48 protein-coding genes (1 of these 48 only partly in view) are annotated in these 57,525 nt (G+C 72.5%); 38 read left to right on the top strand and 10 right to left on the bottom strand.

Annotated features, from left to right (window positions below):
- Together AC0ZLC_RS30125 and AC0ZLC_RS30120 are read left to right on the top strand one after the other, a co-directional pair.
- Window positions 1-7: the 3' end of a helix-turn-helix transcriptional regulator gene (locus AC0ZLC_RS30125; RefSeq protein ID WP_476755103.1), read on the top strand. 971 nt of this gene lie to the left of the window's left edge; the window shows 7 of its 978 coding nt (coding positions 972-978); its start codon lies beyond the left edge, outside the window; the stop codon is at window positions 5-7.
- A 139-nt stretch (window positions 8-146) separates the two neighbouring features.
- Window positions 147-503, top strand: a complete 357-nt coding sequence (locus AC0ZLC_RS30120) for a hypothetical protein (RefSeq protein ID WP_476755102.1) — start codon at window positions 147-149, stop codon at window positions 501-503.
- A 122-nt stretch (window positions 504-625) separates the two neighbouring features.
- On the opposite strand, the gene AC0ZLC_RS30115 is transcribed toward AC0ZLC_RS30120, so the two are convergent.
- The gene (locus AC0ZLC_RS30115; protein WP_476755101.1) at window positions 626-1,252 is read right to left on the bottom strand and encodes a TetR family transcriptional regulator; all 627 of its coding nucleotides are present in this window, start codon (window positions 1,250-1,252) and stop codon (window positions 626-628) included.
- A gap of 151 nt (window positions 1,253-1,403) precedes the next feature.
- On the opposite strand from AC0ZLC_RS30115, the gene AC0ZLC_RS30110 reads away from it, so the two are divergent.
- The 3 genes from AC0ZLC_RS30110 (at window position 1,404) to AC0ZLC_RS30100 (ending at window position 3,146) form a co-directional block, all read left to right on the top strand.
- Window positions 1,404-1,571 (top strand): hypothetical protein, encoded by a 168-nt coding sequence (locus tag AC0ZLC_RS30110; protein ID WP_476755100.1) that lies wholly within the window; start codon window positions 1,404-1,406, stop codon window positions 1,569-1,571.
- Between the two features lie 66 nt (window positions 1,572-1,637).
- Window positions 1,638-1,904, top strand: a complete 267-nt coding sequence (locus AC0ZLC_RS30105; RefSeq protein ID WP_358853631.1) for a DUF4190 domain-containing protein — start codon at window positions 1,638-1,640, stop codon at window positions 1,902-1,904.
- Between the two features lie 72 nt (window positions 1,905-1,976).
- Window positions 1,977-3,146 (top strand): cysteine desulfurase family protein, encoded by a 1,170-nt coding sequence (locus AC0ZLC_RS30100; protein ID WP_476755099.1) that lies wholly within the window; start codon window positions 1,977-1,979, stop codon window positions 3,144-3,146.
- A gap of 32 nt (window positions 3,147-3,178) precedes the next feature.
- Here AC0ZLC_RS30100 and AC0ZLC_RS30095 read toward each other — a convergent pair whose 3' ends face one another.
- A complete protein-coding gene (locus AC0ZLC_RS30095) occupies window positions 3,179-3,859 on the bottom strand; it encodes an N-acetylmuramoyl-L-alanine amidase (RefSeq protein WP_476755098.1) in 681 nt (226 codons plus the stop codon).
- A gap of 60 nt (window positions 3,860-3,919) precedes the next feature.
- Here AC0ZLC_RS30095 and mnmA point away from each other — a divergent pair, with 60 nt between their 5' ends.
- The gene (gene mnmA / locus AC0ZLC_RS30090) at window positions 3,920-5,050 is read left to right on the top strand and encodes a tRNA 2-thiouridine(34) synthase MnmA (RefSeq protein WP_476755097.1); all 1,131 of its coding nucleotides are present in this window, start codon (window positions 3,920-3,922) and stop codon (window positions 5,048-5,050) included.
- Window positions 5,051-5,122: 72 nt separating this feature from the next.
- On the opposite strand, the gene AC0ZLC_RS30085 is transcribed toward mnmA, so the two are convergent.
- The gene (locus AC0ZLC_RS30085) at window positions 5,123-5,446 is read right to left on the bottom strand and encodes a DUF427 domain-containing protein (RefSeq protein ID WP_476755096.1); all 324 of its coding nucleotides are present in this window, start codon (window positions 5,444-5,446) and stop codon (window positions 5,123-5,125) included.
- Window positions 5,447-5,499: 53 nt separating this feature from the next.
- On the opposite strand from AC0ZLC_RS30085, the gene AC0ZLC_RS30080 reads away from it, so the two are divergent.
- The 14 genes from AC0ZLC_RS30080 (at window position 5,500) to AC0ZLC_RS30015 (ending at window position 23,799) form a co-directional block, all read left to right on the top strand.
- The gene (locus tag AC0ZLC_RS30080) at window positions 5,500-6,039 is read left to right on the top strand and encodes an LOG family protein (protein WP_476755095.1); all 540 of its coding nucleotides are present in this window, start codon (window positions 5,500-5,502) and stop codon (window positions 6,037-6,039) included.
- Window positions 6,040-6,046: 7 nt separating this feature from the next.
- Window positions 6,047-6,745, top strand: coding sequence for an SDR family oxidoreductase (locus AC0ZLC_RS30075; RefSeq protein WP_476755094.1), 699 nt, complete (start codon window positions 6,047-6,049; stop codon window positions 6,743-6,745).
- A gap of 31 nt (window positions 6,746-6,776) precedes the next feature.
- Window positions 6,777-7,784: a methionine synthase gene (locus AC0ZLC_RS30070; RefSeq protein ID WP_476755093.1), complete on the top strand. Its 1,008-nt coding sequence runs from the start codon at window positions 6,777-6,779 to the stop codon at window positions 7,782-7,784.
- A gap of 15 nt (window positions 7,785-7,799) precedes the next feature.
- Complete coding sequence (gene ligA / locus AC0ZLC_RS30065; RefSeq protein WP_476755092.1) at window positions 7,800-10,007, top strand: NAD-dependent DNA ligase LigA; 2,208 nt, start codon at window positions 7,800-7,802, stop codon at window positions 10,005-10,007.
- Window positions 10,008-10,264: 257 nt separating this feature from the next.
- A complete protein-coding gene (locus tag AC0ZLC_RS30060; RefSeq protein ID WP_476755091.1) occupies window positions 10,265-12,505 on the top strand; it encodes a putative bifunctional diguanylate cyclase/phosphodiesterase in 2,241 nt (746 codons plus the stop codon).
- A gap of 424 nt (window positions 12,506-12,929) precedes the next feature.
- On the top strand, window positions 12,930-13,226 hold the full coding sequence (gatC, locus tag AC0ZLC_RS30055; protein WP_190154674.1) for an Asp-tRNA(Asn)/Glu-tRNA(Gln) amidotransferase subunit GatC: 297 nt from the start codon (window positions 12,930-12,932) through the stop codon (window positions 13,224-13,226).
- A 5-nt stretch (window positions 13,227-13,231) separates the two neighbouring features.
- On the top strand, window positions 13,232-14,737 hold the full coding sequence (gene gatA, locus AC0ZLC_RS30050; protein WP_476755090.1) for an Asp-tRNA(Asn)/Glu-tRNA(Gln) amidotransferase subunit GatA: 1,506 nt from the start codon (window positions 13,232-13,234) through the stop codon (window positions 14,735-14,737).
- Window positions 14,734-14,973 (top strand): hypothetical protein, encoded by a 240-nt coding sequence (locus AC0ZLC_RS30045; RefSeq protein ID WP_476755089.1) that lies wholly within the window; start codon window positions 14,734-14,736, stop codon window positions 14,971-14,973. The genes gatA and AC0ZLC_RS30045 overlap by 4 nt, the downstream gene beginning before the upstream one ends.
- Before the next feature lie 16 nt (window positions 14,974-14,989).
- Window positions 14,990-16,504, top strand: a complete 1,515-nt coding sequence (gene gatB / locus AC0ZLC_RS30040) for an Asp-tRNA(Asn)/Glu-tRNA(Gln) amidotransferase subunit GatB (protein ID WP_476755088.1) — start codon at window positions 14,990-14,992, stop codon at window positions 16,502-16,504.
- A 269-nt stretch (window positions 16,505-16,773) separates the two neighbouring features.
- Window positions 16,774-19,032, top strand: coding sequence for an MMPL family transporter (locus AC0ZLC_RS30035; protein ID WP_476755087.1), 2,259 nt, complete (start codon window positions 16,774-16,776; stop codon window positions 19,030-19,032).
- 219 nt (window positions 19,033-19,251) lie between these two features.
- Window positions 19,252-19,830, top strand: coding sequence for a hypothetical protein (locus AC0ZLC_RS30030; RefSeq protein WP_476755086.1), 579 nt, complete (start codon window positions 19,252-19,254; stop codon window positions 19,828-19,830).
- Window positions 19,831-20,015: 185 nt separating this feature from the next.
- Entirely contained in the window at window positions 20,016-20,210 is a 195-nt protein-coding gene (locus AC0ZLC_RS30025; protein ID WP_476755085.1) for a hypothetical protein, read from the top strand.
- A 194-nt stretch (window positions 20,211-20,404) separates the two neighbouring features.
- Window positions 20,405-23,473: a helix-turn-helix transcriptional regulator gene (locus tag AC0ZLC_RS30020; RefSeq protein ID WP_476755084.1), complete on the top strand. Its 3,069-nt coding sequence runs from the start codon at window positions 20,405-20,407 to the stop codon at window positions 23,471-23,473.
- Window positions 23,474-23,496: 23 nt separating this feature from the next.
- Window positions 23,497-23,799, top strand: coding sequence for a DUF6191 domain-containing protein (locus tag AC0ZLC_RS30015; protein ID WP_476755083.1), 303 nt, complete (start codon window positions 23,497-23,499; stop codon window positions 23,797-23,799).
- A 9-nt stretch (window positions 23,800-23,808) separates the two neighbouring features.
- Here AC0ZLC_RS30015 and AC0ZLC_RS30010 read toward each other — a convergent pair whose 3' ends face one another.
- Together AC0ZLC_RS30010 and AC0ZLC_RS30005 are read right to left on the bottom strand one after the other, a co-directional pair.
- Entirely contained in the window at window positions 23,809-24,939 is a 1,131-nt protein-coding gene (locus AC0ZLC_RS30010) for a PQQ-dependent sugar dehydrogenase (RefSeq protein WP_476755136.1), read from the bottom strand.
- A 129-nt stretch (window positions 24,940-25,068) separates the two neighbouring features.
- Entirely contained in the window at window positions 25,069-26,067 is a 999-nt protein-coding gene (locus AC0ZLC_RS30005; protein WP_476755082.1) for an aldo/keto reductase, read from the bottom strand.
- Between the two features lie 75 nt (window positions 26,068-26,142).
- On the opposite strand from AC0ZLC_RS30005, the gene AC0ZLC_RS30000 reads away from it, so the two are divergent.
- From AC0ZLC_RS30000 to serA, 6 genes are all read left to right on the top strand, one after another.
- Window positions 26,143-27,084: a 2-hydroxyacid dehydrogenase gene (locus AC0ZLC_RS30000; protein ID WP_476755081.1), complete on the top strand. Its 942-nt coding sequence runs from the start codon at window positions 26,143-26,145 to the stop codon at window positions 27,082-27,084.
- Between the two features lie 403 nt (window positions 27,085-27,487).
- Window positions 27,488-30,565 (top strand): putative bifunctional diguanylate cyclase/phosphodiesterase, encoded by a 3,078-nt coding sequence (locus AC0ZLC_RS29995; RefSeq protein WP_476755080.1) that lies wholly within the window; start codon window positions 27,488-27,490, stop codon window positions 30,563-30,565.
- A 229-nt stretch (window positions 30,566-30,794) separates the two neighbouring features.
- Window positions 30,795-32,651: an acetolactate synthase large subunit gene (locus tag AC0ZLC_RS29990; protein WP_476755079.1), complete on the top strand. Its 1,857-nt coding sequence runs from the start codon at window positions 30,795-30,797 to the stop codon at window positions 32,649-32,651.
- 26 nt (window positions 32,652-32,677) lie between these two features.
- Complete coding sequence (gene ilvN, locus AC0ZLC_RS29985; RefSeq protein ID WP_476755078.1) at window positions 32,678-33,202, top strand: acetolactate synthase small subunit; 525 nt, start codon at window positions 32,678-32,680, stop codon at window positions 33,200-33,202.
- A gap of 155 nt (window positions 33,203-33,357) precedes the next feature.
- The gene (gene ilvC / locus AC0ZLC_RS29980; protein ID WP_358855745.1) at window positions 33,358-34,359 is read left to right on the top strand and encodes a ketol-acid reductoisomerase; all 1,002 of its coding nucleotides are present in this window, start codon (window positions 33,358-33,360) and stop codon (window positions 34,357-34,359) included.
- Between the two features lie 330 nt (window positions 34,360-34,689).
- On the top strand, window positions 34,690-36,279 hold the full coding sequence (gene serA / locus AC0ZLC_RS29975; RefSeq protein WP_358855958.1) for a phosphoglycerate dehydrogenase: 1,590 nt from the start codon (window positions 34,690-34,692) through the stop codon (window positions 36,277-36,279).
- Between the two features lie 115 nt (window positions 36,280-36,394).
- Here the strand turns inward: serA and AC0ZLC_RS29970 are convergent, their stop codons facing one another.
- Both AC0ZLC_RS29970 and AC0ZLC_RS29965 read right to left on the bottom strand, forming a co-directional pair.
- Window positions 36,395-39,400: a helix-turn-helix transcriptional regulator gene (locus AC0ZLC_RS29970; protein WP_476755077.1), complete on the bottom strand. Its 3,006-nt coding sequence runs from the start codon at window positions 39,398-39,400 to the stop codon at window positions 36,395-36,397.
- Between the two features lie 100 nt (window positions 39,401-39,500).
- Window positions 39,501-41,072, bottom strand: coding sequence for an MFS transporter (locus AC0ZLC_RS29965; protein ID WP_476755076.1), 1,572 nt, complete (start codon window positions 41,070-41,072; stop codon window positions 39,501-39,503).
- A gap of 83 nt (window positions 41,073-41,155) precedes the next feature.
- On the opposite strand from AC0ZLC_RS29965, the gene AC0ZLC_RS29960 reads away from it, so the two are divergent.
- Window positions 41,156-41,746: a TetR/AcrR family transcriptional regulator gene (locus AC0ZLC_RS29960; RefSeq protein WP_476755075.1), complete on the top strand. Its 591-nt coding sequence runs from the start codon at window positions 41,156-41,158 to the stop codon at window positions 41,744-41,746.
- A gap of 33 nt (window positions 41,747-41,779) precedes the next feature.
- Here AC0ZLC_RS29960 and AC0ZLC_RS29955 read toward each other — a convergent pair whose 3' ends face one another.
- A complete protein-coding gene (locus tag AC0ZLC_RS29955) occupies window positions 41,780-43,147 on the bottom strand; it encodes a PucR family transcriptional regulator (protein ID WP_476755074.1) in 1,368 nt (455 codons plus the stop codon).
- A gap of 168 nt (window positions 43,148-43,315) precedes the next feature.
- Here AC0ZLC_RS29955 and AC0ZLC_RS29950 point away from each other — a divergent pair, with 168 nt between their 5' ends.
- The 4 genes from AC0ZLC_RS29950 (at window position 43,316) to AC0ZLC_RS29935 (ending at window position 46,982) form a co-directional block, all read left to right on the top strand.
- Entirely contained in the window at window positions 43,316-44,242 is a 927-nt protein-coding gene (locus AC0ZLC_RS29950) for a proline dehydrogenase family protein (protein WP_476755073.1), read from the top strand.
- Between the two features lie 37 nt (window positions 44,243-44,279).
- Window positions 44,280-45,911 (top strand): L-glutamate gamma-semialdehyde dehydrogenase, encoded by a 1,632-nt coding sequence (pruA, locus tag AC0ZLC_RS29945; RefSeq protein WP_476755072.1) that lies wholly within the window; start codon window positions 44,280-44,282, stop codon window positions 45,909-45,911.
- A gap of 122 nt (window positions 45,912-46,033) precedes the next feature.
- Window positions 46,034-46,573: a GNAT family N-acetyltransferase gene (locus AC0ZLC_RS29940; RefSeq protein WP_476755071.1), complete on the top strand. Its 540-nt coding sequence runs from the start codon at window positions 46,034-46,036 to the stop codon at window positions 46,571-46,573.
- Window positions 46,574-46,853: 280 nt separating this feature from the next.
- Window positions 46,854-46,982 (top strand): hypothetical protein, encoded by a 129-nt coding sequence (locus AC0ZLC_RS29935; RefSeq protein ID WP_344392558.1) that lies wholly within the window; start codon window positions 46,854-46,856, stop codon window positions 46,980-46,982.
- 61 nt (window positions 46,983-47,043) lie between these two features.
- Here AC0ZLC_RS29935 and AC0ZLC_RS29930 read toward each other — a convergent pair whose 3' ends face one another.
- Entirely contained in the window at window positions 47,044-48,609 is a 1,566-nt protein-coding gene (locus tag AC0ZLC_RS29930; protein WP_476755070.1) for a purple acid phosphatase family protein, read from the bottom strand.
- Window positions 48,610-48,773: 164 nt separating this feature from the next.
- Between AC0ZLC_RS29930 and AC0ZLC_RS29925 the strand changes: the two genes are divergently transcribed.
- Together AC0ZLC_RS29925 and AC0ZLC_RS29920 are read left to right on the top strand one after the other, a co-directional pair.
- Window positions 48,774-49,817 (top strand): 3-isopropylmalate dehydrogenase, encoded by a 1,044-nt coding sequence (locus AC0ZLC_RS29925; RefSeq protein ID WP_476755069.1) that lies wholly within the window; start codon window positions 48,774-48,776, stop codon window positions 49,815-49,817.
- A 249-nt stretch (window positions 49,818-50,066) separates the two neighbouring features.
- Entirely contained in the window at window positions 50,067-51,155 is a 1,089-nt protein-coding gene (locus tag AC0ZLC_RS29920) for a branched-chain amino acid aminotransferase (protein ID WP_476755068.1), read from the top strand.
- Window positions 51,156-51,230: 75 nt separating this feature from the next.
- Here AC0ZLC_RS29920 and AC0ZLC_RS29915 read toward each other — a convergent pair whose 3' ends face one another.
- Window positions 51,231-52,664, bottom strand: coding sequence for a cytosine permease (locus tag AC0ZLC_RS29915; protein ID WP_476755067.1), 1,434 nt, complete (start codon window positions 52,662-52,664; stop codon window positions 51,231-51,233).
- 178 nt (window positions 52,665-52,842) lie between these two features.
- Between AC0ZLC_RS29915 and ureA the strand changes: the two genes are divergently transcribed.
- The 5 genes from ureA to AC0ZLC_RS29890 form a co-directional block, all read left to right on the top strand.
- Entirely contained in the window at window positions 52,843-53,628 is a 786-nt protein-coding gene (ureA, locus tag AC0ZLC_RS29910; protein ID WP_476755066.1) for an urease subunit gamma, read from the top strand.
- Window positions 53,625-55,322, top strand: coding sequence for an urease subunit alpha (locus AC0ZLC_RS29905; RefSeq protein WP_476755065.1), 1,698 nt, complete (start codon window positions 53,625-53,627; stop codon window positions 55,320-55,322). The genes ureA and AC0ZLC_RS29905 overlap by 4 nt, the downstream gene beginning before the upstream one ends.
- Before the next feature lie 10 nt (window positions 55,323-55,332).
- Window positions 55,333-56,370, top strand: coding sequence for an agmatine deiminase family protein (locus tag AC0ZLC_RS29900; protein ID WP_476755064.1), 1,038 nt, complete (start codon window positions 55,333-55,335; stop codon window positions 56,368-56,370).
- Window positions 56,371-56,450: 80 nt separating this feature from the next.
- Complete coding sequence (locus AC0ZLC_RS29895; protein ID WP_476755135.1) at window positions 56,451-57,011, top strand: TetR/AcrR family transcriptional regulator; 561 nt, start codon at window positions 56,451-56,453, stop codon at window positions 57,009-57,011.
- 357 nt (window positions 57,012-57,368) lie between these two features.
- Window positions 57,369-57,525 (top strand): hypothetical protein (locus tag AC0ZLC_RS29890; RefSeq protein WP_476755134.1); only part of this gene is annotated, 157 nt, incomplete at its 3' end.

Here is a 57,525-nt window from a genome sequence, read left to right as displayed (position 1 = left end):
TTCGTAAAGGGGCAGACCGACCGGGCTTGTCGGGTCCGGCTTTGCCCGAACCACAGGCCGGGCACAGCGCGAACCCATCCCGGGCCCATGGGCAGTTGCTTGCATACGCCTCTCAGAAACCCCTCGTCTTCCGGGAGTCGCCCCACATGAAGCGTCTGCGCCTCGTCCCCGCCGTCACCCTGCTCATGCTGTCGCCCCTGCTGGCGGCCTGCGGCCCGGACGACTCGTCGTCCTCGACGAAGGGCGACTCCGCTCAGCAGAGCTGCGGTCGGCCTTCCGGCATGCCGGGCGGGGGACCGTCCGGGGCGCCGACCGGCAAGGCGCCCTCGGGTGCCTCGTCCTGGGCGCCCACCGGCACCCCCACCGGCACCCCCACCGGCAAGGCCCCCTCCGGTGCCCCGACGGGCATGCCGTCCGGCGCCCCGAGCGGCGGCCCCGGCGGCGGCTGCGGGGGTCCCGGCGGCGGGCAGCAGGGGCAGGGCGGCCAGGCGGGACGGGGCTGACCCGTACCCGTACCCGTAGCCGTAGCCGTGCGCGTCGCGTGCGCGTACCCGGACGCGGGACCGGCGGCGGCGAGGAGGCGGCGAGCAGCGGGCGGCGTGCCGGGGTGCGCCGCCCGTGGCGGTCAGCCCAGCCAGTGGCGGCGGCCGATGCTGATCAGCCGCATCTGACGGCTCGCGACGCGGGCCACCCGGTCCCGCTCCTCCTCGGACGCCTCCAGCGCCTCCAGGAAGAGCGAAGCGGTCATCAGCATCTGGTCCACGTACAGCGCCGCGAGCATCAGCAGGTCGTCGTCGCTCCACCCCGCGGACTCGGCGTGTTTGGCCAGTTCTGTCCGCACTTCCTCCGCGAAGCGGGCCAGTTGACTGCTGATGGCCTCGCGCACGGGCTGCACGCCGCCGTGCCGCTCCCGCGCGATGAAGCGGACGTGCGCCGGGAACGTCTCCACGTGACGGGTGATCAGACCGACCGCGCGCGCTATGCGTTCGTCGCTGTCGTCGGCCGCGGACACCGTGTGCCCGATCATCGGGTGCAGGCTGCCCAGCGCCTCCTCGACCAGCGCCACCCCGAGATCCGCGGTCGAGCGGAAGTGCCGGTAGAACGCGGTCGGGGCGACGCCGACCGCGCGGGTGACCTCGCGCAGTCCGAGGCTGCTCAGGCTCTGCTCCTCCAGCAGGCCGAGCGCCGCGTCCAGGAGCGCCTGCCGGGTCTTCTGCTTCTGCGCCTGCCGGATGCCGAGGGTGTGACTCATGCCATGCAGTTAACAACTGTTCTCTGGAATTGAAAAGCCGCCGGACGCGCTAGACTCTCAAGTCAGTGAACAACTGTAACTACAACTGTTCACTGGAGCGTCAAGTCCGCGAAACATCCGCGGTGTTGCACCACTCCACGAGAGGAACGTCATGCTGATCCTCGTCGCCGCCCTACTGCTGCTCGGCGTCGTCATGGGCACCGTGGCCCACGCGCCGCTGCCCCTGACCCTCGTCGCCGCCGCCGTCATCGGCATCTGGCTGGCCGTCTTCGCGGCCCGCGAGCGGCACTCCCGCCGCCGCGGCACCTCCGCCCACTGACGGGCGCCCCGACCGGCCGCGCCCCGACCCCGCCCACCGACCGACCGCTGGGAGCTGATCCACCTCATGGAACTCACCGCCGGACCCACCCACCGCACCGGAGCCCGGGACACCGACGGCATGGCCGTCGCCTCGTTCATCCTCGGCCTCGTCGGCCTGCTGGTCCTGAACCTCTTCCTGGGCCCGATCGCCATCATCCTCGCCTCCGTCGCCCTGTGGCGCGGCACCGCCCGCAAGGGCCGCGCCCTGCTCGGCCTGGGCCTCGGCGCCGCCGACCTGATCGTCCTGCTGGCGTTCATGCACGCCGACAACACGGTGTCCTGGAGCTTCTGAGCGCCCACCGGGACGGCCGCACACCGCCGGGGCCGAGCCGCCGGACGACGGGCCCGTAGAATCGGGCCCACCATGGCTTACCTCGACCACGCCGCGACCACCCCGATGCTTCCCGAGGCGGCAGAGGCCCTGACCGCCCAGCTCGGCATCACGGGCAACGCCTCCTCCCTGCACGCCGCCGGCCGCCGCGCCCGGCGGACGGTCGAGGAATCCCGCGAGAGCCTGGCGGACGCCCTCGGCGCACGCCCCAGCGAGGTGGTCCTCACCGCCGGCGGCACCGAGGCCGACAACCTCGCCGTCAAGGGCCTGTACTGGGCCCGCCGCGACGCCGACCCCGCCCGCACCCGCGTCCTCGCGAGCCCGGTCGAGCACCATGCCGTCCTCGACGCCGTCCACTGGCTCGGCGAGCACGAGGGCGCCACCGTGGAATACCTCCCGGTCGACGCGTACGGCCGCGTCCACCCCGACGCGCTGCGCGAGGCCGTCGCCCGCAATCCCGACGACGTCGCGCTCGCCACCGTCATGTGGGCCAACAACGAGATCGGTACCGTCATGCCGGTCCGTGAACTGGCCGACGTCGCGGCCGAGTTCGACGTCCCGCTGCACGCGGACGCCGTCCAGGCCTTCGGTCAGATCCCTGTCGACTTCGGCGCCTCCGGGCTGGCCGCGATGACGGTGTCGGGTCACAAGATCGGCGGGCCCTACGGCATCGGCGCGCTGCTGCTGGGCCGCGAGTACACCCCCGTACCCGTCCTGCACGGCGGCGGCCAGGAACGGCACGTGCGCTCCGGGACCCTCGACGTGCCCGCGATCGCCTCCTTCGCCGTCGCGGGGCGGCTGGCCGCCGAGCGGCGCGAGTGGTTCGCGCGGGAGGTCGGAGCCCTGCGCGACGACCTCGTGGACGCCGTCCGCAAGGCCGTGCCGGACGCCCTGCTCGGCGGCGACCCCGCGGCCGCCGGCCGGCTGCCGGCCAACGCGCACTTCACCTTCCCGGGCTGCGAGGGCGACTCCCTGCTGCTCCTGCTCGACGCCCAGGGCATCGAGTGCTCCACCGGTTCGGCGTGCACCGCGGGCGTCGCCCAGCCCAGCCACGTCCTCCTGGCCACCGGCACCGATCCCGACCTGGCCCGCGGCACCCTGCGCTTCTCCCTCGGCCACACCTCGACGGAGGCGGACGTCCAAGCCGTGGCCCGGGCGATCGGCCCGGCGGTGGAACGCGCCCGTACGGCGGGACTCAGCTAGCGCTGTGACCGGCCGTCGGCGAGGCCTGCGCGTCAGGCCGTCGTCGGCCGCGCGCGCCGCACCAGCCGCAGGTACCGGTCCCAGTCCCAGTGCGGCCCCGGGTCCGTGTGATCCGTGCCCGGGACCTCGACGTGCCCGACGAGGTGCTCCCGGTCCACGGGTATCCCGTACCGCTCGCAGACCCCGGCCGCCAGCCGCGCCGAGGCGGCGTACATCGCGTCGGTGAAGGACGCCGCGCGGTCGACGAATCCCTCGTGCTCGATGCCGACGCTGCGTTCGTTGTAGTCGCGGTTGCCCGCGTGGAAGGCCACGTCCAGCTCGCGGATCATCTGCGTGACCTGCCCGTCCCCGCGCACCACGTAGTGCGCGGCCGCGCCGTGCCCCGGATCCTGGAAGACCTTCACCGTGTCCCGGAAACTGCCCTGCGTGACATGCACGACCACCCGGTCGATGCCGTAGTCGTCGGGCCGGTCGGCGCGGCGCCAGTTCGCCGGGGACGCCGCCACCCAGCGGGCGCCCGCGAAGTCGACCGCGCCCGCCTCGCGCGGCTTCTCCACTCCGGGCAGCCGCCACCACAGATGCGCCAGCTCGTCGCGGGCCAGCGCGAGGCTGCCCACCGCGGCCGCCGTGCCGCCGATGAGCAGGGCCCGGCGCCCGAGGCGCCGGTCTCCGTCCGCGCGGCCCCCACCGGGCCCGCCGCTCGTCTCCCCCATGCGGTCTTCAACGGATACGCGCGGGCTTCGGTTCCCGGCGCCCCGTACCCTGGAGGGGCTATGACTGAGACCCCGCAGCGCCCCCGCCCCCTTCGCGTACTCGCCGCCATGTCCGGCGGTGTGGATTCCGCCGTCGCCGCCGCCCGCGCCGCCGAGGCCGGACACGACGTCACCGGAGTGCACCTCGCCCTGTCGGCGAACCCGCAGTCCTTCCGCACGGGCGCGCGCGGCTGCTGCACGATCGAGGACTCGCGCGACGCCCGCCGCGCCGCGGACGTCATCGGCATCCCGTTCTACGTGTGGGACCTCGCCGACCGCTTCCGCGAGGACGTGGTCGAGGACTTCGTCGCCGAGTACGAGGCCGGGCGCACCCCGAACCCCTGCCTGCGCTGCAACGAGAAGATCAAGTTCGCGGCGCTGTTGGACAAGGCCCTCGCCCTCGGCTTCGACGCCGTCTGCACCGGCCACTACGCCCAAGTGATCGTCCGCGAGGACGGCACGCGTGAGCTGCACCGCGCGTCCGACATGGCCAAGGACCAGTCGTACGTCCTCGGTGTGCTCGACGACCGCCAGCTGGCGCACGCCCTGTTCCCGCTCGGCGACACCGTCACGACGAAGGACGAGATCCGCGCCGAGGCCGAGCGCCGGGGCCTGGCGGTGGCCAGGAAGCCGGACTCGCACGACATCTGCTTCATCGCCGACGGCGACACCCAGGGCTTCCTGGCCGCCCGCCTGGGCAGGGCGGAGGGCGACATCGTCGACGAGTCCGGCACCAGGCTCGGCACGCACGAGGGTGCGTACGGCTTCACCATCGGCCAGCGCAAGGGCCTGCGCATCGGCACCCCGGCCCCCGACGGCAAGCCCCGTTACGTCCTGGACATCTCGCCGGTGGACAACACGGTGACGGTCGGCCCTGCGGACGCCCTGGACGTCACCGCCCTGACGGCCGTGAAGCCCCGCTGGTGCGGCGCCGCGCCGGCCGGCCCCGGCACGTACACCGCCCAGCTCCGCGCCCACGGCGGAGAGACCGAGGTGGCGGCCGAACTGGTCGACGGCACGCTGGAGGTCACGTTCACGGAGCCCGTCCGCGGCGTCGCGCCCGGCCAGGCCATCGTCCTGTACGACGGCACACGCGTGGTCGGCTCCGCGACGATCGCGACGACCACGCGCGCGACGAGGGCCGCCGTCTGACGGCCGCTCCCCCCATGATCGCCGGCCGCCCGCGGACCGACCCGCGGGCGGCCGGTCCCGTTCCTTCCCGGCTCAGCCGACCTCCACCTCGTAGAAGCAGAGGTGGTCCTTGATCCGCGCGACGTCCGGCCTGGGATCGGGGTACGCCCACACCAGATCGGGCGCGTCCGGCAGCGACCAGTACGACGCCGTCCCCTTGAACGGGCACTGCGTGTGGGTCCGCGAGGGCGTCAGCAGGTCGAGACGGACGTCCTCCGGCGGGAGGTAGTAGCGCACGGGACAGCCCGTCTCGCGCAGCAGCAGCGGCCGTTCGCTCTCCGCCAGGACCCGGCCGCCGTGCACGACGCGTACGCGTTCCGTGCCTTGCTCGATCGTGATCGTGTGTCCTTCAGTCATACCCCGGACAGCATTCGCGGGACCGGAGTTCTTCCCGCTCGTACGGTGGACGCATGAACATCTGCGTCTTCCTCTCCGCCGCCGACCTCGACGACCGCTACACCCGCCCCGCGCGCGAGTTCGCGGAACTGCTCGGCAAGGGCGGCCACACCCTGGTGTGGGGCGGCTCCGACGTCGGCCTGATGAAGGTGGTCGCCGACGGCGTGCAGGAGGCGGGAGGGCGGCTGCTGGGCGTCTCCGTCGGCTTCCTGTCGGCCAAGGCGCGCGAGGGCGCCGACGAGATGGTCGTCGCGCGTGACCTGGCCGAACGCAAGGCGCTGCTCCTGAAGAAGGCGGACGCCGTCGTGATCATGGTCGGCGGCACGGGGACCCTCGACGAGGCGACCGAGATCCTGGAGATGAAGAAGCACGGCATGACGGAGATGCCGGTGGTGCTGCTCAACACCGCGGGCTTCTACGACGGCCTCAAGGTGCAGTTCCGGCGCATGGAGGACGAGGGCTTCCTGCCCCGGCCCCTCACCGATCTGGTCTTCTTCGCCGAGGAGCCGGTGGGCGCGCTCGCCTACCTCGAGGAGAGCCGGGGCACGCAGTGATGCGAGCATGGCGGACATGTCTACACATCTGATCACCGGGGCGGGCTCCGGCATCGGCGCGGCCGTCGCGCGCCGCCTCCACGCGCGCGGGGACGAACTCGTGCTGCACGCGCGCGACGCGGGCCGCGCGAAGGAACTCGTGGGGGAGTACCCGGGGTCGCGCACCCTGGTCGGTGACCTCGCGGACCCGGACAAGCTCTCCTGGGCCTTCTCGCACCAGGCGCTCCCCGACCGGATCGACTCGCTCCTGCACATCGCCGGTGTGGTCGACCTCGGCCCCGTCGGAGAGCTGACCCCCAAGTCCTGGCGCCACCAGCTCAACGTCAACCTGATCGCCCCCGCCGAGCTGACCCGCCACTTCCTGCCCCAGCTCCGGCTCGCCCAGGGGCACGTGGTGTTCGTCAACTCCGGTGCCGGACTGAGCGCGCACGCCGACTGGTCCGCTTACGCGGCCTCCAAGCACGGTCTGAAGGCGCTGGCCGACTCCCTGCGGCACGAGGAGCACGCGAACGGCGTCCGCGTCACGTCGGTCTACCCCGGCCGCACGGCCAGCCCCATGCAGGCCAAGGTGCACCGGCAGGAGGGCAAGGAGTACGAGGCCGCCCGCTGGATCGACCCGGAGTCGGTCGCCACGGCGATCGTCATGGCCCTCGACCTTCCGCGCGATGCCGAGGTCAACGACCTGACGGTACGACCGGGCCGCTGACCTCGGCGGAGGGATTCCGTAGGCTGCCGGGGTGAGCGAAAACAGCGTGTTCAGGTCCGGGCCGGCGACCGGCGTCGGATCCATGCCGGGCGGCGACTCCCGGGAGGCCGCCAAGACCGTCGTCGGGTCGTTCGAGGACTTCCCGTTCCTGCCCGAACTGCCCGCGCGGGGCCCCGGCGCCGACATGATCGGGCGGACCGCCGGGATGCTCGTCGAGCTGTACGCGCGCGTGGAGCCCAGCGGCTGGCGCATCGGCGACCGGCCCGGACGGGACACCAGGCGGGCGAGGTCCTGGCTCGGCGAAGACCTGGACGCCTTCGAGGAGTTCACCCAGGGCTACACGGGACCGCTGAAGGTGCAGGCTGTCGGGCCCTGGACCCTGGCCGCCGCGCTGGAACTGCGCAACGGCGAGGTGGCGCTCTCCGACCCGGGAGCCTGCCGGGACCTCGCCGGATCGCTCGCCGAGGGGCTGCGGACACACCTCGCCGAGGTCCGGCGGCGCGTACCGGGCGCCGACGTCGTCCTCCAGCTCGACGAGCCCTCCCTCATCGCCGTCCTGCGCGGCCGGGTGAAGAGCGCCAGCGGATACCGCACGCACCGCGCCGTCGACCGCCAGGTCATCGAGGCCACCCTGCGTGACGTCATCGGCGTGCACGACGGGGGACCGGTCGTCGTGCACGCGTGCGCCCCCGACGTGCCGTTCGCGCTCCTGCGCCGGGCGGGCGCCGCGGCGGTCTCCTTCGACCTCTCGCTGCTCACCGAGCGTGACGACGACGCGATCGGGGAAGCGGTGGAAGGCGGCACCCGGCTCTTCGCCGGTGTCGTGCCGGGCACGGACGCCCCATTGTCGGACCCTGCCGGTAGCGTCATGGGTGTCAGGACGCTGTGGCGCAGGCTGGGACTGAATCCGGGGCTTCTCACGGAGACGGTCACGATCACTCCGTCGTGCGGGCTCGCGGGGGCCTCCCCCGAGTACGCGCGCACGGCGCTCGCCCACTGCGCCCGGGCGGCGAGATCCCTCGCGGACAACCCTGAGTAACGGGAGGACGACACGGTGGCCGGCGACCAGGACGCACAGACCGCCTCGACCGCGCAAGCCCTGCCCACCGAGGCACGGGAGAAGCACGCGCAGCTCGCCGAGCAGATCGAGGAGCACCGCTTCCGGTACTACGTGAAGGACGCTCCCGTCGTCAGCGACGCGGAGTTCGACGAGCTGCTGCGGTCCCTGGAGGCGCTGGAGGAGGAGTATCCGGAGCTGCGGACGCCGGACTCGCCGACCCAGAAGGTCGCCGTCGAGTACGAGACCGAACTGGCCGAGGTGGAGCACCGCGAACGCATGCTCTCCCTCGACAACGTCTTCGACGACGCGGGGCTCGCGGCCTGGGCCGAGCGGGTGGCCAAGGACGTCGGTACGCCCGACTACCACCTGCTGTGCGAACTCAAGGTCGACGGCCTCGCGGTGAACCTGACCTATGAGGACGGCCGGCTCACCCGCGCAGCCACCCGCGGCACCGGCCGGACCGGCGAGGACATCACACCCAACGTGATGACGATCTCGGAGATCCCGCACCGGCTGAAGGGCGACCGCGTCCCACGGCTCGTGGAGATCCGCGGCGAGGTCTACTTCCCGATGGAGGCCTTCCAGGACCTCAACGCCCGCCGGCTGGCCGCAGGCGAGAAGCCGTACGCCAACCCCCGCAACTCCGCCTCGGGTTCGCTGCGCCAGAAGGACCCCAGGGTCACGGCGACCCTGCCGCTCCACATGGTGGTGCACGGCATCGGCGCCCTCGAGGGCTTCGACGGCATGACCCGTCTGTCGGAGGCGTACGAACTGCTGAAGACCTGGGGCCTGCCCACCGCCCAGCACAACAGGGTGGTCGACGACCTCGACGGCGTACGGGAGTTCATCGCGTACTTCGGCGAGAACCGCCACTCCGTGCAGCACGAGATCGACGGCGTGGTCGTCAAGCTCGACGAGATCCCGCTCCAGGGACGCCTCGGCTCCACCTCGCGCGCCCCCCGCTGGGCCATCGCCTGGAAGTACGCGCCCGAAGAGGTCAACACCAAGCTCGTCAACATCCGGGTCGGCGTCGGCCGCACGGGACGCGTCACGCCGTACGCGCAGGTCGAGCCCGTGACCGTGGCCGGTTCCGAGGTCGAGTTCGCGACCCTGCACAACCAGGGCGTGGTGAAGGCCAAGGGCGTCCTCATCGGGGACACGGTGGTGCTGCGCAAGGCGGGTGACGTGATCCCGGAGATCCTCGGGCCGGTCGTCGACCTGCGCGACGGCAGCGAGCGGGAGTTCGTGATGCCGGCCGAGTGCCCCGAGTGCGGCACCCCGCTGGCGCCCGCCAAGGAGGGCGACATCGACCTGCGCTGCCCGAACGGCCGCACCTGCCCCGCCCAGTTGCGCGAGCGCCTCTTCTACCTCGCCGGACGCAAGAGCCTCGACATCGAGAACTTCGGCTACGTCGCCGCCGCGGCCCTCACCAAGCCGCTGGAGCCCGCCGAGCCGCCCCTCGTGGACGAGGGCGACCTCTTCGACCTCACCATCGAGCAGCTGCTGCCCATCAAGGCGTACGTCCTCGACCAGGACAGCGGTCTGCCCAAGCGCGACCCACAGACGGGCGAGGAGAAGGTCGTCACCGTCTTCGCCAACCAGCTGGGCGAGCCGAAGAAGAACGCCCTCGCCATGCTGGAGAACATCGCGGCGGCCAAGCAGCGCCCGCTCGCCCGCGTGCTCACCGGCCTGTCGATCCGTCATGTCGGACCGGTCGCGGCCGAGGCCCTGGCCCGCGAGTTCCGCTCGATCGACCGCATCGAACAGGCCACGGAGGCGGAGCTGGCCGGCACCGACGGTGTGGGCGGGATCATCGCGGCCTCACTGAAGCAGTGGTTCGCGGTCGACTGGCACCAGGAGATCCTCCGCAAGTGGCGGGCCGCGGGAGTGCGGATGGAGGAGGAGCACTCCGGCGAGGAGGAGGGGCCGCGCCCCCTTCAGGGCCTGGTGGTCGTCGTCACCGGCACCCTCGAACACCACACGCGGGACGGCGCGAAGGAGGCACTGCAGAGCCGGGGCGCGAAAGTGACCGGTTCCGTCTCGAAGAAGACGTCCTTCGTCGTGGTGGGTGACAATCCTGGATCGAAATACGACAAGGCGATGCAGCTGAAGGTTCCGGTTCTGAACGAGGAAGGTTTCGCGGTCCTGCTCGGACAAGGGCCGGAAGCCGCCGCTGAACTCGCACTTCCGACCGAGGAGTAGCGGTTGAAGGCCACCCGTTCGGCGCATACCAGATGCATACGGGTGGCCGGGTCGCATTCGGGCAACCGTCGACGACCGCTGCCCGTGGAAGCCTTCCGCGGCCTACTGTTGAGATGCGCGCCCGCCGTGCCCGGTTGCGGCCGGCGCGTCCCCGCGCTCCTCAGGAGCCGGGAAAGGGTTTTCCGACGCGGTACCGCTGGGGTTCGCCCGCACCGGACCGCGTGGCGTGGGCACCGCCGGCTGTGAGAGGGACGGGAATGGAACCGACCGAGAGCGCCGCTCCGGGCTCGCGGCTGCGCCTGCGCCGGATGTCCGGTGCCTGGCTGGCCGGACTCCGGACGGGGCGGCCGTCGGCGAGTGCGAGCACGGACGCCCGCGGCGTCGCCCAGCTCACCGTCGGGGACTCCTCGGGTTCCTACGGGCACACCACCGGACGCGGCACCGGCCTGCCCGGCCAGGAGACCGAGCGGCACCCGTCCTGGCCGCCCCTGCCGGCCGCGGTCGTCGCGGTGGCCGCCCTCGTCCTCGGCGCCGCCTTCTACCGCGCGTTCAGCGGGCAGCACGCCCTCTTCCCGTCCGGCACCACGGGCTGGTCGCTGGCGGTGCTGACGGGTGTCATCGTCGGCCACCTCGTCGCCCTCGGCCGCTCCCGCTGGTGGGGCGGCACGGGTTCCGGCGCGGCCCTGACCCTCGCCGTCCTGCTGCTGTACGGCTGGGTGCCCGCCGGCATGGTCAGCCTCACCGTGGTCGTGCTCGTCGGCATCGCCCGCCGCAACCGCTGGCGGCAGGGCGTCCTGCACGGCGCCGTCGACATCCTCGGCATCGGCGCCGGCGCCCTGGTCCTGGCCGCGTTCGGCCGGGTCCCGTCCGTCGAGACGCCCTGGGACCCGCAGACCTGGACCCTCTACGCGGCGCCCGAGGTGGTCCTCGTCGCCGGCGGCTATCTCGCCGTCACCCGCGCCCTGCTCTGGTACCTGAACGCGCCGCGCACCGGCGGGCTGCCCACCGTCGCGCGCACCGCCCTGGCCCGGCAGGGTCTCGTCGCCGTCGCCCTGCTGGGCATCGCACCCCTCATATGCGTGGTGGCACAGGCACTCCCGCTGCTGCTTCCGCTGTTCTCGATCCCGCTCATCGCGCTCGACTCCACCCTGTGGATCGCCCGCGCCCGCGCGGAGGAGCAGCTGCGCGACCCGCTGACCGGGCTGCCCAACCGGCAGTGGCTCCTCGAACGCACCTGGACCGCGCTGGACGACGCCGAGCGGATCGGGGCCCGTGCCGCCCTGATGCTGATCGACCTCGACCGTTTCCGCTCGGTCAACGACACGCTGGGGCATCTCGCCGGGGACCGCCTGCTGCTGCAGATCGCCGACCGGCTGCGGCTCGCCCTGCCGCGCGGCGCGGAGGCCGCGCGCCTCGGCGGGGACGAGTTCGCCGTGTTACTGCCGGTCGCGGACTCCACGACGTCCGCGACGCGGGTCGCCCGCGGGCTCGTCGCCGCCCTCGGCTCGCCGCTCGACCTCGACGGGCTCACCCTCGTCCTGGAGGCCAGCGCCGGCCTCGCCGTCTTCCCCGACCACGCGCTCGACGCGGAGGGGCTGCTGCGCCGCGCGGACGTCGCGATGTACCAGGCCAAGCGGGACCGCACCGGCGTCGAGGTCTACGAGTCCAAGCGGGACTCGAACACCCCGGACCGGCTGGGCCTGCTGGGCGACCTGCGCCGGGCCCTGGACACCGGTGACGTCGAACTGCACTACCAGCCCAAGGTCCGCTTCGACGGACAGGTGGCCGGGCTCGAGGCCCTGGTCCGCTGGGTGCATCCCGAGCGGGGGAAGGTGCCGCCGGACGAGTTCATCGCCATCGCCGAGTCGTCCGGGCTGATGCCGCACCTCACGGAGTACGTGCTGGAGACGGCCCTCGCGCAGGTCGCGCGCTGGCGGGCGCAGGGACTGTACGTGCCGGTCGCGGTGAACGTGTCGCCGCGCGACGTCCACACGCCCGGGTTCGCCGGCTCGGTCGCCGCCCGGCTCGCCCGGCACGGGGTGCCCGCCGGGGCCCTCCAGCTGGAGATCACGGAACACGTGCTGCTGGAGGACCCTCAGCGTGCCGCCGACACGCTGGCCGCGCTCACCGGGCACGGCGTGAAGATGTCGCTCGACGACTTCGGCACCGGCTACTCCTCGCTGGTGCACCTGCGGCGGCTGCCCGTCAGCGAACTGAAGATCGACCGGTCGTTCGTCGCGCGGCTGGCCGTCGACGCCGAGGACGCGGCGATCGTGCGCTGCACCGTGGACCTCGCGCATTCGCTCGGGCTGCTCGTCGTCGCCGAGGGGGTCGAGGACGACGAGACGTGGGAGCGGTTGCGGGACCTCGGCTGCGATGCCGTTCAGGGGTGGCTGGTCGCTGCGGCGATGCCTCCGGAGGAGGCCACGGCGTGGTTGCTCGCGCGGGGGGCCCGGGGGTGGCAGCGGCCCCGCGCCGCGTTGCCCGCGGCGGAGTAGGTCTCCCCTCTCGCGGGTGCGCGTCCTGCCGGCCTCCGGCCGGAGTGTTGCCCGCCCACGCACTACCCGTAACCGTCTCCCGGCAGGTCGAGCTCTCTCGTGGGGCCTCCTCGCCGTCGGCGTCTGTCCGTTCGTGGGTGGTCTTGGCCCGTGCGCCGCCCGTAGCCGTCTCCCGGCAGGTTGGGCTCTCTCGTGGGGCCTCCTCGCCGTCGGCGTCTGTCCGTTCGTCGGTGGTTTTGTCCCGTGCGCCGCCCGTAGCCGTCTCCCGGCAGGTTGGGCTCTCTTGTGGGGCCTCGGCGCCGTCGGCGTCCGGGCCGTTCCCCGTGTCCCTGTCAGGGGTGCGGGGAAACCCGTGCGCGGGCATCCGTACCGGCGCCATAGGATTGGGGGCACACCACACTCACTCACCCCAGAGGATCGCTGCATGCCTGGCATCACGCGCGAGGAGGTCGCCCACCTCGCACGGCTGGCGCGTCTGGAGCTGAAGGGCGAAGAGCTCGACCACTTCGCAGGCCAGCTCGACGACATCATCGGCGCGGTCGCCCGCGTCAGCGAGGTCGCCGACCAAGACGTACCGCCGACCTCTCACCCGCTGCCGCTGACGAACGTCATGCGTGCGGACGAGGTCCGTCCGTCGCTCACCCCCGAGCAGGCGCTCTCCGGCGCCCCGGCCCAGGAGCAGCGGCGTTTCAAGGTGCCGCAGATCCTGGGGGAGGACTAATCACCATGACGGACACCAACGTCAACATCATCAGGCTGACCGCCGCGGAGATCGCCGGCCGGATCGCCGCCGGCGAGCTCACCGCAGTCGAGGTCACCGAGGCCCACCTCGCCCGCATCGGCGCGGTCGACGAGAAGGTCCACGCCTTCCTGCACGTCGACCGCGAGGGCGCGCTGGCCCAGGCCCGCGCCGTCGACGCCAAGCGGGAGCGGGGCGAGCGGCTCGGCCCCCTCGCGGGCGTTCCCCTCGCGCTCAAGGACATCTTCACCACCGAGGGCGTCCCGACCACGGTCGGCTCCAAGATGCTCGAGGGCTGGATCCCGCCGTACGACGCGACCGTCACCAAGCGGCTGAAGGACGCAGACGTCGTCATCCTCGGCAAGACCAACATGGACGAGTTCGCCATGGGGTCCTCCACCGAGAACAGCGCGTACGGCCCGACCGGCAACCCGTGGGACCTCACCCGCATCCCGGGCGGCTCCGGCGGCGGTTCGTCCGCGGCGCTCGCCTCCTTCCAGGCGCCGCTGGCCATCGGCACGGACACGGGCGGCTCGATCCGCCAGCCCGCAGCCGTCACCGGCACCGTCGGCGTCAAGCCGACGTACGGCGGCGTCTCGCGCTACGGCATGGTCGCCTTCTCCAGCTCCCTCGACCAGGGCGGCCCCTGCGCCCGTACGGTCCTGGACGCGGCCCTGCTGCACGAGGTCATCGCCGGGCACGACCCGCTCGACTCCACCTCCATCGACGCGCCGGTCCCGCCGGTCGTCGAGGCCGCCCGCAACGGCAGCGTCGCCGGCATGCGTGTCGGTGTCGTCAGGCAGTTCTCCGGCGAGGGCTACCAGGCCGGTGTCGTCCAGCGGTTCACCGAGTCGGTCGCCCTGCTGAAGGAGCTCGGCGCCGAGATCGTCGAGCTGGACTGCCCGTCCTTCGACCTCGCCCTGTCGGCGTACTACCTGATCGCGCCCTCCGAGTGCTCCTCGAACCTCGCGCGCTTCGACGGCCTGCGCTACGGCCTGCGCGTCGGTGACGACGGCACCCGCTCGGCCGAGGACGTCACCGCCGTCACCCGTGAGGCGGGCTTCGGCGACGAGGTCAAGCGCCGCATCATGCTCGGCACGTACGCGCTGTCCAGCGGCTACTACGACGCCTACTACGGCAGCGCCCAGAAGGTCCGCACGCTCATCACGCGCGACTTCGAGAAGGCGTTCGAGCAGGTCGACGTGATCGTCTCGCCGACCACGCCCACCACCGCCTTCCCGATCGGCGAGCGCGCCGACGACCCGATGGCGATGTACCTCGCGGACCTGTGCACCATCCCGACCAACCTGGCGGGCAACGCGGCCATGTCCCTGCCCTGCGGTCTCGCGCCGGAGGACAACCTCCCGGTCGGCCTGCAGATCATCGCCCCCGCGATGAAGGACGACAGGCTGTACAGGGTCGGCGCCGCCGTCGAGGCCGCCTTCGTGGAAAGGTGGGGGCACCCACTGATCGAGGAGGCTCCGTCGCTGTGACCGCACTGACCAAGGCCAAGGGCTTCAAGAAGTCCAGGTCCGGCACGTACCTGTCCATCGCGACCACCGCGTTCGGCGCCCTGAGTGTCGCCAAGCAGGCCAAGAAGGCCCGGCTCGAGAGCGACACCCTGCGGCTGATCGACGCGGCCGTGTCCGCCGCCGCCATCGTCACCGGCCTCGCCATCCTCTACCGGGAGCTCAAGCGCCTGGGCGACGACGACGTCCTGCTGGGCTGAGAGGGAAGTTTTCACCGTGACCACCACGACCGACCTGGTGTCGTACGAGGACGCGCTGGCGTCGTACGACCCCGTCATGGGCCTCGAAGTCCATGTCGAACTCGGCACCAAGACGAAGATGTTCTGCGGCTGTTCCACCACGCTGGGCGCCGAGCCCAACGCGCAGACCTGCCCGACCTGCCTCGGCATGCCGGGCGCGCTGCCCGTGGTGAACGCGATCGGTGTCGAGTCCGCCATCAAGATCGGCCTCGCGCTGCACTGCGAGATCGCCGAGTGGTGCCGCTTCGCCCGGAAGAACTACTTCTATCCGGACATGCCGAAGAACTTCCAGACCTCCCAGTACGACGAACCGATCGCCTTCAACGGCTATCTGGACGTCCAGCTGGAGGACGGCGAGGTCTTCCGCGTGGAGATCGAGCGCGCCCACATGGAGGAGGACACCGGCAAGTCGACGCACGTGGGCGGTGCCACCGGCCGCATCCACGGCGCCTCGCACTCGCTCCTCGACTACAACCGCGCCGGCATCCCGCTCATCGAGATCGTCACCAAGCCGATCGAGGGCGCGGGCGAGCGCGCTCCCGAGGTCGCCAAGGCGTACGTCGCGGAGCTGCGCGAGCTCATCAAGGCGCTCGGTGTGTCGGAGGCCCGCATGGAGATGGGCCAGATGCGCTGCGACGTCAACCTGTCGCTGCGCCCGCACGGCCGGGAGAAGTTCGGCACGCGCAGCGAGACGAAGAACGTCAACTCGCTGCGTTCCGTGGAGCGTGCGGCCCGGTACGAGATCCAGCGCCACGCCGCTGTCCTCTCCTCCGGCGGCACGATCATCCAGGAGACCCGCCACTTCCACGAGGACACGGGGTCCACGACCTCGGGCCGGGTGAAGGAGGAGGCCGAGGACTACCGGTACTTCCCGGAGCCCGACCTCGTCCCCGTCGCCCCGTCCCGCGAGTGGGTCGAGGAACTGCGCGCGGGGCTGCCCGAGCAGCCGCTGGCCCGCCGGAACCGGCTGCGCGAGGAGTGGGGCGTGAACGCCCACGACATGCAGTCGATCCTCAACGCGGGCGCGATCGACCCGATCGTCGCCACGATCGAGGCCGGTGCCGACGCCGCCTCCGCCCGCAAGTGGTGGATGGGCGAACTGGCCCGCAGCGCCAACGAGTCGGGCCGGCCCCTGGAGGACCTCCCGATCACCCCGGCGCAGGTCGCCCGGGTGGCGGAACTGGTCGCCGCCGGCGACCTGAACGACAAGCTCGCCCGCCAGGTCATCGAGGGCGTCCTCGCCGGCGAGGGCACCCCGGACGAGGTCGTCGACAAGCGCGGTCTGAAGGTCGTCTCCGACGAGGGTGCGCTGACGGCGGCCGTCGACGAGGCCATCGCCGGCAACCCGGGCATCGCCGACAAGATCCGCGGCGGCAAGGTCCAGGCCGCTGGCGCGCTCGTCGGCGCGGTCATGAAGGCCACCCGTGGCCAGGCCGACGCGGCCCGCGTCAAGGAGCTGATCCTGGAGAAGCTGGGCGTCGGCGAGGGCTGAGTTCCACAACTCCGTGGACCCGAGGGGGACGCGCCGATCTTGGTGCGTCCCCCTCGGCGCGTCCTCAACCGTCACGGTGAGCGACCGAACCCGCTGACGTGGCCTGTGAGCTGGCCCGCGCCTCTGTGAGTAAGCCCACGAAACGGACAAAGGATCTTTTCCGGCTGTAAGAGTGTCTGAACATCGCTCATACGTTCTTTGCGGGCTGTTCAGTTACATCGTCGGCTGTTCCCGATCAAAGACTTGTACATCATTCAGGGAGCACGTCCGTGGCAGCCCTTGCGCGCTGGTGTGTCCGGCACCGCCTCGTCGCCGTCCTGCTGTGGCTTCTCGCCCTCGGCGGCACGACCGCGGCCGCCGCCGTCACGGGCTCCGCGTACTCGAACGACTACGAGGTTCCCGGCACCGAGTCCGGCCGCGCGTTCGAGCTCCTGCGGGACGGCTTCCCGGGCCTCGGCGGCGACAGCGACACCGTGGTGTGGCGCACGACCCCGGGCACCGTGCGCTCCGCCGACGTCGAGCAGACGATGACCCGAGCCCTGGACCGGATCGCGGACCTGCCCGGCGTCGCCTCGGTCGTCAGCCCGTACGAGGGACGGCACAGCGGACAGATCAGCGCCGACGGACGTACGGCGTACGCGGCGGTCACCTTCGACGGCCGGGCCGAGACCGTCGGCAAGGCCGAGGCGCAGGCCGTCGTGGACACCGCGAGAGCCGCAGCGACCGACGGGCTCCAGGTGGAACTGGGCGGCACCGCCGTCGCGGCCACCGAGTCGGCGGGCGGGCATCTGGCCGAGGTCGTCGGCGTGCTCGTCGCCGCCGTGGTCCTCTTCCTCGCCTTCGGTTCGTTCGCCGCCTCCATGCTGCCCATCGCCACCGCGCTCGTCGGCGTGGGCACCGCGTACGCCGCGATCGTGCTCCTCGGGCACGCCATGACCGTCGCCGACTTCGCCCCCATGCTGGGCATGCTGGTCGGGCTCGGGGTGGGCATCGACTACGCGCTGTTCATCGTGACCCGGCACCGGCGGGGCCTCAGACGCGGGCTCCCGGTGGCCGAGGCCGCGCAGAACGCCGTGGCCACCACCGGCCGGGCGGTCGTCTTCGCGGGCGCCACCGTCTGCATCGCCCTGCTCGGCATGCTCATCCTGCGGCTCGGTTTCCTCAACGGAGTGGCCGTCGCGGCCTCCCTGACCGTGGTGCTCACCGTCGCCGCCTCGGTGACCCTGCTGCCGGCCCTCCTGTCCTTCATCGGCCCGCGCGCCCTGAACCGGCGCGAGCGGCGACGACTGTCCGAGCACGGACCCGAGCCGGAGATCCCGACCGGACTGGCCGCCCGCTGGTCCGCCTTCGTGGAGCGCCGGCCGAAGCTGCTCGGCGGCCTCGCCGTCGTCGTCATGGCGCTGCTCGCCCTGCCCGCGTTCTCCCTGCACCTCGGCACCTCCGACCAGGGCAACGGCCCCGCGTCGTCGACCACCCGGCAGGCCTACGACCTCATCGGCGACGGCTTCGGGCCCGGCCTGAACGGCCCGCTGACCCTCGTCACGCCCGTCGGCGGCGCCGCGGACCGGCTGGCGCTCGACAACCTCGACGCCACGCTCCGGTCCACCGAGGGCGTCGCGGCGGTGACACCGGTGACGTACAACTCCGCGGGCGACACCGCGTACCTCACCGTCGTCCCGGAGTCGGCGCCGCAGTCCCGGCGGACCAGCGAACTCGTCGACCGGCTGCGGGGCGAGGTGCTGCCGCGCGCCGGGACGGGCACCTCGCTCGATCTGCACGTCGGCGGGGTGACGGCGAGCTACGACGACTTCGCGGACGTCATCGTCGGCAAACTCCCGCTGTTCGTGGGCGTCGTGACCGGACTCGGCTGCCTCCTGCTCCTGGTCGCCTTCCGGTCGCTCGGCATTCCCCTGAAGGCAGCCGTCATGAACATCGCCGCCGTGGCCGCGGCCTTCGGCGTGGTGGTGGCGATCTTCCAGTGGGGTTGGGGCAGCGAACTGCTCGGACTGGGCAGGGCCGGACCGATCGAGCCCTTCCTGCCCGTGATCATGGTCTCGGTCCTCTTCGGGCTCTCCATGGACTACCAGGTCTTCCTGATCAGCCGGATGTACGAGGAGTGGCTGGAGACCGGCGACAACCGGCGGGCCGTCCGGGTCGGCCTCGCCGAGACCAGCCGCGTCATCAACTCGGCCGCCGTCATCATGATCTCGGTCTTCCTCGCCTTCGTGCTCAGCGGCGACCGCGTCATCGCGATGTTCGGCATCGCCCTCGCCGCGGCCGTCGCCCTCGACGCCTTCGTCCTGCGCACCCTGCTCGTCCCCGCCCTGATGCACCTGCTGGGCGGCGCCAACTGGTGGCTGCCGGGCTGGCTCGACAGACGGCTGCCGCGCATCAGCATCGAACCGCCCGAGTGCCGCGCCGCCCACGTCTCCCGTGCGGCCGTCCCGGGGAGCCGCACGGACGACCGCACGCCGACCGGCGCACGGGCGGCCGAGCGGCGGCAGGACACGGCGGACGCCGCCAGGTGACGACGGACGGCCGGCGCCAGGTGTCAGGTGACGACGGACGGCCGGCGCCAGGTGTCAGGTGACGACGGACGGCCGGCGCCAGGTGTCAGGTGACGGCGGATGCCCGGGACGCCGCCGGGGGACGGCCGGGTAGGCCGCGTCGCCTCGTGCGCCGATCGTTATGTACGGACACAGACAACATTAAGAAACCTCTCAGACTCCGTCCGTACCGTGCCCCGCATGGGAACCAAGACAGCCGACGACGCCGGGACCGGGACCGGCACCGAGGCGCAGAGCGACGAGAAGACCGTGGACGTCACCAAGACCGCCGTGCCGGCGGTGGCCGAGGAGCAGGACCAGGACGAGGCCGAGGCACAGGCCGAGGGCCGGCAGGCCGACGAGACCCCCGGTGCCGCCGGGCCCGCGTCCGGCGTGGGCCAGGGCGCCGCCGCCGTCGTCTCCGCCGGACTCGGTGTCGTCTCGCTCACCGGCAGCTGGGTCGCCACCGTGGCCGCCGCGCGCGAGACCCTCGTCGGCCAGCTGCGGACCTCCTCGTCCGCGAGCGTCGCCAAGCAGGTCCAGGAGGTCTACGGGGACGCCTGGCAGGTCACCGCGCTGATCGGCGGCCTCTTCGCGCTGGCGGCCCTGATCGTCGGCGCCGTGGTGCTGGCCCGGCCCGCCTTCGGAGCCCCCGGCAGTCCCCAGGCCCCCTGGATCAAGTCGGTCGCCTGGGCGGGCGTCGCGCTCGGCGTCCTCGGGCTGCTGCTCGCCGTCGCCAAGTACTCCGACCTGCTGCTCGGACTGCCCTCCGCCGGCTGAGACACCGCTGAGCCCGCATCACCTGAGGGGCCTTAGAGCCGCCGTGAGCCGTTCACGGCCGGTCTAAGGCCCCTCGCGCGTTCAAGATGCGGAACTCTCCCGATGTGCCGGACCCCCCTGGGAGACGAAGGTTGAGTCATCGCACAGAGCGAGGCCGAGACCGACTCTTCACCAGGGGACACGAGATGTACGCGTACGAGATCCACCAGACCCGTTCCGCCGACCTGATCCGCCGGGCCGAGAACCACCGCCTGGTGCGGGAGGCCCTCCGCGGCCGCCGCGCCGCCCGCCGCGCCGCGCAGGAGTCGGCACACCACGACGCCGCAGGGCGGTCCCATACCGACCGCCCCCGCGGGCACCGGTTCGCCCGGGCCGCGTGAGCGTCCGGGCGGGAGAGGGCGGCCGTACGGGGGTCGGCCGCCCTCCCGGGGAGAACACCGTCGTCCCGGCAGCCGGCCCGGCTGCCGGGACGACGGCCGTTCGCGCCCACGGCGGCGGGCCGGACCCCGCGCGCGAGACGCGTCCCGCGGGCGCGCCCCCGATAACCGGTGCCCCTCTGTCGGACCCCTGTGCGATGCTCGGCGCTGTGGAAACCAGGTCTGTCAGCCCGGTGTTCATCGGTCGAGCCGACGAACTGGACGCGCTGCACGATGCGCTCGCCCGCGCCGCCGCGGGCGAGCCCCAGGCGTTGCTGCTCGGCGGCGAGGCCGGAGTCGGCAAGACCCGCCTCATCGAGGAGTTCGCCACGGCGGCCGGCGCCGAGGGAGCCGTCGTCGCACTCGGCGGCTGCGTCGAGATCGGCGCCGACGGACTGCCCTTCGCCCCCTTCTCCAGCGCCCTGCGCGCCCTGCGCCGCGAGCTTCCCGGCGAACTCGCCGCGGCGGCCGCCGGACAGGAGGAGGAACTGGCCCGGCTCCTGCCGGAACTCGGCGAGGCCACCCGCGGACGGGGACACGACGAGAACGGCATGGCCCGCCTCTTCGAGCTCACAGCCCGCCTCCTGGAGCGCGTCGCCGCCGACCGCACGGTCGTCCTCGGCCTGGAGGACCTGCACTGGGCCGACGCCTCCACCCGGCACCTCCTCGCCTACCTCTTCCGCACCCTGCGCAGCGGCCGCCTCGTCGTCGTCGCCACCTACCGCGCCGACGACATCCACCGGCGTCACCCCCTGCGTCCCCTGCTCGCCGAGCTCGACCGGCTCCGCACGGTCCGCCGGATCGAACTGGGCCGCTTCAGCCGCGCCGAGGTCGGCCGCCAGATCGCCGGGATCCTCGCCCACGAACCCGACCCCGCCCAGGTCGACCAGATCTTCGAACGCTCCGACGGGAACGCCTTCTTCGTCGAGGAACTCGCCGTCGCCTCCCCCGAGGACTGCTGCGCCGGCCTCACCGACTCGCTCCGCGACCTGCTGCTCGTCCGCGTCGAAGGGCTCCCCGAGGACGCCCAGCGGGTCGCCCGGATCGTCGCCGAGGGCGGCTCCACCGTCGAGTACCCGCTCCTCGCCGCCGTGGCCCGGCTCGCCGAGGACGACCTGATCGAGGCGCTGCGCGCGGCCGTCGGCGCCAACATCCTGCTGCCCGCGCCCGGCGGCGACGGCTACCGCTTCCGTCACTCCCTGGTCCGCGAGGCCGTCAGCGACGACCTGCTGCCCGGCGAGCGCTCGCGCCTCAACCGCCGGTACGCCGAAGCCCTGGAGGCCCGCCCGGAGCTCGTACCGGCCGACGAACGCGCCACCCGGCTGGCGAGCTACTGGTACCACGCCCATGACGCCGCCAAGGCCCTGCCGGCCGTCCTCCACGCCTCGGTCGAGGCCCGCCGCCGGCACGCCCCCTCGGAGCAACTGCGGCTCCTGGAGCGGGCGATGGAGCTGTGGGACGTCGCCCCCGACGCCGTACGGGCCGGACTGCGCCCCGTCGACTACACCGAGGTGTACCCGCCCTGCGGCTGCGACCCGGCCACCACGCCCCTGCGCTATCTCGACCTGATGGCCGAGGCCGCAGTCGCGGGGCGCCTGTGCGGGGAGCGCGAGCGCGCCATGAAGATCACCAAGCGGGCGCTGCGCCTCCTCGAGGACGAGCAGGACCCGCTGCGCGCGGCCTGGTTCTGGGTCCAGCGCTCCCGTCTCGTCCAGGGCCAGGCCCGCGGTGACGGCTGGAAGGAACTCGCCACCGCTCAGGAGCTGGTACGGGGTCTGCCGCCCTCGGAGGTGCACGCCGAGGTCCTCGCCATGGTCGCCGGCTGGTCCATGCTGCACGAACCGGGACCCGACGCGCTCTCCGACGCCCAGCGCGCCGTCGAGTACGCGCGCATGGTCGGCGCCGACGACATCGAGCTGAACGCCCGGCTCACCCTCGGCGGCCTGATGGTCGACGCCGGTGACGTCGAGGCCGGGCTCGCCGAGATGTACGAGGTCAGGGACCGGGTCGTCGAGCGCGGCGTCACCCATGTCGTGGGCCGCAGCCATGTGAACCTGCCGTCCGTCCTGGAGGGCGTCGGCCGCTCCGAGGAGTCGGTCGCCATCCTCCGCGAAGGCATACAACTCACCCAGCGGATGGGCCTGCTGGACTCCGAGGCCTGGGTGTGGACGAACCTCTCCGAGTCGCTCTACTCGCTCGGCCGCTGGGACGAGGCGACCGAGGCCGCGACGAACGCGCACACCACCGGCCAGAGCGCCAAGCCCCGCGGCGGCGGATCCACCCGGCTCGCCCACATCGCCCTCGCCCGGGGCGACATGGCCGGGGCCGCCCGGCACCTGGCCGCCGCCCGCGGCTTCTACGGCACCCACGACCCGATGCCCCAGAACTCCCTGCCGCTGCTGCGCATCACCATCGGCGTCGCCGCCTGCGAGGGCCGTCTCCTGGACGCCCGCACCGCGCTGCACGAGGCCCTGGACGCCGGTTTCCCGCCCGGCACCCAGCGCTACGGCTGGCCGCTGCTGCTGGCCGGCACCACGGCCGAGGCCGACGCCCGCGACCTGCCCCAGGCGGCACCGGGCCGCGCGGAGGTCCTCGACCGCATCCGCGGGGCCGCCCGCTCCCTCGCCACCGGGGCACCCATCTGGCAGGCGTACGAGCAGTGGGTGCGCGCGGAACTGTGCCGCGCCGAAGGAGCGGCGGACCCGCATGCCTGGTCCGACGTCGTCACCGCCGTCGAACCCCTGGCGCGCCCCTACGACCTGGCCCGCGTCCGGCACCGGCTCGCCGAGGCGCTGCTCGCCTCCGGCGCGGGCGACGACGAACGGGCCCGTGCCACGGAGCTGTTGCGGCTGGCCCGGGCGGCCGCCGTCCATCTCGGCGCCCGTCCCCTCGCCGACTCCGTCGCCGTGCTCGCCCGGCGCGCCCGTCTCACCCTCGCCCACGCCCCCGCCGGGACCGCGCGGGCCGCCGCAGACCCGGTCGAAGCACTCGGCCTGACCAGCCGCGAGCGCGACGTCCTGCGCCTGGTCGCCACGGGCCGCAGCAACCGCCAGATCGCCGAGCGGCTGTTCATCTCGCCCAAGACGGCCAGCGTCCACGTCTCCAACATCCTCGCCAAGCTCGGTGTCTCCGGCCGCGGCGAAGCGGCGGCGCTGGCGCACCGGCTGCGGCTCTTCCCCCCGGAGACACCGGCCACCCACGCGGTGGGACAGGGGCCTACGCTGTAGGGATCCGGGCCGAGGGAGGCGCCGTGTTCAACATGTTCGAGGAGCTGTTCGCACCGGGCCGCAAGCACACCAACGACGAACGAAAGAGGCTGGAGCTGACCCGTGTCGACCTGAACGACGGCGACCCCGGGCGCGGGCCCATAGACCTGTCCTCGGGCAAGGTGGTCGTCCGCACGCAGCAGACACCGGAACGGGACGCGACCGCGGAAGGGCCCTCCTCAAAGGACGCGGTCTCGGCCTCCCCCGAGGACGCGGTCTCGACCGCCACGAAAGGCGACGGGGCCGCGGGCGCCGACCAGGCGGACGAGCGGCCCGGCGCCGGCTGACGCCTTCGCCTACTTCACCTCCAGCTCCAGGATCCTGTCGTCCCCGGCGCCGGGGGACCCGCGGCCGTCCGTCTCGCTCGTCACCAGCCACAGCCTGTCGCCGCCCGCGGAGACCACCGTGCGCAGCCGGCCGTACTCGCCCTTGAGGAACGCCTGCGGCTTCGCCGAGGCCCTGGTGCCCGCCAGGGGGATCCGCCACAGGGACCGGCCGCGCAGGCCCGCCATCCAGACCGAGCCCTCCGCCAGGGCGATGCCGCTGGGGGAGGCCTCGTCCGTGTGCCACTGGGCGACCGGGTTCTTGAACCTGCCGTCGTCGCTGCGGCCCTCGGCGTCGGGCCAGCCGTCGTTGTCACCGGGACCGATGTGGTTCAGCTCGTCCCAGGTGTCCTGGCCGAACTCGGACGCCCACAGACGCTGCTTGTCGTCCCAGGCGAGGCCCTGGACGTTGCGGTGGCCGTACGAGTAGACGACGGAGCCGGCGAAGGGGTTGCCCGGGGCCGGCTCGCCCTCCGGCGTCATCCTCAGGATCTTGCCGGCCGGTGACTTCCTGTCCTGGGCCAGGCCCTTGTCTCCGGTCTCGCCCGTGCCCGCGTACAGCATCCTGTCCGGGCCGAACGCGATCCGCCCGCCGTTGTGGATGAACCCCTTGGGGATGTTCCTGAAGACCGTGTCCGGCGCGCCCAGCTGCTCGCCCGCCGGCTTCCTGTCCTCGTACAGCATGCGGGCGATCCGGTTGTCCGACGCGGTGGTGAAGTACGCGTAGACCATGTGGTCCGAGGCGTACTCGGGGGACAGGGCGAGGCCCAGGAGTCCGCCCTCGCCCTCCGCGGCCACTCCCGGCACCCGGCCCAGCTCCGTCTTCCTGCCCGTTCTCGCGTCGACCCGGGTGATCGTGCCCTCGTCGCGGGAGGAGACGAGCAGGTCGCCGCCCGGCAGCGGGGCCAGGCCCCAGGGGGTCTTCAGATCCTCGGTGACCGTGCGCACCACCTCGACCGAGCCCTTCGCGGGCGGGGTGTCCTCCGGGGGTTTCACGGAGGACGAGGTCCCCGGGCTCGTCCTGCCCGGTGACGCGCTCGCGGTGGCGTCCGGCCCTCCTCCGTCGCCGGAGGAACAGCCGGCCGTCAGCAGAAGCGCGGCCATGGCCGACACGGCCGTCACAGCTCGACGTTGCACGATCAAGGTCCCTTCGAAGCGGCGGTCCTACTGTTCATACACCGCTCGCGGCCCACAGGTTCCCGATCACCCGCGGCCGATGCCGGGCAACTCCGGTCAGTCCCAGGATCCCTGGGCCGGCGGCAGGCGCGCCACCCGGGCCAGATCCTCGGCCGTCAGCCGCAGTTCCCCCGCGCCCGCGTTCTCCGTCACCCAACGCTCCCGCTTGGCGCCCGGCACCGGCACCACGTGCGGGCCCTGCGCCAGGACCCAGGCCAGGGCCACCTGCGCGGGGGTCACCCCGGCGCCGTACCGTTCGGCGATCCGGCGCAGTCCGGCGACGATCGGCTGGTTGGCGGCCATCATCTCGGCCGTGAAGCGGGGGTGGCGGGCGCGCAGGTCGTCCCGTTCGAAGCCCTCGCCGGGTGTCAGGGTCCCGGTGAGGAACCCGTTGCCGAGCGGCATCGCGGCGAGGAAACCCACCCCGCGTGCCGCGCACCACGGCAGCAGCGCGTCCAGCGCCTCCGGCGACCACACCGACAGCTCGGCCTGCACGGCGCTCACCGGGAACACCTGCTGCACCCGCTCCAGCTGCCGGATCGTCCCGTCGTGCAGCCGGGCACCCGCCCGGCGGCGGGAGCGCGCGCCCACCGCACACAGCCCCAGCGCGCGCACCTTCCCCGCCGCCACCAGCTCCGCCATCGCGCCCCAGGTCTCCTCGACCGGTATCTCCGGGTCCGCGCGGTGCAGCTGGTAGAGATCGATCACGTCCGTCTGCAGCCGGCGCAGCGAGGCGTCGCAGGCCCGTTTCACGTAACCGGGGCGGCCGTTGGCCACGACGTGCTGCTCGCCCACCAGCAGCCCGACCTTGGTCGACACGAACGCCTCGGCACGCCGCTCCCTCAACACCCGCCCCACCAGCAGCTCGTTGGTGAACGGGCCGTACATGTCGGCGGTGTCCAGCAGCGACGAGCCCACGTCGAGAGCCCGGTGCACGGTCCGCAGCGACTCCTCACCCCGCTGCCGGGAGCCGCTGTACGCCCAGCTCATCGGCATGCACCCCAGGCCCACGGCCCCCACATCGAGCGTCGCCGCACCGATCGTCCTGCGCTCCACGTGGCCGAACCCTCCCTCTCCTGGCACCCCAAACTAACCAATGGGCCGGCGCGGCCTTCGCATAGCCTCCTGACCATGACTTCCGATGTGTGGCTTCCGTTCGGCGCGGACGAGATCGAGGGCCTCCCCGAGGGCCTCGACTACCGCTTCTGGAACGGCGACCAGGACTTTCCCGCAGACCCCGCCGAGTGCGCCTTCTACGTGGTGCCGTACATGAAGGGCGCCGAGGTCTCCGTGCGCCCGCTGCCCCGGATGACGTCCGTGCAGGCAGTCCAGACCCTGTCCGCGGGCATCGACCACGTCGAGCCGGGCCTCGCACACCTGCGTCCGGGCGTGCGGTTGTGCAACGCGCGCGGAGTCCACGAGGCCAGTACCGGCGAACTCGCCCTGACCCTCGTCCTCGCCTCGCTGCGCGGCATCCCCGACTTCGTCCGGGGACAGGACAGGCAGGAGTGGCGCTCCGGCTTCCGACCGGCGCTGGCCGACAAGTCCGTCCTCATCGTGGGCTACGGGTCGATCGGTGCCGCGATCGAGGACCGACTCGCGCCCTTCGAACTCGCGCGGGTCGTGCGCGTCGCGCGCTCCGCCCGCACCACGGAGCGCGGTCCGGTGCACCCGCTCACCGACCTGCCCGCCCTGCTGCCCGGCGCCGACGTCGTCATCCTGTCCACCCCGCTCGACGACAGCACCCGTGGCCTGGCCGGCGCGGACTTCCTCGCCCGCATGAAGGACGGCGCCCTCCTCGTCAACGTCGCCCGCGGGCCCGTCGTGGACACCAAGGCCCTGCTCGCCGAACTGGAGGCCGGGCGGATCACCGCGGCGCTCGACGTGACGGACCCCGAACCGCTGCCGCCGGGGCACCCGTTGTGGCACGCGCCGGGGGTGCTCGTCAGCCCGCACGTCGGCGGGCCCACGTCCGCGTTCCTGCCGCGCGCCAAGCGGCTCCTGGTCGCACAGTTGAACCGCTTCGCGCGCGGGGAGCCGCTGGCGAACGTCGTGCGCACGACGGGCGCTTGAACGGCGTACCGTTCACCCCCCGTCCGCTTCGGGCACCCTCCGGAGTCCCCCGGACGCGGTGCGTACCGGCGTTCCCGCTGGTAGTTACGGAGCGTAGAGGAACTATGTCCCTGAGTGACGAGACTGGTGTATCGTCCCGACAGGGGCTGCGCCGCGGACCGTTCGGCGCCGGGGATGAGCGTTCAGGACTGCGAGGGGGGCGATGGGCGATGCACGGCCTATGGACCACCGATCCGACGCGGCGGGGCCGCCGACGGCGACCCCGGCTCGCGATGACGCGCAGGCGCGGACCCGGCCACGGCGGTCGCCACCAGCACCGCAGGCCCAGCGGCCGCAGGAGGCACACACATCCCGCGCACCGGGACCGGCGGGACCCGGGAGCGGCACGGGCCGGGTGGGCGCGGTGAGTTCCCCGCCGCCCGCCGCCTTCGACGGGTCGCTGCGCACGCCGCGGCTCCTCGGGACGCTGCTGTCCCGCGGTCCCGCGCCCGGCGGCGGGACGAGCCTGCGGGCGCAGCTCGCCCTGGCCCTGGTGTGCGCCGCGTACGCCGTCGGTTCCGCGTTCGGCTGGGGTTCCCCCCATGCCGCCGTCGTCATGGGCGACTTCGGGCTGAGCGCCGCCGCGGGGGCCGCCGCGGTCTCCTGCTTCCTGTACGCCCGCAGGCGCCGCATCCGCTTCCGGCCGGCCTGGCTGCTGTTCTCGCTGTCCTCCGTGATGGCCGCGCTGGGCAATCTGGTCTGGGGTTGGTACGAGGCCGTGCTCGGCATCGCCGTGCCCAGCCCGAGCTACGCGGACCTGTTCTTCCTGTGCTTCGCGCCGCCGGCCATCGTGGGTCTCCTCGTGCTGGCCAAGAGGCCGGTGACCAAGGCCGGCTGGGTCTGCCTCGCCCTGGACGCGTGGCTGATCGGCGGCTCGCTGCTCACCCTGTCGTGGAGTCTGGCGCTCGCGCAGGCGGCCAAGACGGGCGGCCCGAGCGTCCCGCACACCGCGCTGTCCCTCGCGTACCCGCTCCTGGACATCGCCCTGGTGAGCATGGTGCTCGCGCTGCACTTCCGGCGGTCGGCGGTGAACCGGTCCGCGGTGAACACCGCCATCGGCGCGCTCGCGCTCACGGTGATGTGCGACGCCCTGTTCACCTCGCCCCTGCTGCACAACGGCTACCGCTCGGGACAGCTCCTGGACGCGGGCTGGTTCGCCGGTTCCCTGCTGCTCGCCTACGCCCCCTGGGCCGGCGGCGGTCCCGGGCACCCGGACGCGGAGGGGTACACGCGCGTGGTCCACGAGCACGTCCCCGGGCAGCGTCCCGGCGGTCCCGTCCACGGACCGCGACAGGGCCCTCTCCCCGCGCCGGGACACGCTCCGACGCCGCCGACGCCGGGACACGCTCCGCTGCCGGGAGCGGAGCCGGGGAACGCTCCGCTTCCGGGATCCGCGCCGGGCGGCGACCGGGGACGGTATCCGGCCACCCGGCCCATCACCGGTTCGCTGGCCGCGCTCACGCCCTATCTGGCCGCCGCGGTCTGCACCCTGGGCATTCTCTACAACGTGCTGAACGGCCACAGCGTCGACCGCGTCGTGCTGATCACCGGCGGCACGGTCGTCCTCGCCCTCGTGGTGCGCCAGGGCATCATGCTCCTCGACAACATCACGCTCACCCAGGAACTGGCCCAGAAGGAGAACCACTTCCGCTCCCTGGTCCAGGGCTCCAGCGACGTCATCATGATCGCCGCGCCCAACGGCATCCTGCGGTACGTGAGTCCGGCCGCCGCCGGGGTCTACGGCCGGCCCGCCGAGGAACTCGTCGGCTCCGAGCTGGCCACCCTGATCCACCCCGAGGACCTCGGGTGCGTGCTGCACGAGGTGCGCCGTTTCCTGGCCGCCGGCCACAGCGAGGAACCCACCGCCCGCATCGAGTGCCGCTTCAAGTCAGGTGACGGCGGCTGGCTCAACGTGGAGTCCACCGTCAACCGCCACCACGGCGGCCTCATCTTCAACAGCCGTGACGTGACCGAAAGGGTGCGGCTCCAGGCGCAGTTGCAGCACAACGCCGAGCACGACCCACTCACCGACCTGCCCAACCGCGCCCTGTTCACCCGGCGCGTGCAGCAGGCGCTGTCCGGCCGTCGCTCCTCCGACCGCGGCACCGCCGTCCTCTTCATCGACCTCGACGGCTTCAAGGCGGTGAACGACACCATCGGGCACCAGGCGGGCGACGAGCTCCTCGTCCAGGCCGCCCGCAGGCTCCAGGACTCCGTACGACAGGGCGACACGGCCGCCCGCCTCGGCGGCGACGAGTTCGCGGCCCTCATCGTCGGTGACGGCGCCCGCGACCGCACCGCGCGCGAGCGCCACATCATGGAGCTCGCCGACCGGCTCAGGATCACCCTGTCCCAGCCGTACGCCATCGACGGCAACGATGTCCGGGTCGCCGCCTCCATCGGCGTCGCCTTCGCCGAACCGGGCCTCGGCGCGGGCGAGCTGCTGCGCAACGCGGACCTCGCCATGTACCGGGCCAAGGGCGCGGGCAAGGGCCGCGTCGAGCTGTACGCACCTCAGATGCAGCAGGACGTCGTCCGCAAGGCGGAACTGGCGACACGGCTGCGGGCCGCCCTGCACGACGGAGAGTTCGCGCTGCTCCACCAGCCGGTGGTCTCCCTGGAGACCGGCCGGATCACCTCGGTCGCCGCCCAGGCGCGCTGGCGCTCCTCCCAGGGCGTCTTCTTCACCCCGGCCGAGTTCCTGCGCGTGGCCGAGGACAGCGACCGCACCTCCGAGCTCGGCCGCTGGGTGCTGGAGCAGGCCGTCCAGCACGCCGCCGAGCGCGCCGACACCGGCCTGCCCGTGCCCGTCGCCGTCCGGATGAGCGCCCGCAGACTGCTGGACCGCTCCATGCCGCTCGGCTCCGTCGAGGCGCTGCTCACCCGGCACGGCCTCGCCTCGGGCGGCCTGGTCGTCGAGCTGTCCGACATGGACCCCCGGGTCTCCCTCGACGAGCTGGAGCGCCGCCTGAACGCCCTGCGGCGCATGGGCGTCCGGATCGCCCTGGACGGCTTCGGCAGCGGCTACGCGGCCATCACCGCCCTGCGTCGGCTCCCCGTCGACGTACTGAAACTCGACCGTGGCCTGATCGAGGGGGTCGTCGAGTCCGCGCGGCTGCACAAGATCACCAGCGGGCTGCTGCGCATCGCCACCGACCTCGGGCTGCAGTCCGTGGCCGACGGGGTGGATCTCCCCGAGCAGGTCATCGCCCTGCGCGCGATGGGCTGCACGCACGGGCAGGGGATGGCCTTCTCCGGGCCCCTCGACGAGTACCGGCTGCGCCGCGCGCTGTCCCGCGGCCACTGTCCGGTGCCGCACGGCCCGGTGGAGCCCGCGTTCGCCGGCAAGGGCGCCGGGCTGTTCGGCGGCGGCCTCCCCGTCGGCTTCGCGGGCGGCACCGTGCTGCGTTCACATAATGAGACTCCCGTCCCACCCACTTGACAGCCGGTGCGTGCCGGAGGGAGGGTCAATGCCATGCGCACCCGAATTCTCGTACTTGGAAAGCGCGTCGGCTGAAGCTGGGGCACACCGGAGGACGATCCGGAAACACCCAGCGACCGCACCCGGCGCGCTCCCCTCGCTTGCCTCACGGCACGAGGGGTTTTTTGTTGCACAGGCACTCGTCGTACACCGTACAAACCTCGCAAAAACCCTCAGCATCGAGAAGAGAATGCCGATGACCGACCAGGCCACCGGGGCCCACCATCCGCAGCCGCGGCCCCGTTCCGGAGGACATCAGTCCGCCCCCGAGCGCGTCACGGGTGCGCAGTCCCTCATCCGTTCTCTGGAGGAGGTCGGGGCCGACACGGTATTCGGCATTCCCGGCGGTGCGATCCTTCCGGCCTACGACCCCCTGATGGACTCGACGCGCGTGCGGCACGTGCTCGTCCGTCACGAGCAGGGTGCGGGTCACGCGGCCACCGGCTACGCGCAGGCCACCGGCAGGGTCGGCGTCTGCATGGCGACGTCGGGACCGGGCGCCACCAACCTGGTCACGCCGATCGCCGACGCCCACATGGACTCCGTGCCGATGGTCGCCATCACCGGCCAGGTCGCCTCCAAGGCGATCGGCACGGACGCCTTCCAGGAGGCCGACATCGTCGGCATCACGATGCCGATCACCAAGCACAACTTCCTGGTGACCGAGGCCGAGGACATCCCGCGGACGATCGCGGAGGCCTTCCACATCGCCTCCACCGGCCGCCCCGGTCCCGTCCTCGTCGACATCGCCAAGGACGCCCTCCAGGCACAGACCACCTTCAGCTGGCCGCCCACCCAGGACCTGCCCGGCTACCGCCCGGTGACCAAGCCGCACGCCAAGCAGATCCGCGAGGCCGCCAAGCTGATCACCGCCGCGAAGCGGCCGGTCCTGTACGTCGGCGGCGGCGTCCTGAAGGCACGGGCCACCGCCGAGCTGAAGGTCCTCGCCGAACTCACCGGAGCGCCCGTCACCACCACCCTGATGGCGCTCGGCGCATTCCCCGACAGCCACCCGCTGCACGTGGGAATGCCGGGCATGCACGGTGCGGTCACCGCCGTCACCGCGCTGCAGAAGGCCGACCTGATCGTCGCCCTCGGAGCCCGCTTCGACGACCGCGTCACCGGCAAGCTGGACAGCTTCGCCCCGTTCGCCAAGATCGTCCACGCCGACATCGACCCCGCCGAGATCGGCAAGAACCGCGCCGCCGACGTGCCGATCGTCGGTGACGCCCGCGAGGTCATCGCCGACCTGGTCCAGGCCGTCCAGAAGGAGCACAGCGACGGCCACCAGGGCGACTACACCGCCTGGTGGAAGGACCTCAACCGCTGGCGCGAGACGTACCCGCTGGGCTACGAGCAGCCCGACAACGGCTCGCTGTCGCCGCAGCAGGTGATCGAGCGCATCGGCCAACTCGCTCCCGAGGGCACGGTCTTCGCGGCGGGCGTCGGCCAGCACCAGATGTGGGCCGCGCACTACATCCGGTACGAGCGGCCCGCGACCTGGCTGAACTCGGGCGGCGCCGGGACGATGGGCTACGCGGTCCCGGCCGCGATGGGCGCCAAGGCGGGCGTCCCGGACCGGACGGTCTGGGCGATCGACGGCGACGGCTGCTTCCAGATGACCAACCAGGAACTCACCACCTGCGCCCTGAACAACATCCCGATCAAGGTCGCCATCATCAACAACGGCGCCCTCGGGATGGTCCGCCAGTGGCAGACCCTCTTCTACAACCAGCGGTACTCCAACACCGTGCTGCACTCCGGCCCCGGGGCGAGCGGCAAGGAGCCCAGCGCCGGCACCCGCGTCCCCGACTTCGTGAAGCTGTCGGAGGCCATGGGCTGCTACGCCATCCGCTGCGAGTCCCCGGCCGACCTCGACAAGGTCATCGAGGAGGCGAACTCGGTCAACGACCGCCCGGTCGTCGTGGACTTCATCGTCCACGAGGACGCGATGGTGTGGCCGATGGTCGCCGCCGGCACCTCGAACGACGAGATCATGGCCGCCCGGGACGTCCGCCCCGACTTCGGCGACAACGAAGACGACTGAGAGCCGTAGGAAAAGGAACGAGACCCATGTCCAAGCACACGCTCTCCGTCCTGGTCGAGAACAAGCCGGGTGTCCTCGCCCGGATCACCGCCCTGTTCTCGCGTCGCGGCTTCAACATCGACTCGCTCGCGGTCGGTGTCACCGAGCACCCCGACATCTCCCGCATCACGATCGTGGTGAGCGTCGCCGACCTGCCGCTGGAGCAGGTGACCAAGCAGCTCAACAAGCTCGTCAACGTCCTGAAGATCGTCGAACTGGAGGCGGGTTCCGCCGTTCAGCGGGAACTCGTTCTGGTGAAGGTGCGCGCCGACAACGAGACGCGCTCCCAGATCACCGAGATCGTCCAGCTGTTCCGCGCCAAGACCGTCGACGTCTCCCCGGAGGCCGTCACCATCGAGGCCACCGGCGGCAGCGACAAGCTGGAGGCCATGCTCAAGATGCTGGAGCCGTTCGGCATCAAGGAGCTCGTCCAGTCAGGCACGATCGCCATCGGCCGCGGCGCCCGCTCGATCACCGACCGGTCGCTGCGCGCCCTCGACCGGTCGGCCTGACCGCCGGAGCAGGGGACGGCCCGTCCCCGGCTCCGGTACGACCGGAAACGGACGGTTCGCAGTCGCCGACCGCCCGTATTCCGAGACCCGAAGACTTCCCCTCCCTCGCCCGCCGTACGGTGGGACGCAACACCAGCACACCAAGGAGATCCCCAGTGGCCGAGCTGTTCTACGACGACGATGCCGACCTGTCCATCATCCAGGGCCGCAAGGTCGCGGTCATCGGTTACGGCAGCCAGGGCCACGCCCACGCGCTGTCGCTCCGTGACTCGGGTGTCGACGTCCGCGTCGGTCTGCACGAGGGCTCCAAGTCCAAGGCCAAGGCCGAGGAGCAGGGCCTGCGCGTGGTGACGCCGTCGGAGGCGGCGGCCGAGGCCGACGTCATCATGATCCTGGTCCCGGACCCGATCCAGGCCCAGGTCTACGAGGAGTCCATCAAGGACAACCTGAACGACGGCGACGCGCTGTTCTTCGGCCACGGCCTGAACGTCCGCTTCGGCTTCATCAAGCCCCCGGCCGGCATCGACGTGTGCATGGTCGCCCCGAAGGGCCCGGGCCACCTGGTGCGCCGTCAGTACGAGGAGGGCCGCGGCGTTCCCTGCATCGCGGCCGTCGAGCAGGACGCCACCGGCGACGCCTTCGCGCTGGCGCTCTCGTACGCCAAGGGCATCGGCGGCACCCGCGCCGGCGTCATCAAGACGACGTTCACCGAGGAGACCGAGACCGACCTGTTCGGTGAGCAGGCCGTTCTCTGCGGTGGTACGGCCGCGCTGGTCAAGGCGGGCTTCGAGACGCTGACCGAGGCCGGCTACCAGCCCGAGATCGCGTACTTCGAGTGCCTCCACGAGCTGAAGCTCATCGTCGACCTGATGTACGAGGGCGGCCTGGAGAAGATGCGCTGGTCGGTCTCCGAGACCGCCGAGTGGGGCGACTACATCACCGGCCCGCGGATCATCACCGACGCCACAAAGGCGGAGATGAAGAAGGTCCTCACGGAGATCCAGGACGGCACGTTCGCCCAGCAGTGGATGGACGAGTACCACGGCGGCCTGAAGAAGTACAACGAGTACAAGACCCAGGACGAGAACCACCTCCTGGAGACCACCGGCAAGGAGCTGCGCAAGCTCATGAGCTGGGTCAACGACGACGAGGCGTGAGCCCCGCGGCGGCGGGCCGGAGCGGACCGCTCCGGCCCGCCGCCGAACCCCCGGTAACGCTGTTGTCCACTGAGGCCAGCCACGTCCGGGTGATCCTTCCGCGGAGGCGCAGGACGGCCCCCGCGGCAGCACTAGACTGCTGCACAACAAACGCGTCAGGCCCACAGCGTCGTGCGTCTTCCACGCGGCTCAAGCGACACCGAGGAAGTGAAGGCCCGCCCCCACGCCACTCGGCACGGGACCGCACCTGCACCTCCCCGGGCCGCCGACAACCCTCCACCGCATGCGGCCGTCGGGACGGCCGTCCGCATTGGACTTGTGAGGACTCACGTGAGCTCGAAACCTGTCGTACTCATCGCTGAAGAGCTGTCGCCCGCGACCGTCGACGCCCTGGGCCCGGACTTCGAGATCCGGCAGTGCAACGGCGCGGACCGCGCCGAACTGCTGCCCGCGATCGCCGACGTGGACGCGATCCTGATCCGCTCGGCCACCAAGGTCGACGCCGAGGCCGTCGCCGCCGCGAAGAAGCTCAAGGTCGTCGCACGGGCCGGCGTCGGCCTGGACAACGTCGACGTCTCCGCCGCCACCAAGGCCGGCGTCATGGTCGTCAACGCCCCCACGTCGAACATCGTCACCGCGGCCGAGCTGGCCTGTGGCCTCCTGCTGGCCACCGCGCGGCACATCCCGCAGGCCAACACCGCCCTGAAGAACGGCGAGTGGAAGCGCTCCAAGTACACGGGCGTCGAGCTGGCCGAGAAGACCCTCGGCGTCGTCGGCCTCGGCCGCATCGGCGCGCTGGTCGCCCAGCGCATGTCCGCGTTCGGCATGAAGGTCGTCGCCTACGACCCCTACGTGCAGCCCGCGCGCGCCGCCCAGATGGGCGTGAAGGTCCTGTCGCTGGACGAGCTGCTCGAGGTCGCCGACTTCATCACCGTGCACCTCCCCAAGACCCCCGAGACGCTCGGCCTGATCGGCGACGAGGCGCTGCACAAGGTCAAGCCGTCGGTGCGCATCGTGAACGCCGCGCGCGGCGGGATCGTCGACGAGGAGGCGCTGTACTCGGCGCTCAAGGAGGGCCGCGTCGCCGGCGCCGGCCTCGACGTGTACGCGAAGGAGCCCTGCACGGACTCCCCGCTCTTCGAGCTCGACCAGGTCGTCTGCACCCCGCACCTCGGCGCCTCCACCGACGAGGCGCAGGAGAAGGCCGGTATCGCAGTCGCCCGCTCCGTGCGCCTCGCCCTCGCCGGCGAGCTCGTGCCGGACGCGGTGAACGTCCAGGGCGGCGTCATCGCCGAGGACGTCAAGCCGGGTCTGCCGCTCGCCGAGAAGCTCGGCCGCATCTTCACCGCCCTCGCGAGCGAGGTCGCGGTCCGCCTCGACGTCGAGGTGTACGGCGAGATCACCCAGCACGACGTCAAGGTGCTCGAACTGTCCGCGCTCAAGGGCGTGTTCGAGGACGTGGTCGACGAGACCGTGTCGTACGTGAACGCGCCGCTGTTCGCGCAGGAGCGCGGCGTCGAGGTCCGTCTGACGACCAGCTCCGAGTCCCCGGACCACCGCAACGTGGTCACCGTCCGCGGCACGCTCGGCGACGGCCAGGAGGTCTCGGTCTCCGGCACGCTGGCCGGCCCCAAGCACCTCCAGAAGATCGTCGCCGTCGGTGACTACGACGTCGACCTCGCGCTCGCCGACCACATGGTCGTCCTGCGCTACGAGGACCGTCCCGGTGTCGTCGGCACCGTCGGCCGCGTCTTCGGCGAGGCCGGCATCAACATCGGGGGCATGCAGGTCGCCCGCGCGGCCGTCGGCGGCGAGGCCCTCGCGGTCCTCACGGTCGACGACACGGTCCCGCAGTCCGTCCTCACCGAGGTCGCCGACGAGATCGGCGCCACGTCGGCGCGCTCGGTCAACCTCGTCTGACGGTCACTCAGCACGGCTTCCCCGTACGGCGCTCGCGCTGAGCGCCTGCGTACGGTCCGAGGGCCGGGTCACCTTCGGGTGGTCCGGCCCTCCGTCGTGCAGGAGGCGGCGGGCGTCAGCCGGACGCCGTGCGCTCCGGCTCGATCAGGCCCTGCCGGTAGGCGATGGCCACGGCCTCCGTGCGCCCGGCCGCGCCCAGCTTGGCGAGGATGTTCGACACGTGGACGCTCGCCGTCTTGCCGCTGATGAACAGCTCCTCGCCGATCCGGCGGTTGGTCCGGCCGAGCGCGAGGAGCCGCAGCACGTCGTACTCCCGGGCCGTCAGGACCGCGCCGTCCTGCGCGGGGGGCTCCGTCCGGGCGAGCCGGCCGCGCCTGACGAGGGCGTCCAGGGCCTCGCACAGCGGTACGGCCCCGAGCCGCACGGCCGTCTCGCGTGCCGCGCGTGCCTGCTCGGCGGCCTCCTCACGGCGGTCCGCCGCCAGCAGCGCCTCCGCCAGCCGCCGCCGGCAGCGGGCCAGCTCGTACGGGTCGCCGTAGTCGAAGGCGGCGACGGCCTTCTCCCAGGCCGCGACATCGGGGCCGGTGCGGGCGCGGGTCCACTCGGCCTCGGCGCGGGCCAGCCAGGCGAGGCCCTCGGGACCCTGCCGCGAGCCGTCCTCGCCCTTCGCCGCCGTGACGCGGGCCAGCTCCACCAGCTCGTCCGCGGTGTCCGTCCAGCGGCGGACGCCCGCCCGGTCGCCGGCCGGGCGCAGCTGTTCGGCCCGGTCGGCCACCGCGGCAAGGGCGAGCGCGGCCAGGTGCACCGCGACGTCCGGCCGCTCGGCGCCCGCCTCACCGGCGAGGGCCGTGATCGTCGTACGGACCCGGGCGACGGCCGCCTCCGGGTCACCGCGCAGCGCCGCGGCGTCGGTCAGCACGATGCCCGCGACGAGGGTGGCCATCCAGTCGAACGGTCCGTCGAGGAGGGCGTGGGCACGGTCGGCGGCCCGCTGGTCGCCCCGCGCCAGTGCCACGTACAGGGCGGGGCCGGTCGCGAACCCGGCCGCCGCGGGCAGCCGCTCGGCGTCGGCGGCGGCGGCGCGGGCGCAGTCGTCCCAGCGGCCCAGGGTGTAGCAGACCAGGGACTGGAGATAGCGCAGCTCCAGCGCGTACGGCGAGGACAGCAGGCCGGAGCGGCCGGCGCGCTCGAGTCCGTCGGAGAGCCAGGTCAGGCACTCGTCCAGGTCACCGGACTCGTAGCAGCCGACCGCGAGGTTGAACAGGGCCCGCATCTCGACGGAGACGTTGCCGGCGAGACGGGCCAGTCCGCGTGCCCGCGCCAGCCGGAGGCGGCCTTCCGGGGTGCGGCGGTTGTGGCCTTCGAGCCCGACCAGGGAGATCGTCAGGTCCGCCTGCGCGTCGGCGATCCCGAGGTCCTCGGCGACGCGCAGGGCCTGTCGGGCGACCCGCTGGGCGTCCTCGTCGTGGCCCATGTAGCGGGCCGCCATGGCGTGGGTGGCCGCGGCCCACACCCACGTGCGCGACGGGGGGTCGGCCGGGATCATGGCGAGGGCCTCACTGCTGTACGTGAACGCCGCTTTCAGCCGGTCGACGCGGATGAGGTTGCCCGCGAGGGTGTAGCGGACGCGGACGGCCAGTTCGGAGTCGGCGTCCGAGCCCGCCCGGGCGAGCGCGGCCCGGGTCAGCGTGACCGCCCGGTGGCTCTCGCCCGCGTGGGCGGCGGCCGCGGAGGCGCGCAGCGTGAGGGTGACGGTGTCGAGGACGTCCTCGGGGCGGGCCGTGGGTGCCACTGCGGGCCACAGGTCGAGGGCGGACTCCAGGTGGCGCAGCTCCTCGGCGGGCGCGCCGACGCGGGCGGCGTGGTCGGCGGCCTCCAGGGACGCCCGTAGCGCGTCGGCCAGGTCGTGGCTCTCCCGCGAGTGGTGGGCGCGTTCCGCGGCGCTCTTCGCCGGGTCGCCGCGTCCGGCGAGGAGCCGGGCGAACGCGCGGTGCAGCCGGACCCGTTCGCCCGGCAGCAGATCGGCGTAGACGGCCTCGCGGATGAGGGCGTGCCGGAAGGTGTACGTGTCGCCTTCGGCGGGGACGAGGAGCTGTCTGCCGACGGCCTCGCGGAGCGCCGACTCCAGCTCGTCCTCGGGCAGTTGGACGGCGTCGCGCAGCAGGTCGTGCTCGACGCGGCGGCCGGCCACGGCGGCGGTGCGCAGCACCTGCTGGGCGGTGGCGGGCAGTTGCTCGAAGCGGATGAGGAGGACGTCGGCGAGACCGCTGGGCATCACGCCGGCTTCGGGCTCGGCGGCACCGGGCACGGCGTCCGCGGTGGCGGCGAGCAGCTCCTCCGCGTAGAACGCGTTGCCCTCGGCGCGCTCGACGATGCGGCGGACCGTGGTGTCCGGCACCGGCTCGGTGCCGAGGGCGCGCACCAGGCTGGCCACCTCCGCGTCGCGCATCGGCCGCAGCTCCAGGCGGTCGACCGCGGGCAGCCGGATCAGCTCGGCGAGCAGAGGACGCAGCGGGTGGCGGCGGTGCAGGTCGTCGGCGCGGTACGAGGCGAAGACGGCGAGGCGGTGGGTGGGGGCGCCGCCCGCCGCCGTGCCCGGGGCGCGGGTCTGCGGGAGCTGGAGCAGGCCGCGGCTGAGGAGGAAGCGCAGCAGGTCGCGGGAGGACTGGTCCGCCCAGTGCAGGTCCTCCAGGACGAGCAGGAGGGGGGTGATCGCGCCGACGTCGCGCAGGAGTGCTGCCACGCCCTCGAACAGGCGCAGCCGGCCGCCCGCGTCGGAGGCGCCGTCGGCCCCGCTGCCGAGCAGCCGGTCGACGGCGGGGTGGGCAGCGAGGGCGGGGGCGAACCGTTCGTCCGCCGCGAGCGCGCCGAGGATCTCGGTGAACGGCAGATACGGCAGGCCCACGTCGCCGAGGTCGACGCAGTGGCCGGTGAGGACCGTCATGCCGGTGGTGGCGGCGTGCGCGGCGGCTTCGGTGAGGACGCGGGTCTTGCCGACGCCGGCGTCTCCGGCGACCAGGACGGCGCGGGGGTCTCCCGCGCGGGCGCGGGTCAGCACGCCGGTGAGGCGGGCCAGTTCTTCTGACCGGCCGATGAACGGCGTACCGAATGTCTGTGCCACGGTTCCATCCTGGCATGCGGAGCGGGCACGGCACCCGGCATTGCGGCTGCCCTCCAGGGGTGCCGCCCCCGGATGCCCGTGTCGGCCCGCGGCCTCGTCCTCATGCGCCCGACCGGCTGAGACTCTCCTGGGCGGGGTGTGAGGTCTGCTCGGCCGGGGTGGGGTGCACCTGCACCCGGCGCAGCGTGGCCGTGGCGAGGGCCGCCGCGCCCAGGAGGAGGAGCGCTCCGGCGACGGCCGCGGCGTTCATGCCGCTGGTGAAGGCATCCCGGGCGGCCGTCGTCAGGGGGTGGCCGGCGCCGTCCGGCAGGTGCCGGGCGGCGGACAGCGCGCCGCCGAGGGTCTCCCGGGCCGCGGCCGGGGCGGAGGCCGGCATCTCGTGGCGGTAGACGGCGGTGCCGATGGAACCGAGGACCGCCATCCCGAGCGCGCCGCCGAACTCCGCGCCGGTCTCCAGCAGGGAGGACGCCGTGCCCGCGTTGCCGACGGGGACCGTACCGAGGGCCAGGTCCATCATCTGGGACATCACGGTGACGATTCCGGAGGCGAGGACGCCCGCGCCGGCCAGCACCAGCCACAGGGAGTCCGTACCGGCGAGGACGAGCAGTCCGTAGCCGCAGGCGGCGACGACGAAACCACCGGCTACGACGTGGCCCCGGTGCACGCCCTTCTGCACCAACTGCGCGGCGACCGGGGCGGCGACGCCGACCAGGACGGTGGGCAGCAGGGCCCAGAGCGCGGCTTCCATGGAGCTCTTGCCGAGCACCGACTGAAGGTACTGGGTGGTGAAGTACGCCGAGCCCATCATGGCGAACGAGGAGACGAGGTTGAGGACGACGGCAGGGGCGAAACCGCGTCCGCGGAACAACTCGGGTGAGATCAGCGGGGATTCGGCGGTGCGCTGGCGGCGGACGAAGAGCGCGGTGAAGAGCAATCCGACGGCTACGGAGATCACGTACTCCGACCGCCAGCCCTCGGACGGGATCTCCTTGACGCCGTAGATCAGGGGCAGCACGGCCGCCATGGACAGCGGCACGCTGAGCAGGTCGAAGCGGCCGGGCTCGGGGTTCCTGGACTCGGGCAGCAGGACCGGGCCGAGTACCAGCAGCAGCACCATCGCGGGCAGGTTGACCAGGAAGACGGAGCCCCACCAGAAGTACTCGACGAGGACACCGCTCATCACCGAGCCGAGGGCGATGCCGCCGGTCATGACGCCGGACCACAGGCCGATCGCCTTCGCCCGCTGGCCGGGGTCCGTGAACATCGTGCGGATGATCGCCATCGTCGACGGCATCAGGGTCGCGCCGCCGATGCCGAGGAGGGCGCGGGCCGCGATCAGAGTCTCGGCGCTGTCGGCGTACGCGGCGACGACGGAGGCGGTCCCGAAGGCGGCGGCGCCGAACAGCAGCAGCTTGCGGCGTCCGATGCGGTCGCCCAGGGAGCCCATCGTCATGAGCAGACCGGCGAGCACGAACGCGTAGATGTCGAAGATCCACAGCTGCTGGGTGCCGCTCGGCTCCAGGTCCGCGCTGATCGCGGGGATGGCGAAGTAGAGGACGGAGACGTCCATGGAGACGAGGAGCAGCGGAAGCATCAGGACGCCGAGGGCGGTCCATTCGCGGCGGCCGGCGCGGGGGCCGGATGCGGGGGTCGGGCTCGTCGAATGCGTCATGGCAGGGACTGTACGGATGTCTTATACGCCTGTCTAGTACGTTCGTTTAATACGGTTGTCTGGATCGGCGGTACGCTGCTCGTATGGGACACCGTGAGGATCTGCTCGAGGGCGCCAAGCGCTGCCTGCTGGAGAAGGGGTTCGTGCGCACCACCGCGCGCGACATCGTCAAGGAGTCGGGGACGAACCTGGCGTCCATCGGCTACCACTACGGCTCGAAGGACGCGCTGCTCGCGGAGGCGTACGTCGACCTGATCTCGAACCTGGGTGAGGGGTTCGACGGCTTCGGCGGGGACGGCACGGTGGGGGAGCCCGGCTCCCTGGAGCGTTTCCAGGAGGTCTGGGCGAACGTCACCCGGTCCTTCACCGAGGCCCGCCCGATCTGGATGCTCACCTTCGAGGTGATCACCAACGACGACCGGCTGCCCGGGGTCCGCGAGCAGCTGGTGAAGGCCCAGGACGAGGGGCGCCGGGGCCTGATCCCCCTGCTCATGGGCGGCCGGGAGTCCGACGTCGACGACGAGACGCTGCGCACGGTCGGCGGTTTCTACCAGACCCTGCTCAACGGTCTGTGCGTGCAGTGGCTCTTCGACCCGGCGTCGGCGACGGAGGCCTCGGACCTCACACAGGGGCTGCGGCGGGTGATCGAGGCGTCGGCGAAGACGGGCGGCTGAGACCGGCGGGGGTCCCGCGGCCCGCGCCGGGCCCTACAGCCGCGCCCCCTTCAGCGCCATGTGCAGCAGCAGCCGGTCCTCGCCGTCGTCCAGGTCAAGGCCCGTGAGCTGTTCGACCCGGGACAGGCGGTAGTACAGGGTCTGGCGGTGGACCCCCAGCTCCGCCGCGGTGCGGCCCGCCTGGCCCGCGCAGTCGAGGAAGACCTCGGCGGTGCGGGCCAGTTCGCGATGGGCGGGGGCCAGCAGGGTGCGTACGACGGGGTCGTGGGCGGCGTCCGGCGGGAGCGCCGTCAGGAGCCGGAAGGGGCCGATGGACGCCCACTCGGCGACCGGTCCGAGACGCGGCTCGGCCAGGACGGCACGGGCGGCGGCCGAGGCCTCCTGCCAGGCGGCCCCCAGTTCGGCGAGTCCCGCGCGCGCCCCGGCGACGCCGGCCGCCGCGACACCCGGCAGGCTTCCGGTCGTCGCGCCGCTCGCAGGACGGCCGGTCGACCCGCCGCCCGAGGGGTTCGCGGACGCCGCCCCGCCCGAGGGGTTCCCGACGGCCGTGTTTCCCGAGGAGTTCCCGGCTGCCCCGCGGCCCGAGGCGCTCCCGGTGGCCGCGCCCGCCGCCTCCCGTACGAACCGTGACGCCGCCGTGAGCGCGGGGGTCAGCACCTCGGGCGAGCGCAGCCGCACCAGCAGGGCCAGGCTCTGGGCGGTCGCCCCCCACGGCACCGTGCACAGGGCGGTCGCCCCCGGCACCGTACGGACGGACGGGGCGTCGTCCGGGTCGGCGGAGGGCCACGGGGCCACGCACACGACCGTGTGCAGGCCGTCCCCGCGGGAGCCGAGCGCGGTGCGCAGCTCGGCGACCGCCATGTCCCGCTGCCAGCCGCGCTCGGCCGTGAGGACCGCCCGCAGCTCGCGCGTGAGGTCGGCGCCCGCCTGTGCCTCGTCGGCGAGCAGGGCGCCGAGCCGGGCGGCGACCTCCATGGCGGCGGCCAGTTGCTCGGCGGCCGGTCCCGGGTCGTCGTCCAGGAGCCACACGTACCCCAGCACGACGCCCCGATGGCGTACCGGCAGGCAGACGCGTCCGCGGTGGACGCCCGCCTCCGGCGTCGGCGGGATGCGGACCGGACCGGTGGCCCGGGCGATGCCGAAGCCCTCGAACCAGGCGCGGACCGCCGGGGTCGAGCGGCGCGTGAGGATCGAGCGGGTGCGCACCGGGTCGAGGGCGGCCTCGTCGAAGTCGCCCTCGCTGTCGTAGGCGCCGAAGGCGATCAGCTCGAAGTCACGGTTCTCCAGCGTCGCGGGGGCGCCGAGGAGGGCCGAGATCTCGTCGACCAGTTCCTGGTACTCACCGCGTCCGGCCGGTCCGCCCACCTTGAAATCGCCCGTCACGCGGGCATTCTCTCTCATTTCTCCACCGGCCTCATACAGATGTCTGAGATCCAGGGCACGGATGCGTGACAGCTGTCGATGGCCGACGATCGGGAGGATCCTTAGGTTTCACGGTGGTTCTCCGTGCCGTACCCGGGCGTCCTTTCCCGGGGCCGCGGCCGTCCGTACTTTCCGTGGAGGTGCCCCGTGCTGGGTCCCGTGATTCTCGCCGCGTCGCGCAGCGACCGGATGCGCCGTTTCGTGTCGGCGGCCCCCGGCACCAAGCAGGTGGTCGCCCGCTTCATCGCCGGTGAGACGGTCGGCCAGGTCGTGCCGATCGTGCGGGAGGCCGTCGCCCGGGGGCTGGAGGTCACCCTCGACGTCGTCGGCGAGGACATCACCACCCGCGAGCAGGCCGCCGCCGCCCGGGACGCCTACCTGGAGCTCATCCAGCACCTCGCGCGGCTGGACCTCGGCACCCGGGCCGAGATGTCCGTCAAGCTGTCGATGTTCGGCCAGGCGCTGGAGGGCGGGCACGAGCTGGCGCTCGCCAACGTCCGGCCCGTCGTCGAGGCCGCCGCCGCCATCGGCACCACGGTCACCCTGGACGCCGAGGACCACACCACCCTCGACTCGATGTTCGCGATCCACGAGGAGCTGCGGAAGGACTTCCCGCAGACCGGCTGCGTCATCCAGGCCTACCTCTTCCGCACCGAGGCCGACGCCCGCCGTCTCGCCGCGAACGGCAGCCGCGTGCGTCTGGTGAAGGGCGCCTACAAGGAGCCCGCCGAGGTCGCGTACCAGGACAGGACCGAGATCGACAAGGCGTACGTCCGGGTCCTGCGCGTCCTGATGGAGGGCGACGGATACCCGATGATCGGGTCCCACGACCCCCGGCTGATCTCCATCGCCCAGGAACTCGCGCGGCGTGCCGGGCGCAAGCTCGACGAGTACGAGTTCCAGATGCTGTACGGCATCCGCGGCGAGGAGCACCTGCGGCTCGCCGCCGAGGGCCACCGGATGCGGGTGTACACCGCGTACGGCACCGACTGGTACGGCTACTTCATGCGCCGCCTCGCGGAGAAGCCGGCCAACCTCCTCTTCTTCGCCCGCTCCATCCTCACCAAGGGCTGAGTTCGAACCACCTGCTCACTAAGGAGTTACGGAACCCATGGACGCTGTGACCCAGGTCCCCACCCCCGTCAACGAGCCGGTGCAGGGCTACGCCCCCGGCTCCCCGGAGCGCGCCCGCCTGGAGGCCAGGCTCAAGGAGCTGTCCGAGAACCCGATCGAGCTCCCGATGACCATCGGCGGCGAGAAGCGGCTCGGCGGCGGCGAGCGCTTCGAGGTCGTGCAGCCGCACAACCACAAGGCCGTCATCGGCACCGGCGCGCACGCCACCCGGCGGGACGCGCAGGACGCGATCGACGCCGCCCTCGCCGCCGCCCCGGCCTGGCGCGCGATGTCCTTCGACGACCGTGCCGCGATCATCCTGCGCGCCGCCGAGCTGCTGTCCGGCCCGTGGCGCGAGACCCTCGCCGCCTCCACGATGCTCGGCCAGTCGAAGACCGCCCAGCAGGCCGAGATCGACTGCCCCTGCGAGCTCGTCGACTTCTGGCGCTTCAACGTCAAGTACGCCCGGGACCTGCTCGCGGAGCAGCCCCCGGCCAACTCGCCGGGTGTCTGGAACCGCCTCGACCACCGCCCGCTCGAGGGCTTCGTCTACGCGATCACGCCGTTCAACTTCTCGGCGATCGCGGGCAACCTGCCGACCGCGCCCGCGCTGATGGGCAACGTCGTCGTGTGGAAGCCGTCCCCGACGCAGACCCACGCCGCCGTGCTGCTGATGCAGCTCCTGGAGGAGGCGGGCCTGCCCAAGGGCGTCATCAACCTCGTCACCGGCGACGGCGTCGAGGTCTCCAAGGTCGCCCTGGAGCACCGCGACCTCGCGGGCATCCACTTCACCGGCTCCACCAAGACCTTCCAGTACCTGTGGAGGACGGTCGGCAACAACATCGAGAAGTACCGCTCGTACCCGCGTCTGGTCGGCGAGACCGGCGGCAAGGACTTCCTGGTCGCGCACCCGAGCGCGGACCGCGCCGTCCTCAAGACCGCCCTGACCCGCGGTGCCTTCGAGTACCAGGGCCAGAAGTGCTCGGCGACCTCCCGCGCGTACCTCCCCGCCTCCATCTGGAACTCCGGCTTCAAGGAGGAGTTCGCGGCCGAGGTCGACTACCTGACCATGGGTGACGTCACCGACCTCGCCAACTTCGTGGGCGCCGTCATCGACGAGCGGTCCTTCGCCAAGAACAAGGCCGCCATCGACCGCGCCAAGGCGGACCCGGCCTGCACGATCGTCGCGGGCGGCTCGTACGACGACTCGGTCGGCTACTTCGTGCGCCCGACCGTCGTCGAGTGCACCGACCCGGAGAACGAGGTCTTCCGGACCGAGTACTTCGGCCCGTTCCTCGCCGTGTACGTCTACGAGGACGACCGGTACGACGAGATGCTGGCCCAGATGGAGTCGGTCTCGGACTACGCGCTCACCGGCGCGGTCATCTCCAACGACCGCGCGGCGGCCGCGTACACCATGGACAGGCTCCGCTACGCGGCGGGCAACTTCTACATCAACGACAAGTCGACCGGCGCCGTCGTCGGCCAGCAGCCCTTCGGCGGCGGCCGCGCGTCCGGCACCAACGACAAGGCCGGCGCCCCCCAGAACCTGATGCGCTGGACCCTGACCCGCGCCATCAAGGAGACGCTGGTCCCGCCGACCGACTACACGTACCCGCACATGGGCTGACCTCGGCCCCCGAGGTTCCGGGCCGGGAAGCCGCCGATCGCGGCTTCCCGGCCCGTGCGCGTCTTTCGGCCCGCGCGTTCCGCGGCGGTTGGTACGGCGGGGCCGCCGGGAATACTGGGGCGGTGGCCACCCGACTGCGTACCGCTCACACGGCGGAGCTCGCCCCCGCCGGACTCCGTGCCGTCCGCGCCCTCCTGGACGACGCCTTCGAGGGGAACTTCGACGACGAGGACTGGGACCACGGCCTCGGCGGCATCCACGCCCTCGTCCACGACGAACGGGGCCTCGCCGCCCACGGGTCCGTGATACAGCGGCGCGTCCTGCATCACGGGCGCTCCCTGCGCGTCGGCTACGTCGAGGCGGTCGGCGTGCGCCCCGACGTCCGCCGGACGGGCCTGGGCGGGCAGGTGATGGCGGCTCTCGAACGGGTCATCGACGGCGCGTACGCTCTCGGCGCGCTCTCCGCCAGCGACGACGGCGCCGCCCTCTACACGGCCCGGGGCTGGCAGGTCTGGCCCGGGCGGATCTGCGCGCTCGGGCCCGCGGGCGTGGTGCGCCTGGCCGAGGAGGAGGGCACCACCTTCCTGCGCCCCGCCGCCGCGGGTCCGCTCGACGCGGCGCACGAACTGGTCTTCGACTGGCGGGACGGCGACGTGCTGTGACGGCGGGCGCACCTCGGCCGGATCGCGTCGCCGCAGGTCACAGCCTCGGGGCCGTTCACCCGTCTCAGATAGTAGGAAGTCCGAGTAATTGTGGAGACAGAAGCGCGGTCCTCGCCTAGCTTGGTAGGAGCCGAACGTCTCGCTCGATCAAGCGAATGGCGGTCGTGAGCCGCGCCCCGTGCAGGCAACCCCTGCGGCACCGCTCCCCGCCCCTCCGGCGTCTCGTATCCCTCACCCCACCTTCCGGTTGTCATTTTCCGGAGGCAAGGAGCCGACCATCATGGCCGAGACGACCGTCCGCCGAGTCCGTCACGTTTCCCGTACCAGCGACTCCGACCGCAAGAACGCCGCCGCGGCACTCCAGCGCGCACTCGACCGCCGGGACAACGGCGGCGCGACGGGCCACTGACGCCCACTGATCCGCCGCCCACCTGCCGGGAGCCGCGCCCGCACGGGATGCGGCGCGGTGCTCAGGCACCGCGCCGCACCTCGAAGTGGTCGATCCGCTCGCCGCTCTGCGCCAGCGCCGAGACGCTGAGCCGGGGGGCGGGGCCGGTCTCGGCCTCCACCGAGAGGAACGAGTAGCCGGTGTACCGCACCCGCGACCACTCGACGCTGTCCGGCTTCCGCCGCTTCGCCTCGGTCCAGTGGAAGGTCTCGACGGACTCGCGGTCCCTCACCCTTCCCTCGTAGCTGTCCTTCACCCCCGCCGGGAAGCGGTAGAGGCTCTTGCCCGCCCCTCCCGCCGTGACGTAGACGATGCCGTCGCGGGTGGGGTCGGTCGTGGCGCCCACGGGAACCCGCCGGCCCACCGCCCCGTCCTTGATGGCGTCGGTCCGCTCGTAGACGTGGTTGTGCCCGTTGATCACCAGGTCCACCTGGTGCCTGGCGAACAGCGGCACCCAGGCGTCCCGCACCCCTCCGTCAGAGGCGTGCGTCGACGTGGAGTAGGCGCAGTGGTGGAAGAAGACCACGACGAAGTCGACCTGGCCGCGCAGCTCCCCGAGCCGCCGGTCGAGCCAGGCGGTCTGCCTGCCGTCCGAGTAGCCCAGGTTGGCGGGGATCTCGTACGACACGTCGTTGGCGTCCAGCGCGACGATGCCGACGTTGCCGTAGACGAACGAATAGACGCCCGGCGCCCGCTCCGCGTCGAAGCCGTTGCCGGGCAGCGACCAGCGCGCGGACTGGCCGCCGTAGCCGTTCGGCGAGTACCAGGCCTCCATGTCGTGGTTGCCGGTCGTCACCATCCACGGCACCGACCGGGCCACCGTCTCGGTCTGCTTCAGGAAGAGGTCCCAGGCGGCCGGGTCGTAGATGTCCGACTCCTCGCCGTGGCCGATCCCGTCCGCGTAGCAGATGTCGCCCGCGTGCAGGTGGAACGCCGGACCGCGGCCGAGGAGCACCTTGTCGTTGGCGAGGGCGTCGGGCGTGACGCCCTGGTCGCCGAAGGCCGTGAACACGAACTTCTCCGGGTGTGCGGGCGCCGTGCGGAAGCGGGCGACCGTCCCGTGGTGCTCTGTGCCGGCGGGGTCGAATCCCTCGTGGCCGACGCCGTAGTAGTACGTCGTCCCCGGGCGCAGCCGGTCGAGCGCCGCGTGCAGGTAGTACTGGTCCAGCGCGAGCCGCTGCCCGGCGACGCCCGGGGTGTGCAGGTCGCGCACCTCGGCCTCGATCCGCCGGCTCAGCGACCAGGGCGTCAACCCCACCCGGACGTACGGCTTCCTGACCGCGAACGGCACCTGCCAGGAAATCCGCATCTGGGTCTTCGGGTCCGCGCCGAAGGCGAGGTGGCGCCCGAACGGCGCCACGGCGGAGCCCGGAACCCGGCCGGTGGCCGGACGCGACGACGCGCCGGCCGTCCGCGGGCGGCTCCCGCTGTCCGGCGTGCATCCGGCGAGCAGCCCGCCGCCCGCGAACGCGCCCGCGCTCACCAGCGCGCGGCGCCGCGTGAGCCGCGCGCGCAGGTACTCGTGCTGCTCGGCCATGCTCATGCGGCGCGCGAGCTGCTCCGGGATGCCGACGTCAGGGGTGTCCATGCCGGTGAACTTCCCAGCACGGACCGACGACAGGCAGACGCACGGGTGAACGCAGTCTGACGAATACCCCCGCGGCGCATCCGCGCCCGAGTCCGCCACCACCCGCCGCGTCCGCATGGTGGACATCGCGTGTCATCCCATGGGACAAGGAGTACGGTGCCGTCATGTCTCGCAGCCTCAATCTCGCAGTGATTCCCGGTGACGGCATCGGCCAGGAGGTCGTGGCCCAGGGGCTGAAGGTGCTCTCCGCCGTCCTTCCGCAGGATGTGAAGCTGGAGACCAAGGAGTTCGACTTCGGCGCCCGGCGCTACCACGCCACCGGTGAGACCCTCACCGACGCCGACCTCGAAGCCCTGCAGAAGCACGACGCGATCCTGCTCGGCGCGATCGGCGACCCCTCGGTCCCGTCCGGCGTCCTGGAGCGGGGCTTCCTGCTCAAGCTCCGCTTCGCCTTCGACCATCACGTGAACCTGCGCCCCTCGAAGCTCCTGCCGGGTGTCGCCACCCCGCTGGCGGGACAGCCCGAGATCGACTTCGTCGTCGTCCGCGAAGGCACCGAGGGCCCCTACACGGGCAACGGCGGCACGATCCGCAAGGGCACCCCGCACGAGGTCGCCACCGAGGTCTCCGTCAACACCGCCTTCGGTGTCGAGCGCGTCGTGCGGGACGCCTTCGCCCGCGCCCAGGCCCGCCCGCGCAAGAAGCTCGCCCTCATCCACAAGAACAACGTGCTGACCTTCGCCGGTCACCTGTGGACGGACGTCTTCAACCGGGTGGCCGAGGAGTTCCCCGAGGTCACCACCGAGTACATGCACGTGGACGCGGCGACGATCTACCTGGTCACGCAGCCCGAGCGCTTCGACGTGATCGTCACCGACAACCTCTTCGGCGACATCATCACCGACCTCGCCGCGGCCGTCTCCGGCGGCATCGGCGTCGCCGCCTCCGGCAACATCAACCCGAGCGGCGCGTTCCCCTCGATGTTCGAGCCCGTGCACGGCTCGGCGCCCGACATCGCGGGCCAGGGCAAGGCCGACCCCAGCGCCACGGTCCTCTCCGTCGCCCTGCTGCTGCGCCACCTCGGCCACGAGGCCGAGGCCGCGCGGATCGAGGACGCGGTCGCCGGCGACCTCGCGGAGCGCGTCGGCGGACCCGAGCGCACGACCGAGGAAATCGGCGACGCCCTCGCCGTACGAGTAGCCGGCTGACCCCGCGCGCCACTCACTTCTGGAAGAGCCGCCGGGTCGCATCCGCACCCGGTGGCTTTTCTTATGCCCTCGCCGGGTGCCACCATCGAACCCTGGGCCGCATTCACTCCTTTTTCGTCCACGGCTCCGCACACGCGATAATCGAACGCGGAGCCGCGGAATGAGGGAATGCTCGGACGTCCTAGCACTGGCCACTGGCAGTACAGGCGTGAGCGCGGCCCGTCACACACAACCGGTGAAGGACAACTCATGACGACGCCCACCATCGAGCTCAAGCCCTCGGCCGCCCCCCTCTCCGAGGCGGAGCGCGAGGCCATCCTGGCCAACCCCGGGTTCGGCCGGCACTTCACCGACCACATGGTGACGATCCGGTGGACCGAGGGCCGCGGCTGGCACGACGGCCAGCTCGTGCCGTACGGCCCGCTCTCCCTCGACCCGGCGAACATGACCCTGCACTACGCGCAGGAGATCTTCGAGGGCCTGAAGGCGTACCGCCAGCCCGACGGTTCCGTCGCCACCTTCCGTCCCGAGATGAACGCCCGGCGCTTCCAGTCCTCCGCCCGCCGGCTCGGCATGCCCGAGCTGCCCGTCGAGACGTTCATCGAGGCCTGTGACGTCCTCGTCCAGCACGACCGGGCCTGGGTCCCGGCGCACGGCGGCGAGCAGTCCCTCTACCTGCGGCCGTTCATGATCGCGACCGAAGTCGGCCTCGGGGTGAAGCCCGCCAACGAGTACCTCTTCCTCGTCATCGCCTCGCCCGCCGGCGCGTACTTCGCCGGGGGCGTCAGGCCCGTCTCGATCTGGCTCTCCGAGGACCGCGTCCGCGCCGTCCCCGGCGGCATGGGCGACGCCAAGACCGGCGGCAACTACGCCGCGTCGCTGCTCGCGCAGGCCGAGGCGGCCGCGAAGGGCTGCGACCAGGTCGCCTACCTCGACGCCGTGGAGCACAAGTGGGTCGAGGAACTCGGCGGCATGAACCTGTACTTCGTGTACGGCGACAGGATCGTCACCCCCGAGCTGACCGGTTCCCTGCTCGCCGGTGTCACCCGCGACTCGCTGCTCACCGTCGCCCGTGACCTCGGCTACCGGGCGGAGGAGGGCCGCGTCTCCATCGACCAGTGGCAGCGCGACACGGAGAACGGCACCCTCACCGAGGTCTTCGCCTGCGGCACCGCCGCCGTGATCACCCCGGTCGGCACGGTCAAGCGCACCGGCACCGAGTGGCAGCAGTCGGGCGGTGAGCCGGGCGAGGTCACCCTGCGGCTGCGCGAGGCCCTCCTCGACATCCAGCGCGGCATCAACGAGGACAAGCACGGCTGGATGCACCCGCTGGGCTGAGCCCCCTCCTGCACCGCGAGAGCCCGCCCCGCCCGGGGCGGGCTCTCGCGTCTGACGGCGCGGACTCGGCACCCGTCACGGCGAGAGCGGGGCCGCCTCGCGCTCCGCGTCCGACGGGACCGGCGTCCGGGCGGCTCCCCGGGTCAGGGAGAGGTGGACGGCGCCGCCGACCGCCCCCGACAGCAGGAAGCTGCAGTCCACGCCGCCCGTCAGGGACAGCAGCGGACCCTCGTACGAGGGGAGCGAGACCGCCAGCACGCCGACGCAGGCGCCCAGCGCCCAGGCCGTGGTGGCCGGGATGTTCCAGCCGCCGCGGTACCAGTAGACGCCGCCCCGGGAGCGGCGGTTGAAGACCTGGAGGGCGTCCGGGTCGTAGACGCCGCGGCAGTGGACGAAACCGATCAGGGTGATGACGGCCCAGGGCGTGCCGATCGCGGTGAGCAGCAGCACGAAGGACGTCATCGCGTCCTGGGTGCTGGACGCGTAGTGGCCGGCGAAGACGCACGCGGTGGCGACCACCGCGACCGCGCAGGTGGCCCGGGCGCGTGAGGCGCGCGGCAGGATCGCGTCGAGGTCCAGGCCCATCGAGTAGAGCATCAGTCCCGCGTTGCCGACCGATCCCGCCGAGGCGGCGAGCAGCAGCGGCACCAGGTACCAGCCGGGGGAGGCCGCCACCAGCGGCCCGGCGTAGTCGAGGGCGGCGCGGGCGGCGTACGCCGTGAAGGTGCCGAAGAGCTGCGGGACCAGGAGGCCGGCGAGCAGGCCGAGCCAGGTGGCGCGCAGCACCGTGCGCGGGCTGTGGCGGGCGGGGGAGATGTAGCGGGTGTAGTCACCGAGCAGGGTGATGAAGGCGATGGGCCCTGACAGGCCCGCCGCGACCGCCGCCGGCAGCCACGTCGGCCAGAACGAGCCGAGCAGGTAGCCGCCGGTCTCCGGGAGCGCGGAGGTGGTGAAGTGCGGTGCGTACGCGACCACCCCGAGGACCAGCAGCGCGGTCATGCCGACGGCCAGTACGCGCGACCTCGCGAGGAGCACGCGGTAGCCGTACACCGCGCCCGCCACCGTCGCCGCGGCCAGGAGCGCGTAGACCACGGCGTACGAGGCCTCCGTCGCCGGCAGCCCGGACAGCCGGTGCAGGACGCTCACCATCACGTCGCCGCCGATCCAGACGGTCAGCGCGGTGTAGCCGAGGGCCAGCAGCAGGCCCACGACCGAGCCGACCAGCCGGCCGCGGACGCCGAACTGGGCGCCCGAAGATGTGGAGAGGTTCGTCGCGGTGCGCAGGGACACCAGGGCGAGCGGGGCCGTGACCGCCGTGCCGACGACGGTGCCCGCCACGACCGAGCTGACCGACGCCCACCAGCCGAGGCCGAAGGACGGCGGCAGCCAGCCGAAGACGATCACGCCGAGGCACAGGTTGGACCCGAGCAGGATCGAGACGAGGTCGCGGGGTCCGCTGGTGCGTTCCTCGTCGGGGATGGTGTCGACTCCGTGCCGTTCCATCGGCATGGCTGGTCTCCTTCGATCGGCCGCCCTTGTGCACACCCAGGGATTTGAGTGGCGTTCAATGTGACGCGTTCCTGGCCAGCCCGTCAATGCCCATCAATGCTTCCGTTGCCTTATCTGCACGGCTAGGCTGTGGTTAGAGTGATGCTCTAAATGGTGGAAGGCAAGGAGGTGTCGCGTCGTGAGACTGACCCCCACCGAACGTGACCGGCTGCTGCTCTTCGGGGCCGCCGAACTGGCACGGGCCCGCCGGGCCCGGGGCCTGAGGCTCAACGTCCCGGAGGCGACCGCCCTCATCGCCGACACCGTCTGCGAGGCGGCCCGCGACGGACGCCGGCTCGCCGAGGCGATCGCGGCGGCGCGTGCGGTGCTCGGGCCCGACGACGTCCTGCCGGGCGTGGCCGACGTCGTCACCGAGGTGCACGTCGAGGCCGTCTTCGACGACGGCTCACGGCTCGCGGTGGTGAGCGACCCCGTCGGCGGGGGGCTGGGCGAGCACGCGCCGGGCGCGCTGCTGCCGGGTCCCGGGCACGCCGAGCCCGGGGCCGCCGTCCGGCTCACGGTCACCAACACCGCGACGGTCCCGGTCTCCGTCACCTCGCACTTCCACTTCTTCGAGGCCAACCCGCGGCTCGACTTCGACCGGTCCGCGGCGTACGGGATGCGGCTCGCGGTGCCCGCGGGCTCGTCGGTGCGGTTCGGACCCGGCGAGAGCACCGGGGTCGGCCTGCTGCCGATCGGCGGCGAGCGCGTCGCGATCGGGTTCGCGGGCCTGGTGGACGGACCGCTGGACGCGCCGGGAGCCCGGCAGGAGGCCCTCCGCCGGGCCGCCGCCTGCGGCTACCTCGGCGCCGGACCGGCCGGCGCGCCCGGACCGGCCGACGAGAGCGGGGCGGGCGCGCCCGCCCGGCCCGCCGAATCCGCCCGCCCCGGCGCACCGCGCACGACCGAAGGAGACGGACGATGAGCAGCGGCATCGACCCCCACGCGTACGCCGCGACCCACGGGCCGAGGGCCGGGGACCGCGTCCGGCTCGGCGACTCGGGACTGACGGTCCGGATCGAGTCGGACGCCCAGAAGTACGGGGACGAGTTCCTGGCCGGCTTCGGGAAGACCGCCCGCGACGGACTGCACCTGAAGGCCGCCGCCGTCCGCGACACCTGCGACGTCGTGATCAGCAACGTCGTCGTGATCGACGCGGCCCAGGGCATCCGGAAGGTCTCCATAGGCATCCGCGAGGGCCGGATCCGCTCGATCGGGCGGGCGGGGAACCCGGACACCCTCGACGGCGTGGACGTCGTGGTCGGCACGGGCACGTCGATCGTGTCGGGCGAGGGGCTCATCGCGACCGCGGGCGCCGTCGACACGCACGTGCACCTGCTGTCGCCGCGCATCATGGAGGCCTCCCTCGCCTCCGGTGTCACCACGGTCATCGGCCAGGAGTTCGGGCCCGTGTGGGGCGTGGGTGTCAACTCGCCCTGGGCGCTGCGGCACGCCTTCGGCGCCTTCGACGCCTGGCCGGTCAACGTCGGCTTCCTCGGCCGGGGTTCCTCCTCGGACGCGGCACCCCTCGTCGAGGCGCTGGCCGAGGGCGGCGCGTCCGGCTTCAAGGTCCACGAGGACATGGGCGCCCACACCCGGGCACTGGACACGGCGCTGCGGGTCGCCGAGGAGCACGACGTCCAGGTGGCCCTGCACAGCGACGGGCTGAACGAGTGCCTGTCGGTCGAGGACACCCTGCGGGTCCTGGACGGACGCACCATCCACGCCTTCCACATCGAGGGCTGCGGCGGCGGTCACGTGCCGAACGTCCTGAAGATGGCGGGCGTCCCGAACGTCATCGGTTCCTCCACCAACCCCACCCTGCCCTTCGGCCGGGACGCGGTCGCCGAGCACTACGGGATGATCGTCTCCGTCCACGACCTGAAGACCGACCTGCCCGGCGACGCCGCGATGGCCCGCGACCGGATCAGGGCCGGCACCATGGGCGCCGAGGACGTGCTGCACGACCTGGGCGCGATCGGCATCACCTCGTCGGACGCGCAGGGCATGGGCCGGGCCGGCGAGACGGTACGCCGCACCTTCGCGATGGCCGGGAAGATGAAGGCCGAGCTGGGCCCCCTCGACGGCGGCGCGGACACCGGCGACGACAACGCGCGCGTCCTGCGCTACCTGGCCAAGCTGACGATCAACCCGGCCGTCGCGCACGGGCTCGCCCACGAGGTCGGCTCCATCGAGGTCGGCAAGCTCGCCGACATCGTCCTGTGGCGCCCCGAGTACTTCGGCGCCAAACCGCAGCTCGTGCTCAAGTCCGGCTTCCCCGCGTACGGCGTCGTCGGCGACCCGAACGCCGCGACCGACACCTGCGAACCCCTCGTCCTCGGGCCGCAGTTCGGGGCGTACGGCGCGACGCCCGCCGACATCTCCGTCGCCTTCGTCGCGCAGGCCGCCGTGGACCTGGGCAAGGACCTGATGCCCACCCGGCGGCGCCGGGTCGCCGTGCGCGGCACCCGCGGCATCGGCCCCGCCGACCTGCACCTCAACTCCCGTACCGGAGCCGTCGACGTCGACCAGCGCACCGGTCTCGTCACCCTCGACGGCGACCCGCTGCGCTCCGAGCCGGCCGACTCCGTCTCCCTCAACCGCCTGTACTTCCTCTAAGGACCCCCCCATGTCTGCTGCCGCCGACGGTTTCCGCATGCCCGCAGAGTGGGCCCCGCACGAACGCACCTGGATGGCGTGGCCGGGCCCCAACCCCACCTTCGACGACCCGGAGGGCCTCGCCGGGGCCCGCCGCGCGTGGGCCGACGTGGCGCACGCCGTCCGCCGCTTCGAGCCGGTGACGGTGGTGTGCGGGCCGGGCCGGTCGGCCGGGGCGCGCGAACTCCTTGGCCCCGGGGTCGAGGTGGTCGAGCGGGAGCTAGACGACGCGTGGATGCGCGACATCGGCCCCACCTTCCTCACCGACGGGAAGGGCCAACTGGCCGCAGTGGACTGGACGTTCAACGGCTGGGGCGCCCAGGACTGGGCCCGCTGGGAGCACGACGGCAAGGCCGCCGCGTACGTCTCCGATCTGGCCGGGGCCCGTACGTACGCCTCGAAGCTGGTCAACGAGGGCGGCGCGATCCACGTCGACGGTGAGGGAACCGTCCTGCTGACCGAGACCGTGCAGCTCGGCCCCGAGCGCAACCCGCACTGGACGCGCGAGGAGGTCGAGGCGGAGATCCACGCCCAGCTCGGCACCCGCAAGGCGATCTGGCTGCCCCGCGGGCTGACCGGCGACTATCCCCCCCACGGCTTCGGCACGCTCGGGCACGTCGACATCGTGGCCGCCTTCGCACGGCCCGGTGTCGTCGTGGCGCACTCCCAGCCGGACCCGGCGCACCCCGACCACGAGGTCGGCAAGGAGATCGCCGGGCTGCTCAGGGGACAGACCGACGCGCGTGGCCGCCGGCTGGAGGTCGTCGAGGTCCCCGCCCCGACGGTGCTGGAGGCCGACGGGCACTGGGCCGACTACTCGTACATCAACCACTACCTCTGCAACGGCGGTGTGGTGCTGTGCGGCTTCGACGACCCCCGGGACGAGATCGCCGCCGGGATCTTCCGGCGGCTGTTCCCGGAGCGGACGGTGACGCTGGTGGACGCCCGTACGATCTTCTCCGGGGGCGGTGGCATCCACTGCATCACCCAGCAGCAGCCGAGGGTCTGAACCGGGAGTCGCACGTGGCCGGGAGCCGCACACCGCGCAGGAGGAACGCGCCTGCGCGCGAGGACGTGCTGGCGACCGCCATGGACATGATCGCCGAGCGCGGGCTTGAGCAGCTCACCATGGCGGCGCTCGGCCGCGAGGTCGGGATGAGCAGCGGCCATCTCCTCTACTACTTCCGCTCCAAGGACGAACTGCTGCTGCGGACCCTGGAATGGAGCGAGGGGCGCCTCGGCACCGAGCGCGGCCGGCTGCTCGCCGCGCGCGGCACGGCCCGGGAACGTCTCGACGCGTACGTCGACCTGTACGTGCCCGACGGACACCGCGACCCGCACTGGACGCTGTGGCTGGAGGTCTGGAACCGCTCGCAGAACGCCGACGAGGAGGCCCGCGACCGGCAGGCCGCCATCGAGGGCGCCTGGCACCGCGACCTGGTGGCGCTGCTCGCCGAGGGCGTCTCGCGGGGCGAGTTCCGCCGGGTCGACCCGGACCGCTTCGCCACACGGCTGCGGTCCCTGCTCGACGGGTTCTCCATCCATGTGGCGATCGGGCTGCGCGGCACGGACCGCGGGCAGGTCCTGGACCACGTCCGGGAGTTCCTCGACGAGTCGCTCGGCGAGGCCGCGCCGGGGCGGGAGTCCTGAGGGCGGGCGGCGGTCCTGAGCGCGGGCGGTGGCCGGAAGCGGTCGCCGGGACGGAACGTCCGGCCCGCATCCTGAGACACCCCTGAGCGCGGGGGCCCCGCTGTGCCAGACTGCTTCCGTGCTCTCGTTCGCCATGATTATTGGCAGCAGGCGCGCCGGTCCGCAGTGACCGCCACGTACCACCACGTACGGGCGGGCACCGTCGTCTCGACCCGCGCGCAGACCTCTCGCACCCGCGAGAGGTTTTTCGTTTTCCCGGCGCCCACCACCCGCCGGGAAGAGAGCGCGAGGGATCATTGGGGGACGGTGGAGCCGGTCATTCCGGTAGACCGAGATCCGATACAGGAGCCAGAGACCATGACGGAAACCAGCGAACTCGACGATTCGTTCCACGTCTTCGACACGACGCTGCGCGACGGCGCGCAGCGTGAGGGCATCAACCTCACGGTCGCGGACAAGCTGGCCATCGCACGGCACCTGGACGACTTCGGCGTCGGCTTCATCGAGGGCGGCT

The organism is Streptomyces sp. GLSS-08 (assembly GCF_056387915.1).
This window is presented reverse-complemented; position numbering and strand designations above follow the sequence as displayed.

Excerpts from the sequence above, each read along its gene's own strand:
- AC0ZLC_RS30120 (WP_476755102.1), top strand. The coding sequence starts at position 147 with ATGAAGCGTCTGCGCCTCGTCCCCGCCGTCACCCTGCTCATGCTGTCG.
- AC0ZLC_RS30115 (WP_476755101.1), bottom strand. The coding sequence starts at position 1,252 with ATGAGTCACACCCTCGGCATCCGGCAGGCGCAGAAGCAGAAGACCCGG.
- AC0ZLC_RS30110 (WP_476755100.1), top strand. The coding sequence starts at position 1,404 with ATGCTGATCCTCGTCGCCGCCCTACTGCTGCTCGGCGTCGTCATGGGC.
- AC0ZLC_RS30105 (WP_358853631.1), top strand. The coding sequence starts at position 1,638 with ATGGAACTCACCGCCGGACCCACCCACCGCACCGGAGCCCGGGACACC.
- AC0ZLC_RS30100 (WP_476755099.1), top strand. The coding sequence starts at position 1,977 with ATGGCTTACCTCGACCACGCCGCGACCACCCCGATGCTTCCCGAGGCG.
- AC0ZLC_RS30095 (WP_476755098.1), bottom strand. The coding sequence starts at position 3,859 with ATGGGGGAGACGAGCGGCGGGCCCGGTGGGGGCCGCGCGGACGGAGAC.
- mnmA (WP_476755097.1), top strand. The coding sequence starts at position 3,920 with ATGACTGAGACCCCGCAGCGCCCCCGCCCCCTTCGCGTACTCGCCGCC.
- AC0ZLC_RS30085 (WP_476755096.1), bottom strand. The coding sequence starts at position 5,446 with ATGACTGAAGGACACACGATCACGATCGAGCAAGGCACGGAACGCGTA.
- AC0ZLC_RS30080 (WP_476755095.1), top strand. The coding sequence starts at position 5,500 with ATGAACATCTGCGTCTTCCTCTCCGCCGCCGACCTCGACGACCGCTAC.
- AC0ZLC_RS30075 (WP_476755094.1), top strand. The coding sequence starts at position 6,047 with ATGGCGGACATGTCTACACATCTGATCACCGGGGCGGGCTCCGGCATC.
- AC0ZLC_RS30060 (WP_476755091.1), top strand. The coding sequence starts at position 10,265 with ATGGAACCGACCGAGAGCGCCGCTCCGGGCTCGCGGCTGCGCCTGCGC.
- gatC (WP_190154674.1), top strand. The coding sequence starts at position 12,930 with ATGCCTGGCATCACGCGCGAGGAGGTCGCCCACCTCGCACGGCTGGCG.
- gatA (WP_476755090.1), top strand. The coding sequence starts at position 13,232 with ATGACGGACACCAACGTCAACATCATCAGGCTGACCGCCGCGGAGATC.
- AC0ZLC_RS30030 (WP_476755086.1), top strand. The coding sequence starts at position 19,252 with ATGGGAACCAAGACAGCCGACGACGCCGGGACCGGGACCGGCACCGAG.
- AC0ZLC_RS30025 (WP_476755085.1), top strand. The coding sequence starts at position 20,016 with ATGTACGCGTACGAGATCCACCAGACCCGTTCCGCCGACCTGATCCGC.
- AC0ZLC_RS30020 (WP_476755084.1), top strand. The coding sequence starts at position 20,405 with ATGCTCGGCGCTGTGGAAACCAGGTCTGTCAGCCCGGTGTTCATCGGT.
- AC0ZLC_RS30010 (WP_476755136.1), bottom strand. The coding sequence starts at position 24,939 with ATGGCCGCGCTTCTGCTGACGGCCGGCTGTTCCTCCGGCGACGGAGGA.
- AC0ZLC_RS30000 (WP_476755081.1), top strand. The coding sequence starts at position 26,143 with ATGACTTCCGATGTGTGGCTTCCGTTCGGCGCGGACGAGATCGAGGGC.
- AC0ZLC_RS29990 (WP_476755079.1), top strand. The coding sequence starts at position 30,795 with ATGCCGATGACCGACCAGGCCACCGGGGCCCACCATCCGCAGCCGCGG.
- ilvN (WP_476755078.1), top strand. The coding sequence starts at position 32,678 with ATGTCCAAGCACACGCTCTCCGTCCTGGTCGAGAACAAGCCGGGTGTC.
- AC0ZLC_RS29965 (WP_476755076.1), bottom strand. The coding sequence starts at position 41,072 with ATGACGCATTCGACGAGCCCGACCCCCGCATCCGGCCCCCGCGCCGGC.
- AC0ZLC_RS29960 (WP_476755075.1), top strand. The coding sequence starts at position 41,156 with ATGGGACACCGTGAGGATCTGCTCGAGGGCGCCAAGCGCTGCCTGCTG.
- AC0ZLC_RS29955 (WP_476755074.1), bottom strand. The coding sequence starts at position 43,147 with ATGAGAGAGAATGCCCGCGTGACGGGCGATTTCAAGGTGGGCGGACCG.
- pruA (WP_476755072.1), top strand. The coding sequence starts at position 44,280 with ATGGACGCTGTGACCCAGGTCCCCACCCCCGTCAACGAGCCGGTGCAG.
- AC0ZLC_RS29935 (WP_344392558.1), top strand. The coding sequence starts at position 46,854 with ATGGCCGAGACGACCGTCCGCCGAGTCCGTCACGTTTCCCGTACCAGC.
- AC0ZLC_RS29930 (WP_476755070.1), bottom strand. The coding sequence starts at position 48,609 with ATGGACACCCCTGACGTCGGCATCCCGGAGCAGCTCGCGCGCCGCATG.
- AC0ZLC_RS29925 (WP_476755069.1), top strand. The coding sequence starts at position 48,774 with ATGTCTCGCAGCCTCAATCTCGCAGTGATTCCCGGTGACGGCATCGGC.
- AC0ZLC_RS29920 (WP_476755068.1), top strand. The coding sequence starts at position 50,067 with ATGACGACGCCCACCATCGAGCTCAAGCCCTCGGCCGCCCCCCTCTCC.
- AC0ZLC_RS29915 (WP_476755067.1), bottom strand. The coding sequence starts at position 52,664 with ATGCCGATGGAACGGCACGGAGTCGACACCATCCCCGACGAGGAACGC.
- AC0ZLC_RS29905 (WP_476755065.1), top strand. The coding sequence starts at position 53,625 with ATGAGCAGCGGCATCGACCCCCACGCGTACGCCGCGACCCACGGGCCG.
- AC0ZLC_RS29900 (WP_476755064.1), top strand. The coding sequence starts at position 55,333 with ATGTCTGCTGCCGCCGACGGTTTCCGCATGCCCGCAGAGTGGGCCCCG.
- AC0ZLC_RS29895 (WP_476755135.1), top strand. The coding sequence starts at position 56,451 with ATGGACATGATCGCCGAGCGCGGGCTTGAGCAGCTCACCATGGCGGCG.